The sequence below is a fragment of the Pseudoalteromonas sp. 5Ae-yellow genome, from assembly GCF_014077565.1.
GTDB lineage: Bacteria > Pseudomonadota > Gammaproteobacteria > Enterobacterales > Alteromonadaceae > Pseudoalteromonas.
In genome coordinates this window covers 1-52142 of the sequence record NZ_JACGWD010000022.1, presented here as the reverse complement: position 1 = coordinate 52142, position 52142 = coordinate 1, and the positions used below count along the sequence as shown (strand labels likewise).

39 protein-coding genes, 10 tRNA genes and 3 pseudogenes are annotated in these 52142 nt (G+C 38.7%); 11 read left to right on the top strand and 41 right to left on the bottom strand.

The window, feature by feature from the left end:
- Positions 1-94, top strand: a pseudogene (locus tag H4J63_RS08250) (IS5/IS1182 family transposase); the annotation flags it as partial.
- A 17-nt stretch (positions 95-111) separates the two neighbouring features.
- Here the strand turns inward: H4J63_RS08250 and H4J63_RS08245 are convergent.
- Positions 112-621 carry an OprD family porin gene (locus H4J63_RS08245; protein ID WP_259365593.1) on the bottom strand — a complete coding sequence of 170 codons (510 nt, stop codon included), beginning with the start codon at positions 619-621 and terminating at the stop codon, positions 112-114.
- Between the two features lie 659 nt (positions 622-1280).
- Between H4J63_RS08245 and H4J63_RS08240 the strand changes: the two genes are divergently transcribed.
- A complete protein-coding gene (locus H4J63_RS08240) occupies positions 1281-3959 on the top strand; it encodes a CHASE domain-containing protein (protein WP_182195919.1) in 2679 nt (892 codons plus the stop codon).
- Between the two features lie 64 nt (positions 3960-4023).
- Here H4J63_RS08240 and H4J63_RS08235 read toward each other — a convergent pair.
- The 21 genes from H4J63_RS08235 to H4J63_RS08135 form a co-directional block, all read right to left on the bottom strand.
- Positions 4024-4113, bottom strand: a tRNA-Ser gene (locus tag H4J63_RS08235).
- Between the two features lie 176 nt (positions 4114-4289).
- Positions 4290-5330, bottom strand: coding sequence for a quinolinate synthase NadA (nadA, locus tag H4J63_RS08230; protein ID WP_002962419.1), 1041 nt, complete (start codon positions 5328-5330; stop codon positions 4290-4292).
- Between the two features lie 150 nt (positions 5331-5480).
- A tRNA-Lys gene (locus tag H4J63_RS08225) sits at positions 5481-5556 on the bottom strand.
- 63 nt (positions 5557-5619) lie between these two features.
- A tRNA-Lys gene (locus tag H4J63_RS08220) sits at positions 5620-5695 on the bottom strand.
- An 83-nt stretch (positions 5696-5778) separates the two neighbouring features.
- A tRNA-Lys gene (locus tag H4J63_RS08215) sits at positions 5779-5854 on the bottom strand.
- A gap of 24 nt (positions 5855-5878) precedes the next feature.
- A tRNA-Lys gene (locus tag H4J63_RS08210) sits at positions 5879-5954 on the bottom strand.
- An 83-nt stretch (positions 5955-6037) separates the two neighbouring features.
- Positions 6038-6113 (bottom strand) — tRNA-Lys (locus H4J63_RS08205).
- An 85-nt stretch (positions 6114-6198) separates the two neighbouring features.
- Positions 6199-6274 (bottom strand) — tRNA-Lys (locus H4J63_RS08200).
- Positions 6275-6358: 84 nt separating this feature from the next.
- Positions 6359-6434, bottom strand: a tRNA-Lys gene (locus H4J63_RS08195).
- A gap of 70 nt (positions 6435-6504) precedes the next feature.
- Positions 6505-6580 (bottom strand) — tRNA-Lys (locus H4J63_RS08190).
- Positions 6581-6806: 226 nt separating this feature from the next.
- A complete protein-coding gene (gene ybgF / locus H4J63_RS08185) occupies positions 6807-7556 on the bottom strand; it encodes a tol-pal system protein YbgF (protein WP_182195916.1) in 750 nt (249 codons plus the stop codon).
- A gap of 13 nt (positions 7557-7569) precedes the next feature.
- Positions 7570-8112, bottom strand: a complete 543-nt coding sequence (gene pal / locus H4J63_RS08180) for a peptidoglycan-associated lipoprotein Pal (RefSeq protein ID WP_002960636.1) — start codon at positions 8110-8112, stop codon at positions 7570-7572.
- 34 nt (positions 8113-8146) lie between these two features.
- Positions 8147-9505: a Tol-Pal system beta propeller repeat protein TolB gene (gene tolB, locus H4J63_RS08175; protein ID WP_182195913.1), complete on the bottom strand. Its 1359-nt coding sequence runs from the start codon at positions 9503-9505 to the stop codon at positions 8147-8149.
- 9 nt (positions 9506-9514) lie between these two features.
- Entirely contained in the window at positions 9515-10441 is a 927-nt protein-coding gene (tolA, locus tag H4J63_RS08170; protein WP_182195910.1) for a cell envelope integrity protein TolA, read from the bottom strand.
- 4 nt (positions 10442-10445) lie between these two features.
- On the bottom strand, positions 10446-10874 hold the full coding sequence (gene tolR, locus H4J63_RS08165) for a protein TolR (RefSeq protein ID WP_002960641.1): 429 nt from the start codon (positions 10872-10874) through the stop codon (positions 10446-10448).
- Entirely contained in the window at positions 10861-11565 is a 705-nt protein-coding gene (gene tolQ, locus H4J63_RS08160; protein WP_002960643.1) for a protein TolQ, read from the bottom strand. Before tolQ ends, tolR begins: the two co-directional genes overlap by 14 nt.
- Positions 11566-12532: 967 nt before the next feature.
- A complete protein-coding gene (ruvB, locus tag H4J63_RS08155) occupies positions 12533-13540 on the bottom strand; it encodes a Holliday junction branch migration DNA helicase RuvB (protein ID WP_007580382.1) in 1008 nt (335 codons plus the stop codon).
- Between the two features lie 7 nt (positions 13541-13547).
- On the bottom strand, positions 13548-14165 hold the full coding sequence (ruvA, locus tag H4J63_RS08150; RefSeq protein ID WP_182195908.1) for a Holliday junction branch migration protein RuvA: 618 nt from the start codon (positions 14163-14165) through the stop codon (positions 13548-13550).
- Positions 14166-14167: 2 nt separating this feature from the next.
- Entirely contained in the window at positions 14168-14692 is a 525-nt protein-coding gene (ruvC, locus tag H4J63_RS08145; RefSeq protein ID WP_002960649.1) for a crossover junction endodeoxyribonuclease RuvC, read from the bottom strand.
- A 129-nt stretch (positions 14693-14821) separates the two neighbouring features.
- Positions 14822-17323: an ABC transporter permease gene (locus tag H4J63_RS08140; RefSeq protein ID WP_182195906.1), complete on the bottom strand. Its 2502-nt coding sequence runs from the start codon at positions 17321-17323 to the stop codon at positions 14822-14824.
- Positions 17313-18026, bottom strand: a complete 714-nt coding sequence (locus H4J63_RS08135) for an ABC transporter ATP-binding protein (RefSeq protein WP_007580378.1) — start codon at positions 18024-18026, stop codon at positions 17313-17315. Before H4J63_RS08135 ends, H4J63_RS08140 begins: the two co-directional genes overlap by 11 nt.
- Here H4J63_RS08135 and H4J63_RS08130 point away from each other — a divergent pair, their 5' ends adjacent.
- Together H4J63_RS08130 and H4J63_RS08125 are read left to right on the top strand one after the other, a co-directional pair.
- Positions 18027-18650, top strand: a complete 624-nt coding sequence (locus H4J63_RS08130) for an arylesterase (RefSeq protein ID WP_182195904.1) — start codon at positions 18027-18029, stop codon at positions 18648-18650.
- Positions 18651-18761: 111 nt separating this feature from the next.
- A tRNA-Pro gene (locus H4J63_RS08125) sits at positions 18762-18838 on the top strand.
- A 275-nt stretch (positions 18839-19113) separates the two neighbouring features.
- Here H4J63_RS08125 and H4J63_RS08120 read toward each other — a convergent pair.
- Together H4J63_RS08120 and H4J63_RS08115 are read right to left on the bottom strand one after the other, a co-directional pair.
- A complete protein-coding gene (locus H4J63_RS08120) occupies positions 19114-19362 on the bottom strand; it encodes a hypothetical protein (RefSeq protein ID WP_002960658.1) in 249 nt (82 codons plus the stop codon).
- A gap of 92 nt (positions 19363-19454) precedes the next feature.
- Positions 19455-21092 carry a cyanophycinase gene (locus H4J63_RS08115; protein ID WP_182195902.1) on the bottom strand — a complete coding sequence of 546 codons (1638 nt, stop codon included), beginning with the start codon at positions 21090-21092 and terminating at the stop codon, positions 19455-19457.
- A 262-nt stretch (positions 21093-21354) separates the two neighbouring features.
- Here H4J63_RS08115 and H4J63_RS08110 point away from each other — a divergent pair.
- The 3 genes and pseudogenes from H4J63_RS08110 (at position 21355) to H4J63_RS08100 (ending at position 23354) form a co-directional block, all read left to right on the top strand.
- Positions 21355-21941: pseudogene (locus tag H4J63_RS08110) on the top strand (hypothetical protein).
- A 98-nt stretch (positions 21942-22039) separates the two neighbouring features.
- Positions 22040-22954, top strand: a complete 915-nt coding sequence (locus H4J63_RS08105) for a zinc dependent phospholipase C family protein (RefSeq protein ID WP_182195900.1) — start codon at positions 22040-22042, stop codon at positions 22952-22954.
- A 1-nt stretch (position 22955) separates the two neighbouring features.
- Entirely contained in the window at positions 22956-23354 is a 399-nt protein-coding gene (locus tag H4J63_RS08100; protein WP_182195898.1) for a hypothetical protein, read from the top strand.
- 23 nt (positions 23355-23377) lie between these two features.
- Here H4J63_RS08100 and H4J63_RS08095 read toward each other — a convergent pair whose 3' ends face one another.
- Together H4J63_RS08095 and H4J63_RS08090 are read right to left on the bottom strand one after the other, a co-directional pair.
- Positions 23378-25648 carry an EAL domain-containing protein gene (locus H4J63_RS08095; RefSeq protein ID WP_024605024.1) on the bottom strand — a complete coding sequence of 757 codons (2271 nt, stop codon included), beginning with the start codon at positions 25646-25648 and terminating at the stop codon, positions 23378-23380.
- 126 nt (positions 25649-25774) lie between these two features.
- Positions 25775-28624 carry a UvrD-helicase domain-containing protein gene (locus H4J63_RS08090; RefSeq protein WP_182195896.1) on the bottom strand — a complete coding sequence of 950 codons (2850 nt, stop codon included), beginning with the start codon at positions 28622-28624 and terminating at the stop codon, positions 25775-25777.
- A gap of 282 nt (positions 28625-28906) precedes the next feature.
- Here H4J63_RS08090 and H4J63_RS08085 point away from each other — a divergent pair, with 282 nt between their 5' ends.
- The 3 genes from H4J63_RS08085 to H4J63_RS08075 all read left to right on the top strand — a co-directional run bounded on the left by H4J63_RS08085 (position 28907) and on the right by H4J63_RS08075 (position 31246).
- Positions 28907-29644: a hypothetical protein gene (locus tag H4J63_RS08085; protein ID WP_024605022.1), complete on the top strand. Its 738-nt coding sequence runs from the start codon at positions 28907-28909 to the stop codon at positions 29642-29644.
- A 114-nt stretch (positions 29645-29758) separates the two neighbouring features.
- Positions 29759-30682, top strand: a complete 924-nt coding sequence (locus tag H4J63_RS08080; protein ID WP_182195895.1) for a M14 family metallocarboxypeptidase — start codon at positions 29759-29761, stop codon at positions 30680-30682.
- A gap of 144 nt (positions 30683-30826) precedes the next feature.
- Positions 30827-31246: a hypothetical protein gene (locus H4J63_RS08075; protein WP_182195893.1), complete on the top strand. Its 420-nt coding sequence runs from the start codon at positions 30827-30829 to the stop codon at positions 31244-31246.
- A gap of 25 nt (positions 31247-31271) precedes the next feature.
- Here the strand turns inward: H4J63_RS08075 and ccoG are convergent, their stop codons facing one another.
- The 10 genes and pseudogenes from ccoG to H4J63_RS08025 form a co-directional block, all read right to left on the bottom strand.
- Positions 31272-32654 (bottom strand): cytochrome c oxidase accessory protein CcoG, encoded by a 1383-nt coding sequence (ccoG, locus tag H4J63_RS08070; RefSeq protein ID WP_182195890.1) that lies wholly within the window; start codon positions 32652-32654, stop codon positions 31272-31274.
- A gap of 145 nt (positions 32655-32799) precedes the next feature.
- Entirely contained in the window at positions 32800-34218 is a 1419-nt protein-coding gene (locus H4J63_RS08065) for a sigma-54-dependent Fis family transcriptional regulator (RefSeq protein WP_182195888.1), read from the bottom strand.
- 93 nt (positions 34219-34311) lie between these two features.
- Positions 34312-35615: pseudogene (locus tag H4J63_RS08060) on the bottom strand (ABC1 kinase family protein).
- A gap of 68 nt (positions 35616-35683) precedes the next feature.
- Positions 35684-36238 carry a DUF1439 domain-containing protein gene (locus H4J63_RS08055; RefSeq protein ID WP_002960677.1) on the bottom strand — a complete coding sequence of 185 codons (555 nt, stop codon included), beginning with the start codon at positions 36236-36238 and terminating at the stop codon, positions 35684-35686.
- A gap of 365 nt (positions 36239-36603) precedes the next feature.
- Positions 36604-39285, bottom strand: coding sequence for a DUF349 domain-containing protein (locus H4J63_RS08050; protein WP_182195885.1), 2682 nt, complete (start codon positions 39283-39285; stop codon positions 36604-36606).
- Positions 39275-39556, bottom strand: a complete 282-nt coding sequence (locus H4J63_RS08045; RefSeq protein WP_007378333.1) for a YeaC family protein — start codon at positions 39554-39556, stop codon at positions 39275-39277. The genes H4J63_RS08050 and H4J63_RS08045 overlap by 11 nt, the downstream gene beginning before the upstream one ends.
- 1 nt (position 39557) lies before the next feature.
- Complete coding sequence (locus H4J63_RS08040; RefSeq protein ID WP_007580349.1) at positions 39558-39884, bottom strand: hypothetical protein; 327 nt, start codon at positions 39882-39884, stop codon at positions 39558-39560.
- A 139-nt stretch (positions 39885-40023) separates the two neighbouring features.
- Complete coding sequence (locus H4J63_RS08035; RefSeq protein WP_024600457.1) at positions 40024-41526, bottom strand: sodium:alanine symporter family protein; 1503 nt, start codon at positions 41524-41526, stop codon at positions 40024-40026.
- A gap of 380 nt (positions 41527-41906) precedes the next feature.
- On the bottom strand, positions 41907-43034 hold the full coding sequence (locus tag H4J63_RS08030; RefSeq protein ID WP_182195882.1) for a carboxypeptidase family protein: 1128 nt from the start codon (positions 43032-43034) through the stop codon (positions 41907-41909).
- Between the two features lie 183 nt (positions 43035-43217).
- Positions 43218-44660, bottom strand: coding sequence for a glyceraldehyde-3-phosphate dehydrogenase (locus tag H4J63_RS08025; protein WP_024600455.1), 1443 nt, complete (start codon positions 44658-44660; stop codon positions 43218-43220).
- A 174-nt stretch (positions 44661-44834) separates the two neighbouring features.
- Here H4J63_RS08025 and H4J63_RS08020 point away from each other — a divergent pair, with 174 nt between their 5' ends.
- Positions 44835-45635: a DUF2989 domain-containing protein gene (locus tag H4J63_RS08020; protein ID WP_024605015.1), complete on the top strand. Its 801-nt coding sequence runs from the start codon at positions 44835-44837 to the stop codon at positions 45633-45635.
- Positions 45636-45721: 86 nt separating this feature from the next.
- On the opposite strand, the gene ihfA is transcribed toward H4J63_RS08020, so the two are convergent.
- The 5 genes from ihfA to H4J63_RS07995 all read right to left on the bottom strand — a co-directional run bounded on the left by ihfA (position 45722) and on the right by H4J63_RS07995 (position 51518).
- Entirely contained in the window at positions 45722-46021 is a 300-nt protein-coding gene (ihfA, locus tag H4J63_RS08015; protein WP_002960690.1) for an integration host factor subunit alpha, read from the bottom strand.
- Positions 46022-46023: 2 nt separating this feature from the next.
- Positions 46024-48411 carry a phenylalanine--tRNA ligase subunit beta gene (pheT, locus tag H4J63_RS08010; RefSeq protein WP_182195879.1) on the bottom strand — a complete coding sequence of 796 codons (2388 nt, stop codon included), beginning with the start codon at positions 48409-48411 and terminating at the stop codon, positions 46024-46026.
- A 15-nt stretch (positions 48412-48426) separates the two neighbouring features.
- On the bottom strand, positions 48427-49407 hold the full coding sequence (gene pheS / locus H4J63_RS08005) for a phenylalanine--tRNA ligase subunit alpha (protein ID WP_002960692.1): 981 nt from the start codon (positions 49405-49407) through the stop codon (positions 48427-48429).
- A gap of 345 nt (positions 49408-49752) precedes the next feature.
- The gene (hda, locus tag H4J63_RS08000) at positions 49753-50463 is read right to left on the bottom strand and encodes a DnaA regulatory inactivator Hda (protein WP_002960693.1); all 711 of its coding nucleotides are present in this window, start codon (positions 50461-50463) and stop codon (positions 49753-49755) included.
- Complete coding sequence (locus H4J63_RS07995; protein ID WP_182195877.1) at positions 50463-51518, bottom strand: DUF2066 domain-containing protein; 1056 nt, start codon at positions 51516-51518, stop codon at positions 50463-50465. Before H4J63_RS07995 ends, hda begins: the two co-directional genes overlap by 1 nt.
- Between the last annotated feature and the right edge of the window lie 624 nt (positions 51519-52142).

The window sequence follows — 52142 nt, the reverse complement described above, 5'->3', positions numbered from 1 at the left end:
GATAGCCACGCGGTATGAAAAGCTTGAACGAAATTATCATTCAATGCTCGCTTTAGCATTTACTATGATGTGGCTACCAATGTGGGCTGATTGATATATGTACTACAAAGATCAACAGCCCCTAGTGTTACCAATTTTGTAATCGCCAAAAACGCCTCTAAAAGTATTAGGAATAGCCCGACTCCCAGAGCTTTTAAGCAACATACTTTTGGTTTTTTGCCCGCCCACTTTAACGTGACCGTTGTTGCCCAATTTAAAATCTAAAAAATATTGCCCAAATTTAGAAAAGCTATCGTCAACTCCACCGCTCTCATTACCTGCTGGCAAAATATTACCTGCAGCTGAACCCGTAGAATTAATATCCATCACGGTGTAAGTCGATACACCCACACTCACTAAATCGTTTATATAACCCGATGTGTAATTGAGCTCTATACCTTGAGCAAAAGTTGAATCGTCACTTGCGTCGTTATCGTAGTCGCGGTCAAAATAAATTGATCTAAGTTTTATATTAAATTCATCTTGTTCTGTCAGCCCATTAACAGCGGCATACGAAGGAATAGAAATACATGTTAATACTGCGCCTGTTGCCGCAAGTAATTTAGATACTCGGTGAGCCATAGTTATCTCCGTTACCTTGTTTTGTTTAAGTTTTCACTGTGCAGTGCATAGCAGCGTGTATTTTTTCGACCTACACGGCAAACAAGTCATAAGGTAATTACATTTTAAGTAATCACGTTTTCTTTCACGCGACTAAAATATAGAACAATATAAGTTTTTAATGTTTTAATTTTCATATTATAAAATATTAAGTGTTTGTTTTGTTTCGGATGAATTATAAAAGTAAGGTGAGCATCGTCTCTTGCTCGCTCGAACCTATACCGATAGTTCCCTTTAAAAGCGTCATAATATTGGTTAAATTTTACTTTATTTAAACTTAACAAAGTAAAGTTATAAGCAAAAACTAAAAGCTATCCGTTGTTTTTTGAGCACCTAATATTCACTAAAAAATCGATAAATATAAAAATCAGTACCTTTAGCTAATACTTTTGTTGTTCGCTATAAAGTAGCAAAAAACATAAAAATTATTATATTTATATACATGTTCGTCTTATCTTGGTGAGTAAAATCAACTTTATATATTACATCCACTCTAAACCTTTATAAAATATATATATTCTAATTAATAACAAAGTTGTATCCTGAATAATAAGTGCTATATTTATTTTGATGATAGAGGTAGATACACACTCAGCATATTAATAATAAAGGATGGGTTAATGTTCTCAGGACGACTGGTTAGGAAAGGGTTTTTAGTCTCTATACTTGCTCATGTCATTTTTCTTATCAGCGGTATTGTCTTAACTTTCTTCGCTCACATTAAACACCAAAACGCACTTAACTATAAAATAAACGAAGCACTTAACAACCGCCTTTCTACGCTCTCAACAGGCGTAACGAATAGAATCGACTTATATAAATATGGGCTCTTCGGTTTAAAAGGGTTTATACACGGTATAGGCGTTAATAATTTAAACTACCAAACATTTTCTAATTACTCTAATAGTCGTAACTATGGCCAAGAGTTCCCCGGTGCAAACGGGATTGGTTTCATTCGAAAGGTAACATCTAAGAATCTAACCCAGTTTTTACATACTGCAAAATATGATAGACCCACTCAAACATTTAACTTTAATAAGCTTAATAATGGTAATAATGAACATTTTATTATTCAGTATATTTTTCCTGAACATAAAAATTTACAAGCAATAGGTTTAGATATTGGCTCAGAGAGCATGCGTAAAAAAGCAGCATTAAATGCAGCTTCTCACAATAAGGCTCAACTCACGGGCCCTATAACTTTAGTACAGGCTAATGAGCAATCACTGCAAGGGTTTTTAATTTTACTGCCAATTTATAAAAGCATTACGATTGCGGATAATAAAGAGCAACGCATTAATGAGATCTTAGGCTGGGCATACGCTCCATTATTAATAAATAAAATTTTAGACTCTCTCTCGCTAGTTGATGAGAATAAGCTAGTCATTAGCGATATAGCTAACAACGCTAAAACTGACTTTTTTAGCTACGGTATTCAAAGCAATTCAGCTAATTACCAGTTAACTAAAATAATTAAAGTGATGGGAAGAACATGGGAACTCACGCTTAGTGCTTCAGACGCATTTATTGAAACATTGCATTTGCCGGGTAAATATCAAGCTATTGTCAATGGTATTTTTTATACTCTTATTTGCATGTTTATAATTTTATTACTACAGCTATTTTTTTACCGTAGGGCACAACGAACGCAGCGAAGAATTGTCAAAGCTAAACAAAATAAGCATATGCTTCAGCAAACAAATTTAAAATTAGAAAAAGAAGTAAAACTACGCACTAAGGAAATTGCCGATATTAGTATGCTTCAACGAAGTATTTTAAATAGTGCCAGTTATTCAATTATTGCAACCGACATAAACGGCTTAATTACTTTATTTAACCCCGCCTCTGAAAAGTTATTAGGTTATAAAGCGCAAGATGTTATTGGAATTGAAAACCCAGCAATTTTTCATTTAAAAGAAGAAATAATAAAAAAAGCGAACCAGCTTAGTACTGAATTAAATAAAGCTGTACCGCCTAGTTTTGAAGTCTTGATTTTAAAAGCAACGGCTACAGAGCCTGATATCAATCAGTGGACATACATTTCCTCTACAGGCAAGCACGTACAAGTTAATATAAGCGTCACCTCTTTATTAAATAATAAAAATGAAATCGTTGGCTATTTAGGTATTGCTTATGATTTAACAGAGCAAATTAATCACGAACAAGCTCTAGGACACGCTAAAGAACTAGCTGAACAAGCATCTCAGGCTAAATCTGAGTTTTTAGCAAATATGAGCCACGAAATACGAACCCCAATGAATGGCATACTTGGCACATTACAGTTATTGCAAGAGCAGCCCCTCAATGAAAAGTCAAAAGAGTATTTAAAAAAATCACTTTATTCGACCCGCTCACTCACCACTATTATTAATGATATTCTCGATTTTTCTAAAATTGAGGCCGGTAAGCTTTCATTAGAGCATAAACCTTTTGATCTTTTTGAACTTATTCATCACCTAGAGTCCGATCTTGGTCTGCAAGCTAGCGATAAAAACATATACCTTAAATTTGTTATTAATATTAAGCATAAGCATTGGGTGGGCGACCCTGTTAGGCTCAGACAGGTGTTTTTAAACTTAATATCTAATGCGATTAAGTTTACATCGAAAGGTGGCGTTACAGTAACGTTTAGACTAACTGCTGAAAACAAAATATGTTGCAGTATATCAGACACCGGAATTGGAATTTCTGAGAAGGCAATAGAGCGATTGTTTGAGCGCTTTGAACAAGCTGAGCAATCAACTACGCGCGAATACGGTGGTACAGGGCTAGGCTTACCTATCACTAAATCATTAATAGGCTTAATGAATGGTGAAATAAAAGTAACAAGTCAATTAGGTTCAGGCAGCCAGTTTTATGTTTACTTACCACTAGATCAAGCACAGATTGATGAAAATATATTAACAGCAAAAAATGTTGAGTTTCCTGATTTAACTGGCAAAACCATTTTATTAGCAGAAGACAACAAAATAAATCAACTGGTGGCTTCTGCAATGCTTGAACCAACTAAAGCCACCATTATTATTGCAAATAATGGGTTGGAAGCAGTTTCGTTATATGAGTCACACAAGCCAGACATTATTTTTATGGACATTCAAATGCCAAAAATGGATGGCCTTCAGGCATGTAAACAAATTAAGGCGCTTGATAGCGAGCAAATTATTATCGCGTTAACCGCTAATGTTTTTACGGAACAAAAAGAAATATACAGGCAGTTATTTGATGGTTACGTTTCAAAGCCAATTGAAAAACATGAACTTATAGGCATGTTATCAACACTCTATTTAGTTAATACCTAATTTAGGCATTAAAAAACCCAGTTACTAATACCTTTCAATATTAGTAACTGGGTTCTAAGAATAATGGTGGAGGGAGAGGGATTCGAACCCTCGTTAGGGATAAACCTAAACACACTTTCCAGGCGTGCGCCTTCAGCCACTCAGCCATCCCTCCACGGTGCTGCAATTGTGTAATGCAACAGCGCGCTATAGTATGAAATAGACCCTTAAGGTGCAAGGCATTTTTAAATTTGGGCCTTTAAATGCTTACTAATCAAGCAACACTTACCTATAGGCACAAAAAAACGGCTAAATCTAAGACTTAACCGTTTTTAATTTATACTTTAAAAGTTACTTAGCCATGCTCGCAGTAAACTCAAGCATGCGATTTAAGGATTTAAGAGCGCCTTCGCGTAAATCCATATCAACGAATACTTCTTTGCCTTTAGGACTTATGAGGGCTTCTTCAATCGCTTTTAAGCCATTCATTGCCATCCAAGGGCAATGTGCGCAACTTTTACATGAAGCGCCCTCACCTGCCGTAGGAGCCGCAAAAAACTCTTTATCTGGACATAGTTGCTGCATTTTATAAAAGATGCCGCGATCAGTTGCTACAATAAACTTTTTATTGTCCATTGTTTGCGCTGCTTTGATTAATTGGCTCGTAGATCCAACCGAATCGGCAAGAGCAACTATTTCTGCTGGTGACTCAGGATGAACTAAAACGCCTGCATCTGGGTGTAGCGCTTTCATGTCTTTAAGTGCTTTTGTTTTAAACTCGTCATGTACAATACATGCGCCATTCCACATAAGCATATCAGCACCGGTATTTTTTTGAATATAACTACCAAGGTGCTTATCTGGGCCCCAAATGATTTTTTCGCCTTGCTCATCGAGGTGCTCTACTATTTCAAGTGCACAGGATGAAGTTACAATCCAATCTGCACGTGCTTTAACAGCCGTAGAGGTGTTTGCATATACAACTACTTTACGATCAGGGTGCTGATCGCAAAACGCAGAGAACTCGTCTATCGGGCAACCAATATCTAACGAACATGTTGCTTCAAGCGTTGGCATAACAACCGTTTTATTTGGCGTTAAAATTTTGGCTGTTTCGCCCATAAATTTTACGCCCGCAACAATAATCATATCTGCATCGTGACGTGCGCCAAAACGCGCCATTTCTAGCGAGTCGGCAACGCAGCCGCCGGTTTCTTCAGCAAGTGCTTGAATTTCAGGATCGGTATAATAATGGGCAACAAGTACTGCATTTTTATCTTTTAGTAATTGTTTTATACGCGCTTTATATTCGCCTTGCTCGTCTTGTGTTAACGGTGCTGGCTTAGGGGGAAAAATATAACCTTCAGGCATAATAGTTTGAGCTAGACTCATCTTCTCGACCACTTATCTACAGTGCATTAATTAGGGCGAATTATACGAGAATATGAAAGCAAATAACAGCAAACTAGTAAGGCTGTTTATAAAAAATAAAGTAGGAAATTAAAAAAGAATATAAAGAATATAAAGGAAAGTATTAGAGAGTGGTGGGTCATGATGGATTTGAACCATCGACCAATTGATTAAAAGTCAACTGCTCTACCAACTGAGCTAATGACCCGCTCTAATATAAATCTGCTTTGTAAAAAGCTTGCGTAAATCCGCCGATTAAACTGTCATAGAATGGTGGGTTATGATGGATTTGAACCATCGACCAATTGATTAAAAGTCAACTGCTCTACCAACTGAGCTAATAACCCAATCTATGCGCTTATTCAATTATGAATGAAGCTTACGTATATCCGCCGATTGATGCCAAACACTATTCATAAGGAATAAAGAATGGTGGGTCATGATGGATTTGAACCATCGACCAATTGATTAAAAGTCAACTGCTCTACCAACTGAGCTAATGACCCGCTCTTATATAACTTTTCATAGAATGGTGGGTTATGATGGATTTGAACCATCGACCAATTGATTAAAAGTCAACTGCTCTACCAACTGAGCTAATAACCCGTTCTATGCACTTATTCAATTATGAATGAAGCTTACGTAAATCCGCCGATTGATGCCAAACCGTATTCACAAGGAATAAAGAATGGTGGGTCATGATGGATTTGAACCATCGACCAATTGATTAAAAGTCAACTGCTCTACCAACTGAGCTAATGACCCGCTCTATTGTTACGTTTAAATGCAACTTACTACTTTGCGTAAATCCGCCGATTGGAACCAGTCATTATTCACAAGGAATAAAGAATGGTGGGTTATGATGGATTTGAACCATCGACCAATTGATTAAAAGTCAACTGCTCTACCAACTGAGCTAATAACCCATTCCAGATGCTAACTTATTACTAAGTTAAAGCTTACGTAAATCCGCCGATTGATGCCAAACCGTATTCACGAGGAATAAAGAATGGTGGGTCATGATGGATTTGAACCATCGACCAATTGATTAAAAGTCAACTGCTCTACCAACTGAGCTAATGACCCGCTCTGACGTTGCGTTTTATAACAACTTAGTATTGTACGTAAATCCGCCGATAAAAGACCATTCAAAGAATGGTGGGTTATGATGGATTTGAACCATCGACCAATTGATTAAAAGTCAACTGCTCTACCAACTGAGCTAATAACCCGCTCTTTTTGTCGCATTTCGAGTGGGGTAACCATTCGTTTGCTGCGGGCGCTTATAATACTTATTTATAAAATGAGTGCAACCGAAATTGTCTCTTTTTTTAAGTTTTTATGTCTAGATGCACAAAATTAAACCGTTTGTGCTCAAACTACATGCAAATCCAAGATTCTTCGAGAGTTTCCATGTAGTTTGCTCGCCTTAACTAGAAATTTAATCGCTGGTGAACTTTAGTTTCCCAAACGATCAGTTGCTAGTTTTGCAGCGGTAGTACTTGGGTATTGATTGATAAGATCGCTCAATATTTTTTGTGCTTGCGCCGCTGAACCTTGTTCTTGTAAAAGTGTGCCTAACTTTAGCATTGCATCAGGGCGTTTATTAGAATTTGGAAATTCGTTAACAACCACTTTAAAATGCTCCACCGCTTTTACGCCATCATTTTTAATAGTAAGCAACTGCCCTAACCAATAATGCGCGTTAGACGCATATACAGAGTTTGGATAGGTAGTTAAAAACGTTTGAAATTCAGGAATCGCTTGATCATAACGTTTATCTTTCATTATTAACGCAACAGCACGCTCGTACGCTTCATTTTCAGATAAGTCACTGCTGTAGCTCTGTGCATCGCTTGGCTGCGCCTGATCGACTACTGGAGCTGCTGTTGGCTGTGTATAAGCCTGGCTCACGCGGTTTTCAATCTCTTGATACAACTCACGCTGACGCTGCAGTACTTTTTCAAGTTTGTAGCTTTGCTCTTCAGTTACACCGCGAATTTGACTTACTTCGTCTTGTAACAAGTTAAGTTGTTGCTGTAACTCTACTTGTAAAAAGTTACGCGACTGCATCATATTCTCAAGCGACGCTAATCGCTTCTCAATACTTGATTGTGAATTTGCAGCTTCTGAAACAGGAGCGGGAGCAGCCATTAACTGGGTGCTCCCGCTCAATATCATGGCTGCCAAAATAATTTTCGGCTTCATAATATCTCTTATCTTAGTAAACTAGTACCGCACGGCGGTTTTTAGCGAAAGCTGATTCAGTGCGAGATTTAACCATTGGCTTCTCTTCACCGTAGCTTACCACTGACATTTGGCTAGCTGAAACACCTAAGCTTAATAGGTATTTTTCAACTGCTTGGCCACGGTGCTCACCTAGTGCAATGTTGTACTCTGGAGTACCGCGCTCATCTGCGTGGCCTTCAATTAGTACTTTAACTGATGGGTTTTGAACTAAAAACTCAGCATGTGCACGAAGTAAATCTGCGTACTTACCTTCAACAGTTGCTTTATCAAAGTCAAAGTAAATTACTTGCTCTTGACGAAGTGCTTCGTACTTTTGACGAAGTTGCTCTTCTGCTTGTTGCTCAGGAGAGATTGTAGCTACTTCAACTGTATCAGTGTTAGTTGATTGCTCAACAACGCCTTGATTTGATTGGTTTGCAGCACCTTCATCAATATCAGAAGATGAGCTACAAGCTGCTAATGTCATTACTGGCACAGCAATTAGCAGGCCTTTAAGTATTTTGTTAAGTTGCATTGAGTAGATTCCTATTTTGAGTAAACCAGTAATATTACTGTAAGTATGGCGACCAAGCTGGCGCCTTTACTTGTCCGTCTAGCACAGGTAACCGTGCTTTAAAGCGGCCGTCCATCGATACTAGCGCAAGTACCTGTTTATTATTATGGAGCGTGCTGTATATAATCATCGAACCATTTGGCGCTATGCTCGGTGATTCATCTAGGCGTGTTCTCGTTAATACTTGAAACGCGCCTGTAGCCAGCTCTTTCTTAGCAAGATGGTACTGCCCGTTGGTACGGTTAACCATCACTAATTCTTTTCCATCTGGTGTTATAGAACCAGCAAGGTTCATATCACCATCAAAGGTGAGTCGTTGTGACCTACCTGTTTTTAAATTTAACTTATAAATCTGAGCATTACCACCCCTTTCAGATGTAAACACAATATCTTGGCCATTAGGGTGCCAAGATGGCTCAGTATCTATGCTACGATGATTTGTTAAGCGTGTTTCTTTACGTGTAGCAAGGTCAAGCATGTAAACTTCTGTCGCACCCGTCTTATCCTTAGAAAGCACTAATAATAGCTTTTTACCATCTGGCGAAAACTGCGGTGCACCATTAATACCACGGTAGCTTGCTATTATTTCACGCTTACCTGTGTATATATCTTGAATGTAAATTTGGCTTTGACGGTTTTCAAACGTTACATACGCTAATTTAGTACCATTTGGTGACCATGCTGGCGACATTAATGGTTCTTTTGAACGAAGTAACACCTGTTCGTTAAAACCATCGTAATCGGCAACAACTAACTGATAAGGTTTAAGATCGTTATCACGTACTATTACATATGCAATTTTAGTTAAAAACGCGCCCTTTTCACCCGTTAGCTTTTCATAAATTACATCACTAATGCGGTGTGAATAACGACGAAAACCACTCTCGCCAATAACACTTTCACGCGCTTCTAAAATATGATCTTGGCTTTTAACTAACTTACCGTTACTCATCATTTGCGTATTGCCACCAGTAATTTGGCCACGAATCACATCAACTAATTCATAACGGACTAAATAACGCCCATCAGTTTGTTGTTCAACCTCACCAACAAGAACAGCTTCAACACCTTTATTAACCCAAGACGCATAATCAATTTCGCCATCTTTACTTGGCTGTTGCGGCATTTGCGCCACATCAACAGGTTTAAACTTACCACTGCGCATTAAATCGGCAGCAATAACACCACTTAGCTTTTCAGGGATTGGACCAACACCTTGGTATTTAAAAGGTACAATGGCTATAGGCCTTGCACCGTCTACACCTTCTGTTATTACAATTTCAAGCGCTGCATTGGCAACACCCGTAAACCCAAACAGTAAAACTAAACAGGCTATTTTTATTTTGTTGAACATATCATTCCTTTAAAATTCTGGCTTGATTGTTAAATTAATATTCTTAAGTTTTTCGAATACGTCTTTATCTTTAGATACCGGTAATGTGTCAGCCATGCGCACTGCTCTTAATGCAGCTTCACATACTAGCTTGTCTCCACCTAATGATTTAACTTGCGTTACTAAACCATTAAAGCCCAAACGAATATTAACTCGGCACTGTTGGTTTTTCATTTTTTCATCAATCAGTAAGTTTTGCTGAATACGCGCCATAATTAATGCACGGTACTTATCCACTTCGCTCACCACTTGTTGCTGACGTATTTTACTACGGGCAGCCTGCTCTTTGGCAAGTTGCTCTTGTAACATTTGCTCTTGCATTGCTTGCTGGCGTTTACGTTCGGCCTCAGCAGCACGCTCTTTTGCTTCCTCTTCACGCTTTTTGCGCTCAGCTTCTGCTTTTTTAAGCGCTTCTTCTTCAGCTTTGCGTTTGTCAGCTGCTGCTTTTGCTGCGTTTTCAGCTTCTTGCTTTTGCTTTTCGGCTTGCTTAGCTTTAGCACGCTCTTTTTGCTCAATGGCACGTGCTTTTTTAGCTTCTGCCTCGGCTTGCGCTTTTTCTTTCTCTTTCGCCTTTCGCTGTTGCTCTAACTTTTTAATATTACGTGCTTCTGATTCGCGTTGCTTGCGTGCATTGGCCGCTCTACGTTCTAAATCACGGATACGTTTATCTTCAGCACTTTTTTTATCTTTTTCTTTCTTTTGAAGTTCAGCAATTTTTTGCTCAACTTGTTTTTGATCAACTGTAACGGCTGATACCGCTTTATCTGGCGTAGGTATAGCCGAATTTAGCGTTACTTCCATTACTTTAGGTGTTGGCGGATGAATATTTGCAGAAGCATACAAAAATCCACCAATCCCTAAATGAAGTACTATTGATTTTACTACTGAACTATTCATACAGCTACTTCCCCTCAAAGGATTCAGTCATTAATCCTACTGATGGTACGCCTGCATTTTTCAAAAAATCCATTAGTAATAATACTTCTTGATACGACACCTTACCCGAGCCTTTAATCATGACTGGCACGTCAGGGTTTTTCATTAGCTGTAATTTTATAACCGCAGCTACATCAAGTGCTTCCATAGGCTCTTCAGGATCAGTACCTACACTCACGTAATATTTACCTTGTGCATCTATTGAGGCAATAATAGGCGGAGTATCTTTAGTATCAACTAAATCAGACTCTTCCATTTTGGGTAAATCAACTTTTACACCATGCGTAATAAGCGGTGCTGTAGCCATAAATATTATAAGTAGTACCAACATTACATCAATGTAAGGTACTACATTAATCTCTGCGACCGGACGGCGCTTTTTACGCTGATACATTCGCTTGTGCCTCTATTTGTGTAGCTGCTTGACGGTGTAAAATATTAGCAAACTCTTCCATAAAGTTAATATAGTGAGACTCAAGCTTTTCAACACTGTTTGAAAAACGGTTATAAGCAATAACAGCAGGGATCGCCGCAAATAAACCCATAGCAGTGGCAATAAGTGCCTCTGCAATACCAGGTGCTACCATTTGTAATGTAGCTTGCTTAACTTCACCTAGTGCAATAAAGGCATTCATTATACCCCACACTGTACCAAACAAACCGATGTACGGACTTATAGAACCTACTGTTGCTAAAAACGATAGGCTAGATTCCATTTTTTCAATTTCACGAGAAAGCGCAACACGCATAGAGCGGTGCGTTCCTTCCATAACAATACTCGCACTTTGAAATGTATTCTTTTTATGGCGAGCAAACTCTTTAAAGCCCGAAGTAAACAAAGCTTCAATGCCTTGAGACTGACCGCTGCGTGACGATATCTCGTTATATAATTTGCTTAAATCAATACCCGACCAAAACTTTTGCTCAAATTTCTTAGCATTTATTAGCGCATCCGATATTGCTTTTTTACGTTGAAATATAATTGTCCACGACATTACAGACATGGCAACTAGCCCTAACATTACTAATTGAACAAGCAAACTTGCTTCTAAAATTAGATCTAAAAAATTAAGCCCTGATCCCACGTTAAACTCCTAAATAATTTCAAAATACGGCAAATTGGTTAATTTGTGTAAATATGACCGCTTACACGGCCAAAAGTTGCATCTAGTGTATCTAGTCCATTTCAAGCTGACAACGGTATTGCTATGAATAGGCAACAAAAAACGTTAAAAAACAGCTTTAGTTGGCATTTCCCTTTGCCTCAGTATTTTATTTAAACTTTTAAACAAACTCGCTAACTGTAAATATGCGTAAATATATACATGAAACGTCATAAAATGCGCCGTTTATTCAAAATAAGAGCATAAACACTCAAAACCTATAAGCCTCACCTGTACGTAATAGTAAAACTAATACCGAGCTATAACGAAATAAATTACTTAAGTTATAAATTTCATAAACTTATAAATTTAACGATTAATTAACGCACAAGATTCAAACAACAATAAAATTCACTAAATTAGTTTTTCTAATCTGAAAATACAAATTTTCTAGTTTGAACAAAAAAGTAAACTTACGTATCATTCTCCCATACCGAGCTAGCGCACTGAATGAGATAGTTTCATTAAGCCAAGTTCTTAGTAATAGGGTATTTTATCGTATTACATTGTTTTACTCTTTCTGGATAAAACCAAATTTAGTAAAACGTAGTTCCCCTGGATTACTTCCTTCAACTTGTTGTTTGCCCGCATTTTTTGCGGGCTTTTTTTTGCCTGCAATTTAGTGCGCTACATATTTTATTTATAAACTAATAATTGCCCTACCTAATTTACAATAAGTAATTCGCTTACTAGTTTGAATGGTACGCAGGATAGCTTCGCGAGTCTTAACGCCCTGTGAATTAACAGTTAACTATAAAGCGTATTAGTATTTTGAAATAACATTTGCAACAGAGTGTTGAGGTTTTGAGTATAATAATTTGAAACAAAGGGATACTGAGACAATTACCTGCTGCGCAATAAACCACAGCAAGTAATGTATATGATGAGGCTAATCTTTTTTAGGAAGTAAACCAAAGTGATGGTATGCACTGTCAGACACTATTCGCCCACGCGGAGTACGCTGAATAAACCCTTGCTGAATTAAAAACGGCTCTATTACATCTTCTATTGTTTCACGCTCTTCACCAATAGCTGCAGCTACATTGTCGAGTCCTACTGGGCCGCCCATGAATTTTTCAATTATGGCGAGTAAATATTTGCGATCCATATAATCAAAACCACTTTTATCTACATCAATCATATCAAGCGCTTGCTTAGCTACTTCGGCATTTACTGTACCGTCAGATTTTACCTGTGTGTAATCGCGTACACGCCGTAATAAACGGTTTGCAATACGTGGTGTACCACGTGAACGTTGTGCAATTTCGGTTGCGCCGTCGTCACACATTTCTAAACCAAGATAATGTGCAGAGCGCCCTACTATGTGCGACAAATCTTCTACAGAATAAAACTCTAATCGCTGCACAATACCAAAACGGTCACGCAGTGGCGATGTTAGCGAGCCTGCTCGCGTAGTGGCACCAATAAGTGTAAATGCAGGTAAGTCTAATTTAATAGAACGCGCAGCTGGGCCTTCACCAATCATTATATCAAGCTGGTAGTCTTCCATTGCTGGATACAGTATTTCTTCAACTTGTGGGCTTAATCTGTGTATTTCATCAATAAACAGTACATCGCCTTCTTCTAAATTAGTAAGTAACGCAGCTAAATCGCCTGCTTTTTCAAGTACAGGGCCGGATGTTGTTTTAATACTTACGTGTAATTCGTTGGCTACGATATTTGCAAGCGTGGTTTTACCTAGCCCTGGTGGGCCAAATATTAATAAATGATCGAGCGCTTCACCACGGGTTCGGGCAGCTTCAATAAAAATTTCCATTTGCTGCTTAACATGAGGCTGGCCTCTGTAGTCGGCTAAAAGTTTTGGTCTTATTGCACGATCTATAGAGTCTTCATTTGTTTTTTCAGTCGCATCAATTAAGCGATCCGCTTCAATCATGGGTTACTCACAACATTGATTTTAAAGATTCTCTAATAAGAACCTCAGTAGACATATCGGGTTTGCTTATCGATTTTACTGCTTTTTGAGCTTGTGGCAATTTATAACCTAATGCAAGCAGTGCCGATACGGCATCATCGGCTGCGTTATTAGCTATTGTCGCATCGCTCATTGGCTCTATTACTGCGCTGTCGCTAAATGGCATAAATAAATCATTACCCCAATCTTTTAATCTGTCTTTCATTTCGAGTACTAAACGCTCGGCTGTTTTTTTACCTACACCCGGTAATTTAACTAGCGACGTTGAGTCTTCGTTATTTACACAGCTTACAAATTGCTTTGCCGACATGCCCGATAAAATAGCTAAGCCAAGTTTTGGACCAACGCCATTTGCTTTTAATAGCTCTCTAAACAAGGCGCGTTCAACTTTATTATTAAAACCAAATAATAATTGAGCATCTTCACGCACTACAAAGTGGGTGTAAACAATCGCGTTTTCACCAATTTTTGGTAAATCGTAAAAACAGGTCATTGGCATTTGTACTTCGTAACCTACACCACTTACTTCGAGTAATATTTCTGGTGGCTGTTTTTCGACTAAAATACCATTTAAGCGGCCTATCATAGTTATTTCCTTAAACGTCCTCTAACGGTTTTGCTTGCGCTACCCGCTAGTTTAATTAAATTTTGTTCTGAGTGAGCGTGGCAAATCGCAATAGCGAGTGCATCAGCTGCATCGGCTTGTGGCGTGCCAGGCAACTTTAAAATATTTTTTACCATGTGTTGCACTTGTGTTTTATCTGCACCACCGTTGCCTACTACTGCTTGCTTAATTTGCCTAGCTGAGTATTCAAATACGGGTAAGTCGGCCATTGCAGCGCCAACAATAGCCGCGCCTCTAGCTTGGCCTAGTTTTAAAGCAGAATCGGGGTTATGCGCCATAAATACTTTTTCAATCGCAAAGGTTTCTGGCGAAAATTGCTCAATAAGCTGTGTAATGCCTTGGTAGATCATTTTAAGCCTAACCGGAAAAGGATGATCGGCTAACTTAATACAGCCACTGCCTAAGTATGTAAATTTAGAACCTTGGTGGGCAACAACGCCATATCCGGTCAAACGTGAACCAGGATCGATCCCTAAAATAATGGCCAAACAGCACTCCATTGTTATTATTTTTAAATTACGCTAATAATGCCAGAGCACTGTATAAATTACCAGTACAAAGAAAACAAAAATGCCCACGTGTTAGGTGGGCATTTGAAGGAGCATGTTAGTTTAAGCTTACCCTAGGGCGCGCACTAACCCTTGGGTATTTTGTTTAAGTGTTCGGGCAATCATTAAATAACCTAAACCGGCCACAAACACGCCACCAGCTACCGGACCAATAACCCATATATGCGGATGCAACTTACCTGCTAGGTCAAACATTTGTTGTTGCACAATTAAAAGCGCTATATCACTAAAAAATGCGGCGACTAAACCAGCTAAACCGCCTAGTAATAAAAACTCATAAAGGGTCGCGTTTTTAATTAATCGGCTTTTAGCCCCTAGCGTTCTGAGTATTACAATTTCTTGCATACGCTCACCTAAACTAGCTTGGACTTGCGATATAAGTACAAGTGCGCCACACAACACAACAATTGCAAGTACAAAGCCAATGGCGAGTGATACTTGCGAAATAGTTGTTTGTATTTGCTTAACAAAGTTATCAATATCAATTGCTGTAATAGTAGGATAAGTACGCAATAACTGGCTAAAGTCGCGCTTTTGCTCTGGATTTATACGTACCGATGAAATATACGTTGCCGGAAAATCTGCAAGTACATCTGGGCTTAAAATAATAAAAAAGTTAGGTTTAAGCGTGGCCCAATTAACTTTGCGAACACTGGTGATTTTAGCATCGAACGACTGCGAACCAATTAAAAATGTAAGCGTATCGCCTATCTCAACATCTAAACGCTCAAGCATCGACTCCTCTACTGAGGCTTCAGCCATCGCATTTTCACCAAACCACTTGCCTTGTGTAACTTCATTTTGGTCAGGCACATCTTTAAGCCATGTAAGGTTTAGCTCACGGCCAATACCTGCACGGGCTTCTTCGTCTTTTTTCTCATTGTCTTGCAGCGATACAGAACGTGCTACCAACTCGCCGTTTACCGCATTTACGCGCCCACGAATAGTTGGATAAAACTCTGATACCTGAATATCTTTTTGAACTAAATATTCATTAATTGGCTCAAGTTCGTTTTGCGTAATATTCACTAAAAACGCATTAGGTGCATCGCTTGGTAACTGCGATTGCCAATCAGATATCATGTCGTTTTTAAGTACCACTAAAAACAGCAGTAATTTAATCGCTAACGAAAAACTAATTAACTGTACCGCGTTCACATTTGCACGTTTTTGAATAGATGCAATTGCAAGCGACCAACTGTTACCTGGCTTTAAGCCAAGTTTTCGACTGCCACCAAATATTAATTTAGATATCAAAAACAACACACCAATTAGGGCAAGCGTTGAGGCAAACAAAATAAGCGTTATTTTTATGTTGTTACTAAATAACCACATTAATAAAAACACGGTTAGCGCACTCATTCCTAAATGCACACGACTTACTGCCAATTTGTCACCTAAGTTACGGCGCAGCACTCTAAGCGGTGGAATATCAAATAAATCAAACAACGGCTTAATAGAAAACATAACAGCACAAATTACGCCAGTGCTAATAGCCACCAGCCACGGCTTAAAACCACCTAGAGGTAGCTCTGTGCCCATACTTTTTGATAAGTAACTTGTTGCTATTTCTTGCAAACCATAACCAATTAACAGCCCAATACTTACCGCCATTGCACACACAAGCAATAAATGAAGCATGTATATTTTACGGATCATTGAGCGGCTACCGCCTAGCGTTTTCATCATCGCTACTGGGTCATATTGGCGTTCACAATAACGTTTTGCTGAAACGGCTATAGCCACTGCGGCTAAAATAATACCTAATAGGCCGGCAAGTAATAAAAAGCTCTCTGCACGGTTTAAACTATTTGAAATAGGTGATTGACGGTCTTTAACGCCGTACCATTGTTGGTTTTCTTTCATTTGTGGTTTAAGCCACTCGTAAAAGCTATTTATATCGGCCTCACTACCTGCATAAAGTTGGCGATAATAGACACGACTACCTGGCTGCACAACTTCGGTTTTTGCCACATCGTCAATATTAATAAGCACGCGGCGGCTGCTCGAAAATACATTAAATGGCGCATCAGGTTCTTCTACAATAACCTTTGAAACATTAAATAATGCAGCGCCAAGCTCTACTTGCGCGCCTATATCAATATTTAAACTGTAAAATACTGATTCACTTAGCCACACATTACCAGGCGTTGGTCCACTATTAGCAACCTTAGTTTCACCTGTTAGGGTATCTTTAACTTTTAACTGCCCTTTTAGCGGGTACGCATTAGATGCCGCTTTTACTGAGCTAAACTGCATTTCATCATCGGCAAACAACATAGTGTCGAAATACACCATTTGTGCCGTTTTTAAATTTTGGCTTTGTGCTTGAGTAATAAAGGCCGTATCAAGAACATGATCGCTGGCAAGTACACGGTCTGCTGCAATAAAAGCACTGCTTTTTTGCGCAATACTTTGCCCTATTCGCTCAGTAACCATAGACAGTGTAAGCACGGTTAAAACAGCAAGGGCGATAGCTGCGCTTATAACTGTTAACTCACCACGGCGAAATTCTCGCGAAAACAACTTAAGCGCTAACTTAACCCACATTAGCAACGTCCTCTACTTGGCTTTTTACCAGTAAACCCGCTTCTATTTGAATAATGTGCTCACATTTTTGTGCAAGCCCTTCATCGTGAGTAACCAAAATAAGCGTAGTACCGTGTTGCGTGTTTAAATCAAATAATAAGGATTCAATCATTTTACCGTTTTTGCTGTCTAAATTAGCCGAAGGCTCATCAGCAAACAGTATTTTAGGTGTACCAATAAATGCTCGCGCAATAGCAACACGTTGCTGTTCACCGCCAGAAAGTTGCGACGGGTAATGATCAATTCGATGGCTCAAGCCTACTTTTTCAAGCAAAACAATTGCTTGCTCTTTTGCATCACTTTCGCCAGCAAGTTCTGCTGGTAGCATAACGTTTTCTAGTGCAGTTAAGCTTTGTACTAACATGAACGATTGAAACACAAATCCAATTTTAGCCGCGCGCAGTGCAGCACGCTCTTCTTCATCTAAATTGTGTAATGGCTCGCCATCTAAAAATATTTCGCCGCTACTTGCGGTATCCAGCCCTGCTAATAAACTGAGTAACGTTGATTTACCAGAGCCCGACGTGCCAACAATAGCAACAGACTCGCCATGCTTGACATTAAAGCTGATGTCGCTGAGGATGGGCAGCTCACCTTCAAAGGTAGAGACTACTTTAGACAAACCATTAACCTGAATTATATTTAATTGAGAAAGCGCTGACATATGACTCATTCAATCCTTCGTTTAGTATTCATTTTATTTTTAGTTATCAAACCGCTGAGCGCAGCAGCCGACAACACGATTTTAATACTCGGTGACAGTTTAAGCGCAGCCTACGGACTTCAACAAGAAGAAGGCTGGGTAAAATTGTTACAAGATAAATACGATGACGAACACGCCGACATTGAACTTATCAACGCCAGTATTAGTGGCGAAACATCTGGTGGAGCCCTACGCCGTTTAGATGCATTGCTTGAGCAATACGAACCCACTCATGTACTTATTGAGCTAGGTGCTAATGACGGTTTACGTGGTTTTCCAGTCAAAAAAATGCAAACTAACTTAACGTCTCTTATTCAAAAAAGCCAAGCAGCTAATGCGATGACCGCCTTAATGGAGATTTACATTCCCCCTAATTACGGCCCGCGTTACAGTAAAATGTTTACAGACACTTTCTCGCGCGTTAGCGAAGAAACAAATGCGCATTTAATGAACTTTTTTATGCTAGATATTGCCAGCCAATCTGAGCTGATGCAAAACGATAGTTTACACCCTAACAAAAAAGCTCAGCCATTAATACGAGATGAGATGTATGACTCGATCAAAAAGTGGTTAAATAAAGACTAGCCAATTAATACACCGCAAGAGTGCCTTTTTAGGTCTCTTGCGTAATAAACACCCAAACAAACAATCGCTTATTGATTTTTAAAAAAATACACGTACTATTGCATACAACGTCGGTATGTGGCGCAGCTTGGTAGCGCACTGTCATGGGGTGGCAGGGGTCGAGAGTTCGAATCTCTCCATACCGACCAATTAACTAAACCTATATCAATAAGTTAAACTTCTCTTCAAAATATAGCCAAAATTCATCTGTTTTGATTCTACAATTTATCCGTAGCACTATCTTATTTATCTAAGCGCACTTAATAAAACTGAGTTTAGCTGGCTAGTTTTGTGGTTTTTGAGGGGGTTGTATTTAATTGTTATTAACTTGAAGTGGCCTTTGTGGAATCTATATGAAGGCATTTGATTTCAATTTATTGAAATTAAAATAAAAAAGCGCTCTAAGCGCTTTTTTATTAAAGTACTAGTGCTTGCGCCCTACACCATTACGTACCATATCTTGCCCTGTTTGGAATACATCTTCTGTAATACTGCGCGCTAAAAGCAGCTTTTGTTGGTCGTCAAACACGGCTACAAAACGACTACCATCACTATTGTTTGTTGCCATACCAACGCCCGAAACACCTTTAAGGCCAAGACCGCCGTTTTCTACATTTAATAAAAAGCTTTCTAATTCGGCTAGACTAGAAATTACATCATTTTCTTTATTCATTTTAACACTCTTTTAGTAAGGCTTTTAAATCATTATGGTGGCTATTTTATAGAGAAGAGCCAAAAACTTAAACCCTTGGCTCAGGTTAGTCACTAAATCGACTTTATAGCTAACTCTAAATTGCTTAGCGCACAACCAAACTCTTTTGCATTTACGCGATGATACTGTGTGTCACTCGTTGCTGTAAGGCTAATTATAAACTCGTCTTGTTGGGCTACCGCACTTTGCTCTTGGCTTAAACACATAGCTTGAGTAAGTGAACGCAGTTTTGAATTTGTTAAAATTGAGCCAAAACGCTGCACTGGCAGTGGAGGTATTTTTATAGCGGGTAACGCTTCATCTATTGTGCGTGCGCTTAAGGTAAACGTATTATTGGTAATTTCAATTACACTGCTTGTAGGCCAGTACGAATAGCTATAGCTCTTACTCCCAGGTTGGGCTTTACCTTGGTTAGCCAAATGCACTACACCACTTTTGCCTATTACGGTTATTAAACTACCTTCTGGCGATTTAATAACAACTAAGGCTGTATTTTCATCAATACCAAATCCATGTTGAATCTCTGTTTTAGTATTTTTCACTTCGTTTTTATTTAGCGCTGCTGCAAGCCTAAATGTACGGTTTTGTTCGCTAAATTGAGTATCTAGTACACCAAAGTTAAAACTGCCCAGCCCACCAGCATTAGTGTTATTTTCACTTTTACGAAGTGCCTCAAGGCTTGTCGTATTTGTAAGCATGCCCGTCACTTTACTTTGGATTGCAGCACCGGCTCCTTCACCTACAATTACTGGGCGAGTTTGCAATGCTTGCGTCCACGGGTATGGGTTATTGTTTTGATCAAATAATACCTTATGAGTTAATGCTGCATTACCGCTATTAAACATCACACCGGTACTATTTTTAATAAGTGATACAAGTGCATTAGGGCCATTTTTACATAAAGCGTATTCGGCCTTTGTGCGATTGGGATAAATCACTTCACGGTTATACACATTCATTAATGTATTTCTAAGCGCAGGTAATTCATCGCACGAGTTACTCGTAATCGCTTTAGCAAGCGCTGGCGTTAGTGCTAACCATTGAGTGTTTATATTTGATTGTGCCAAAAGACTTTGCGCTACATCTGCCGACTCATAAGGGTCGCGGCTCGAAGCCGTAATAGCAAGCATGGTGGGTTTTGCGTTATTAACTTTTAAACTGCCCGACACAAATTGTAAAATACTATTAGTCGCAACCTCATTATTAAAATCGGTATTTACTTGCTCTTTTAAACGCTCACCGTTTTTATTAAGTAGCGGTACTTCTAGCATATCAAATACAAAGTTGTACTCTTGCTGAGTTAGACTTTCTAATTGCTGATTATTTATATCGCGCCACTGCCAGAGTAAATCAGTTTTTGATACGCTATTTGACGATTTACTTTGTATGGCTTTAAGTGTTTTTAATACAGCCGTTTTTGCCTCAACATTATTATTAGGCCAATGCTGCGCGATGTTTTTTATTTGAGAGCTGCTAAGTGTATATAAATTATGTGACTTACCATCAATAACAGCCTCTTTTTGGCAATTATTAAGCTTGGCGCTAGTACAGGTAGTAAGCTCTGACCCCACTAAAATTAAAGTTTGGCTTTGCTCTTGAGCCACTGCATTTATTGAAAATCCTGCACCGACCAATGCCACTACCATACCCAGTAACTTCGGCTCTTGATCACGTAAAAATGCACATATCATAATGTAAACTCTAATATAAATAATAAAACTAATATGCTGTAGTTTAACAGCTAGCCACTTGCGCCTAAATATATTTTTATAAATGTTAAATAATTCAAGTCTCTGAAAAACGTTCGGGTTGAGCACTGCATTTAAATACATTGTTTAGTTTACCCCTCTGTCTTTGTAAATATTATCTAAACAAATTTAAACGGAGCATTTATTGACCAATTTCATTGTTTAAATTACGGTGGTGAATCATTTTATGTAACTGGAGTGAAATATGGACTTCTCTAATGAAGAGGTAAATTTTTTTGCTGAGTTATTTAAGCCTAATAAAAAGTCACATGCTCACAACAGTCACGTTTTAACGTTACAAAGTTCAGTACCAGCCAATATTGCTCACTTACTTAGTAGTGCTAATTTAACCCTGCTCGCAGAAGTTGCACACTATCAGTTATGGTTTCCGTTGGACTTAAAAATTGATAGCGCCGGTATAATCAAACCTATTTTAAACGCCCTGAAGTAATAGACACACAAGGCACACTGCGCAGTTGGCGCTGGAGTGAGCTAAATATTAAAAGCCAAGGGTTTAAAATTGAATCAATATCAAACACGGGGATGTTTTTAAAACCCCTCCGAAAAGGTAACCATTTAAATAAATCGCAGCACATGGAATTTATTTTGCCTAACAAACAAAGTATTTCGATGGAAATAGAACCCGTAAGGCAAAGCACACAAGGTATAGCCGCTAAAATAACGCAAATCCATAGCGGTCAAGAGCAACTAAGAGCTTACCTATTTGAAGAGCATAAACGTCAACATGCTAAATTATACGAGAATGGCCAATTAGTTGAGCAGCTAATTTAATAGGTGTTTACCCCGCTATACTTGCATTTAGTTGGCTTTATTTAACCCCCTCTCAATGTTAATCTGTACCCTTATTAATAAATCATAAGGATATGACAATGCCAGGTGCTTTTGCGCACATCACTGCTGTTAATATTGCAACGCAAACCAAATCACTCGCTAAAATGGATATGCCTAAAAAAGCAAAGCTTATTTTAAGCCAACGCCAAGCATACCTTGAACTAGGCTGTGTAGCCCCCGATTATCCTTACTTAGCTGTAGCGCAGCCTAGCCAAAATGCGTGGGCCGACCTAATGCACTATGAGCACACAGGCGATTTACTTAAAGCCATGATTGAATACTGTAAAACACTTGAAGGTGAAGCATTTGAAAAGTGTTTTGCCTGGTTATGCGGTTATATGGCCCATGTTGCTGCAGATATAACAGTGCATCCGGTTGTTGAATTAAAAGTAGGCCCTTACGCGCAAAACCAAACGGCGCACCGTACCTGCGAAATGAATCAAGACGCGTTTATTTGGCAACGTTTAAACTTAGGTGAGTTAGGTTATGCTGACCGCGTGCAACAAAATATTGGATCTTGTACTAACAAAGACGATAATTTTGATACCGATATTGCAAAAATTTGGCGACATGCTTTATTAACGGTTCACCCAAGCTACGCAGCACAACACGCTCCTAACTTTAATTCATGGCATAACGGTTTTCAGCTTGTAGTAAATAATGTTGAAGAAAGCTATCGATTATTTGCCTGTGCACGCCATGTTGCTGCTGATTTAGGCTTGTTTTATCCTCGCCCAAACGAAGTAGACCCCACTTTTATTGAACAACTAAAAACGCCGCACGAGCCTATGCATTACAACGATATTTTTGACTTTGCCGTTAGTAACATTCAGCACTACATAACCATTATTGCCAATGCCATATTTTTAGATACTGATTACAGTGCAATTAAAAATTGGAACCTAGATACAGGCTACGATGAACACAACACGATGACGGTATGGAGCAAATAAAATGAAACACTTACTTTGTATAAGCCTCATAGTATTACTTAGCGGTTGCTACACTCCTAAAAACAACAATCCAGAAGTGATGGCCGACTTAGCCTCACAATTAAAAGATATTGCTACAGCCGTTGATGGCACACTAAAATTTAGTGAAACACCCTATTCAACAACTGATGAATTGTTAAAAGCTGCTGTTAATAACGATTTAAGCAAACTTGCACCCTTTGGGGAATACACGCTTATTGTAAACGTACAAGATGATAACGCAGTGCTACTTTTATGTGATGCCAATACTGCTTTAATTGAAGATGCAGGCTGTACTGCTCAATCAGATATACAGCATTGGGGAGCAGGAGTTATTCATCAGTGCAAAATAACTATAAACGCCCAACAGCTCTGTAACTAGGTAGTAAAATACCTGCTATACATTTAAAGTTGAGCCGTCATCTCTTTGGGGTTAAACACTAAGCCATGGAGGCTAACATGCTCTGCAAAATTTTCGGCTGACATTGGTTTCGCAAAGTAAAAGCCCTGAAATTCTTTACACCCCATTTGCGCCATTATTGCTACTTGCTCTTGGGTTTCTACTCCTTCGGCTACACACTTAATATCAAGCTCTTCACACATAACGTGCACCGCTTTAACTAAACTTTTTTGACGCGTAGAACTTGTTACTTGACTGATTAATGAGCGATCTAACTTAAGTTTGTTAATAGGGTAATCGGCAAGGCGTGCAATATTAGAATACCCCACTCCAAAATCATCAACCGAAATAGTAAAACCCCACGATTGCAGTGTTTGCATAAGCTTTAGCGAATGCGCTTGGTTTGCCTCAAGAGAGGTTTCAGTCAGTTCTAACTCTATTTGAGGTGGCTTTACGTTGAAGTCGGCAAGGTATTTAACCAGTTTTGACATAAAATCGGTTTGGCTAAAATCAATTAGAGATATATTTATTGCCACCGGCACACTCGGTAAACCCGCCTTAGTCCAATTGGCAATTTGAGCGCAGACTTTTTGAATAATCAGATCGGTTAACCTACTGACCATTCTGTATTCTTCAGCAATAGGAATAAATACCACTGGCGACACATTACCTAGTATAGGACTGTTCCAACGCGCTAAAGCTTCAAGCCCTATACATTTACCCGTTGCATCTACTTTAGGTTGATAGTGTACCGACAAATCGCCCTGCTGAAGCGCTTCGTCTAATAACATCGAAATTTCGTATTTTTCGATAAAAGCTTGTGATTGCTTTTCGTTATAACCACTTAGAGGCATATTACAGTTTGCAACTTTAAGTGCTTCGCACGCATTACTAAGTACTGTTGTGCTGTTTTTTCCGTGATCAGGATACTTTGCAAAACCAAATAAAAATGATTGCTGACACTTAGTGCCAAACACATTATAAGTTTTATCTAATGTATTTTTTATTTGCATTAATAGCTTATCTTCAAGCTCGTTTTGCGAGTTTGCGCCAATTATAAAAGCAAGCTTTCCTACTCCTATATGGGCACACAACAACGGCCCATCTGCCATCGCCTTTAAACGCTTATACGCGTTAATAAGTAATGCTTGAGAGTCGGCTTTAGTGAGCTTTAAATTTAAGTATTCACTATTTGCACTTTGGGTAACAACGATAAAAAAACCTTTTTGGTATTTGCTTGTTAATCTGTTGCATTGCAGCTCAAACCATTCTCTATTGGGGAGTTTTGTTTGCGAGTCTCTAAAGCGTAAACGTTTATTTTCTTGTTCCATCATCGATAAGTTTTGTTTAATGAGCTGCTCTTGCGTGCAATCGTAAAAGTCGTATACACGGTAGTTTGTACTCATTGTTATTTGCTGGTAGCAGGCTTTAAAATAGCTTTTTTTGTACTTCACAATTTTATTTTGAGCATTAGGGGCGTCAAAAACTAAAGTAGGAAATAAATGAGAAAGGTTAACGCATTCTTCTTTTAATTCTTTTTTTATACCAAACATATCAATAGCGTGTTGATTAAAATCAGTAATGACAAGGTTTTCGTCAACAATAATTTTGGCTTTATTTGATTCGGTGAACAAGCTTCGATAAAGCTCATTTTTATCTTTAAGGTGTGTATTAGCGCTTATCATTGTTTTGTTTAAACGCTTAGCAGCCACAATTGTGCGTGCCACAGCAAGGGGAATACAAATGTTAAAAAATAAGAATATAAGCCCTGTAATGTATAAGCTGGCATCGGGAAGTTGTTGAGCAATGCCAGTTAAGCCCGATACATCAACGTTATTGATAATCATATAAAACGGTACAATATTTAATACGCCATAAGCAAGGGCTGTTCTATAACCAAGGAGCATAAGTGCGATTATTGGGCAGGAATACATATACATAGAGCCCACTTTAGCAAGCTCTAGGTCTGTTAAAAATAAGTTCATTGACACGCTAGCAGCTACAATGGCTATTAAAAGTACATGAGCGCTGAAGTGATAAAAACGCTTACTTGCTATAAGCAAACCGCATACAGTCGCAAAAAAACTGCTTGTTAATACAACAATATAAATTAAGTTAAACTCAATAGCGCTTGCGTACGTGTGGCACACCACAGCAAAACATAACACCATTACTAATGATAGAATAATGCGCAGTGCACTTACTCGCCAATTAGCAACCTGATCAGGGGCTGAATAGTGATCGTTTAATAAAAAGAACCTATTGAAAAAATGCATAATAAACAACAGTTAAAGCTCATTCTTCTATTAGACATTGATAACTTGTTAAAATCAATCAAATGAATATAATTTCTATTTACATTGTTCTATAAAATAGACAGGTGTAAACCTGCTCGTTAGCCGTTAAACATTCATTTTTCGAGTGTTTTTACAGTTATCCTCTTTAAGCGCGAAACCACTGCATCCTAAAAATTCACCGTGCTTAGATTTTCGTTTACGCATTTCGCGACCACACTTTTCACAAATTGGATGCTGCGTTTTACACTCTGTATTCACACATTGTGAATACGTGCTTTTATCAACCGATGGGCTACTACAGCTTTTACACACTCGTAGTTTAGTTTCGCAAATCTGCGTATTAGTACAGCTATAATAATCACCATACTGACCCGTTTTTGGCACAATTAATCCGTCGCTGCACGTATTACACTCTCTTTGCTTTAGTTGCGACTTGTTAAACAACGTGGAGCCGATTTGAATAGGATAATCGTCATTTACTAGTTCTTTTACAAACGCTGAGCATGCATAAGGGTCTGCAATTAAATACGCTTTATTTTTTGCGCGCGTAATACCTACATAAAGCAAACGCCTTTCTTCTGAGTGAGTGAATTCATCTTGCTCTGGTAATAACGACTCCACCAGGACGTTATTTTGATTATCGCTAGGAAACCCTAATTTACCTTGTTCAAAACCAATAATAATACAGTAATCGGCTTCAAGCCCCTTAGCGCTATGCAATGTCCAAAAATAAAGAGGGTTTGTATGCTTTTTATCTTTTAAATGCTGCTGCACGCTATTTAACATGTATCGGTATCGACTAAGTATGGCAATACTCGCTGATGCATCGTTTTTTTGAATAGTGCTTATGCTCTGCTGTACTTTTATTTCTATCGATTTAGTGCCTTGGTATAAATCGTCTAACAAAATAACTTGTGGTGTGGTTACTTGCGTATGTGTGCTGATCTGCTTTTTATATTGCTCAGGGTTTTGCATTACAAAGCGCCCCGCTACATCACTAATACTATTGTTATATCTAAATGTTTTTTGCAACATAGTAAGTGAGTGGCTGCCCACTAATTCATTAAAGCGTGTAGTAAGCGCTAAATTACCACCCGAGAACCGATAAATTGCTTGCCAGTCATCACCTACCGCAGTAAAGCGTATTCCGTTACCATATTTTAATATCGCATTTAAAAAGCCCATACGCGCACTTGATATATCTTGAAACTCATCAACTAAAATGTGGCTCCACGGAATATTAAAGTCTCCGCTTACTATCGCCTTTGTCGCTTGAATAATCATGTCGTCAAAATCAATGGCATTTTGCGTGCTTAGTTCATTTATATAGGCGTCATGAATTTGCACTAACAAGTTTGCATATTGTTGATAGTTTTTAATACCACTTTGCTTGATGCGCTGCGCTATTTGCTTATTACTTAGTTGCTCCACTCGAATAGCTTGTAAGCATTTTATGTACTTATCAATGCCTTGCTGTAACTGCCCTGAGTTATTTAAAGTATGAAATATTTCGTCGTTACTCATAGGTGTTAATTCAACATTATGCTGCTTTAATTGCTTTGCGAGAGTTTGCTCTAGCTTTCCTTCTACCCAGTTGTAATGAAAGGTCTCGAGTAAAGTGGTGCCATTTTTTTTATGTAACTTACGCTTAAGTGCAATTTGCTCGTTATAGTGTTTTTTATCTATATCGGCACGAGTATTCCCTTGCCTATCAATGCCAAAGTGCTCTAAGTAAATATCGTATTGAGGTATATAAAAGTCTGGTTGGTATTGCCCACTTAGCTCTGCGCCTTGATTAAAGTGATAATTCACCTCATAACTGTGCGCCACGCAATTCAAATGTAGCCAGTTTGAAATAAGCACTTCCTGATAACTTTTTACTTTATGACCCGCAAGGCTACGGTATTCGTTATCGCGTACGTATCGCTCGTACTGTGCATTATCTTTAAAGCTAAATATATCAATCGGCTCATGGAGTAAATCTACAAATGCTTTTAAAAACTGTGGCTCGGTTTGTATTTTTTTACTTACCCACCCAGTTAACCAACTATTTAATTGAACTGGGTCGGTTGCAAATTTTGACAACTCGATTGGCTTTTTAGCACTTTGTAATAATTTAAGCCCAAGCGCATGAAACGTTAAAATAGTGGGTACTTTGGTATGCAAGTTTGCATGCGTGGCGCGTTTAATAAAGCGCTCTTTAAGCTCCTTTGCTGCTGTTTTATTATAGGCCAGCACCAAAATTTGCTCAGGCTTGGCAATATTGCATGCTATTAGATCTAAAGACTTTGCTACCATCACAGATGTTTTACCTGTGCCTGCTGCCGCTAATACTAAATTTTTATCGTTATCGCGTATTACCGCTAAGCGCTGCTCTGTTGTTAATGGATTTGACTCTACTTGATTAAAAAAGTCATTTTTAAGAGTTAGTTGTTTTTTTTCATATTTATGGCGCAACTGTGCAATTGCATCGTGAGTATTGGGTGTAGTGCTCAGTATATTTAAAAATTTAATACTACTTGGCGATAAGTGCTGTTGCCACACACTTGTACTTTTAGCGTACTGCTTGGTAAGCAAAAATACATCATTATTAAGTGTTTTTATGGAACTATCACGTAAAAACTCATCTAAAGCATAGCGCTTGAGCGAAATCTTTGCGTTATTTACCTTTTGCTCAAGCAGGGCTGAAAACCGCGTGTTAAGGGCCGTATTTAAAGCGTTCGCTTGTGATTTGTTTAAAAAGCTAATTGATGTATTACTACTGTCGCACAAATTAATTTTGGCGCTAAATAAACGGTTTTTAAATATTGAGTAATTATAAAAGTCTTTAATTAAAAATGTCCATGCGGGAGCACCTCTAAAATGCACAACAAGGCGCTCTTGTTCAATAGCTACGTGTTTAATACGGGTAAAAAAACGGCCTAGCCAACTTGGAGTAGCAATATACTGCGCCATAATACTCAATATGAAGATATGCTTTACCTTAATTGTAACATACTCTTTTGTAATACATTTAGCGCTAAATCGATGCTTACTTAGTAAACAATTTCATTGGTAAGTTAGTTTTTAAACCTGGTGGTTAATACTTTGTTTACAACCATTAACAAATTTAAACATTTATAGATAGCTTGTTGTGTAACAATGCACATATACAAACTTACACTTCATATAATTGTTAGGTATATCCCCAATTAAACAATTATTTACAGCCTAATTAAGTGGTTTAAAGGAGCTAACATGCTTAAAAAATGCATTACCACAACGGCTTTAATTTTAGCATTATGCGCTTGCACGTCAGAAACAGAGTCGGATTTAGTAAAAACACAAGGTATTTGGGCAGGTTTTGAACTAGTTTCTGACGGTAACCGCACGCGTGTTAACGCAGAACTAAATGCAGGCGATGCTAATGGCTCTAACATTGTTTTAAGCGATAGCGACTCATTACAAGCTGTTGTTAATAGCACTGCTATTGTACTTACAAAAGATACCGACTTTTTAGACGTTGATTACCAAGCGTATATAAATGCCACTGACGATAACCAACAGTTTGATATAAAATTTAAACGGGATGATGGCATAAATGCTAATTCGAGCGTGGAGTTGCCTTTAAATTTTATTATTTTAACCCCGAGTAACAATCAAAATTTTGATATTAATAGTCCCCTTACAGTTCAGCTAGATGGCACTGATCCTAATAGTACTAGCCAAGTAGAACTTAGCAGTAGCTGCACTAACAATAATAATGAAACACTTTTACAATCAACGCTTTTTGCGCTTAACACTTCGCGCCTTGAAATAAATCTGCAAAGTTTAGATATGTTTAGCAGCTCGCAAGTAGATCAAGGTAAAACGTGTGATTTAACAATTAGTGTGAAACGCGATCGATTCGGTAGTATTTCGGGTGAATACGCAAACCAAAGCTATATTAAATCCCAGCAATCGCGCGCTATAAAAAATATGACTTTAACGTTTTAATTTGCACGCTAATTTACTCAGCGTTAAGCTACGCCTTTATTAAGTAACTCTACCAATTGTAATTGCCCTCCTTATTTATAGGAAAGCTAATAACAATTGATATAAAGGTTTATTATGACTAACAGCACATACCCTATTGGCACACCTGGCAAAAAATGGAATGACAACGATAAAGCCCAGTGGTTAACACGCCAAAACATTAAACGCAGTTACCAAAACGAAGTCGTAACGCTAATTAATGACCTTAAGAGCACCTTAGATATAGAGCAATACGGCGAGCTTAATTACACCGCTGGCACTTACCCATTATATATATTAAAAACGCCTAACTTTAATGCTAATAAACCAACTGTTTTAATCACCGGTGGTGTACATGGCTACGAAACCAGTGGCGTACATGGCGCACTTAGGTTTGCTAAAACATCGGCTATGCAATATTGCGAACAGTTTAATATTATTGTTGCCCCCTGCATTAGCCCTTGGGGATATGAGACTATAAACCGCTGGAACCCAGACGCTATTGATCCTAATCGCTCATTTTACGAGGGCAGCCCAGCTCAAGAATCAGCCGCTATTATGGCGTTTGTAAAATCATTAGGTACTGACTTAATCGCTCATATTGATTTACACGAAACAACAGATAGCGATAACAGTGAATTTAGACCCGCACTCGCTGCGCTTGAAGGCACTACAAATACTAACTGGAACATACCTGACGGGTTTTATTTAGTTGCAGATACCAAAAAGCCTGAGCCGGAGTTTCAAAAAGTCATTATAGAAAGCGTTGCAAAGGTAACTCATATTGCACCGAGCGATGAAAATAACCAGCTAATAGGCGTACCTCAAGAGCAATTTGGCGTGATTAACTATGCAGCACGCGATTTAGGTTTATGTATGGGCTTTACTGATGCACCCTATGTAACTACTACAGAAGTGTACCCAGATAGCCCAACAGCCACCGATGAAGAATGTATTTTGGCACAAGTAGCCGTTATAACGAGCGCGCTAAATTACATTACAACCTCTACAAAAGATTAACCACTGTTCAAGAGCGGGTACTCATTAAATTAAGTACCCGCCAAAAAAAGAAACAACCTGATAACAAAAGACAACCCAAAAGAACTGGTTTTGTTGGATTTAAAGGTATAAGGTTAGCCTTCCCTCAAATTCAAGGAGTATACATTGGGGTTTAAAAACAAATATGGACAGGTAAGCCTCTATACTGAAAATAACGTTGTTATCGCTCACTTTTCGGGATACATCACCTCAGGGCTTCTTCGTGCGTTTAAAATTGAACTATGCGAAAAAATAAAGTCACTCAAAAATCAGCCTTGGGCCTATATTAGTGATTCTTTTGATGTTTCGGCTGCAACGCCTGAGGCAGAAAAAGAAATGATAGATATTAGCCATTTAATGAAAGCAAACAACTGCCTAAGTAGCGCGTTTGTACTCACATCAGCTATCGCTATAAATCAAATGAAGCGCATTTTAGAGTGTGCAAAAAGAAACGTTAATTTTAGTGAGTGCATATTTACCGATTTAGATAGCGCTAAACAGTTTGTTTCTCACAACTTAAAAAGTAAGCAAGGCCAACTGATATAAAATAATTGACCTTGCTTTATCAATCTTAGTTTTTGTAAAACTGACTATCTTTGGTTATCGTAATGCTGCCGTTTTCTTGCGCTGTTACAATAAATTGTAACTTACTCACTTTACGCTCAATATTGTAACCATCGGCTGTTACAGTAACGGGGACTCTTTTCATCGCACCCGGTTGTACAAGCGTAGATCTCGGACTTGAGAGCGTTGCTCCTGGTAAACCCTCTATGGCAATACTGTAATGCAGTGCTTGCTGCGTTTTATTAATAATAGTAAGTGTATAAGGGTTTTCTACAAGGCCCTCGTAGTTAACTCTATAAAGCACATTCCTATCGCGTAGTACTGAGGCTTCTATTGGTGTACGTTGCAGCATCCATGCAAACATAGATATTATTAACAAAGCCGTTAATGCGCCATACCCTACTAGCTTTAACCTAAATGGATTAGTTTTTTTACCTTCCATTTGTTTCTCACTGGCGTATTTAATTAAGCCTTTCTCGTAACCAAATTTCTCCATGGTATCGTCGCAGGCATCAATACATAAGCCACAATTTATACATTCATATTGCAATCCATTTCGAATGTCTATTCCTGCAGGGCATACCTCTACACACAAGTTACAGTCTACACAGTCACCTAAGTTAAGCTCTTTGGGGTCAGCTTTGCGTTTACGTGGTCCTCGGCTTTCACCTCGCTCGTTATCATATGTAACAAGCAACGTATCTTTATCAAACATAACAGCTTGAAAACGAGAATAAGGGCAAGCAATTGTGCACATTTTTTCGCGTAAAAACCCTGCATTGCCATAAGTACAAAAAGCGAATAAAAACACCCAAAAGCTCGTTATACCTGACCACTCAAACGTAAGCATTTCCATATACAAACTTTTAGCCGGAATAAAATACGCCATAAACGAGGTGGCAGTTAAAATAGAAATAACAATCCACGCACTGTGCTTAGTTATTTTTTTTCGCCAAGTGCTTAGCGTCCACTGTGATTTATCTAATTTAATTCGCTGATTTCGAGTGCCTTCTATGCGTTGCTCTACCCACGAAAACATGAGCATCCATATTGTTTGCGGGCACGTATATCCACACCAAACCCGACCAAGCCAGTTAGTTATAAAAAATAATGCAAAAGCCCCCACCATAAATAGCAGCGCTAAAATCATAAAATCTTGAGGAAGGAGTGTTAAACCAAAAATAGTAAAGGTTTGCGTTGCCACATCAAGCAGCACAGCTTGTTGACCGTTATATTGAATCCACGGTATTGCAATAAAAGTTAGCATTAACAGCCAACCTAAATTACGGCGTATGCGCTGAAAAAATCCTTTTTGCTCGCGGATATAAATTGGCCCTTCGGTGTTATAGGGCTTAATGATCATGTCTTCTTCTTTTATATCAAACTTCATAGTACTTGCTTCATAATGACGGGTATTAAGCAAGTATTTGCAACTTTCAGACCAAGCTGAAACTTTAATTACTTCATTGATATTAAAGAAATTATTTTAAAAAACAAAAACCGAGCTCGCGATATAAAGCGCATATCGCGATATATCACGATTTTTTAGTGATTCCCAGCTTTCGCATTTTTGAGCGTAGTGTACTCTCAGGTAAGCCCAACTTAACTGCCGCCCCTTTATCGCCCGATATTTGCCAGTGCGATAACGCAAGAACAGAGGTTATATGCTGTTTTTGCGCTTCATCAAGCGTAAGTGAAGGATTAATAACGACTTCGCCACCCGCTTGCAAAGGCTGGCTTAGCTGAAGCACAGCCTGATTAGATAAAATAGCTTCGCGTTCCAGTACATTTTGCAGCTCTCTAATGTTGCCTGGCCAATCATAGGCTTGCAGTTGTGTAATTGCTTTTTTACTTAGCCCTTTTAAATGTTTACCCAGTCGTTTATTTAGCTGCGCAATTAAATTAGCGCATAAATAAGGAATATCCTCTTTTCGATCTTTAAGGGCGGGTACTTTTATAGGAAATACATTGAGCCGATAATACAAATCAATTCTAAACGTGCCTTTTTGTACCATTTCCCACAGGTCGCGATTAGTCGCTGCAATTACTCTAATATTTACTTTTAGCGTATTGCTGCCACCTACACGTTCAAACTCTTGTTCTTGGAGGACTCTAAGCAGTTTACTTTGCGCCTCAAGTGGAAGCTCTGCTATTTCATCTAAAAACAAGGTGCCTTTATCAGCAAGTTCAAAACGCCCTTTACGGGGTTCATTTGCACCTGTAAATGCGCCTTTTTCATGGCCAAAAAGTTCCGATTCTAGCAAACTTGGGGTAAATGCGGCGCAATTTACTTTTATAAAGGCTTGTTCGCTACGCTTGCTTAGTCGATACAAATTACGGGCTACTAATTCTTTACCCGTGCCATTTTCGCCAAGTATAAGCACTGTGCTGTCGGTTTCACTTACCAGTTTTATTTGATCTAACATGGTTTGAAATATATGACTTTGTCCAACTAGCCCTGAGTCTTGCCAATCTTCGTTAAGTTCTGCAATTAAGTAGTTGTTTTCATCTTTTAGCTGCTCACTTAAATGCTTTACTTGCTCAAGTGCCTCTTGCAGTGCATTTTGTGTTTGCTGTTGCAGTGATATATCGCGAAATACCGCTACAGCACCAATTAACTCATCATTTTGATAAACCGGTGTTGAGGTGTATTCCACTGCAAATGAGCTACCGTCTTTACGCCAAAAAACTTCATTTTTAACTTCACGACGTTTGCCGTCAAACATGGTGCAGTAAATTTGGCATTCATCTGCGGGATAAGGTGTGCCATCAGCATGAGTATGGTGATGATATTGGTGTATTTTTTTACCTAATAGCTCCTCAGCCCGCCAGCCGGTCATGCGCTCAGCGGCAGGATTAACAAACACCGCATTACCCGATAGGTCAAAACCGTATATGCCCTCACCTACTGCGTTTAGCAATAATTTAGGATCATTTAAAAATTGTTTTATCATAAATACACCTCGCGAAATATCGCGAGCATTATGGCAATTTTACACACTAAGTGCACTCATTACTTAAAATGCACTCACGTGCCCATTAAAACGCTATAAATAGTGCTGAAATAGCGTTTTCACATCTATTTTTGCACCTAGCCTTGCGGCTATTAAATAAAGCCCTGCAAGTTTTCGGTGAATAAATAGGGCATCAACGGGCGGTGTGTGCCATTGCTGAGATTGTGCACTAAGAGCAAGCCCTGCATTTTTAATTTTGAGCGCGAGTTCGCTGTTTTTAAAATCAAATTTTCCTTCTGCTCTTAGTGGCTCGCACGCCATTAAGAATAAATCAATGACGTTGTTTTTATACTCATCAACTAAGTCATTTTTAAAATAACCAATATGTGAAGCCGCTTTAAGTACACCTTCTCGTTGTTTTCACTACCCGCTTTAAATAAAGCTAAATACGCTAAACTAAGCTCTGTTGATATTTCTCGGGTTGCACCAAAATCAAATAAAACAATTTTTTGTGTATCAAGCTGATAATGAAAATTGGCAAAGTTAGGGTCGGTTTGAATTAATTTAAATTCAAACATTTCTTTAAAAAACAAATCAATAAGTTGCTCTGCAACAAAGCTTTTTTGACTATCAGGTAGCTGTGTAATGCTCTCAATGGGCTCTGCTTTTATATATTCCATAGTAAGTACTTGTTGTGTGCTGTGCTCTGGATATACGTTAGGCACTTTAAAGTGGGGATTAGTTGCTAGTGCATTTTTATAACGTATTAAGTACTGAGCCTCCCGCTTATAATCAGCCTCGGCTAATAACTGCGCTTTAGCCTCACTAATAAGTGGTTTAATATTAAGATCTTTTGGCAATAATCGAGAAATCGTTAATAAAGAAATAACGTTATCGACATCACTTACTACACTTTTTGCAATACCAGGGTATTGAATTTTAACAGCCAGTTGCTCACCATTCTCCTTGTAAGCTAAATGAACTTGCCCTATAGAAGCCGCTGCAAAAGGTCTTAATTCAATATGAGAAAAACGCGCTAGCCACTCATCCCCCCATTGCTCTTTTAACACTTCAACAAGCTGCTTATGAGGCATTGGATTCGCGTCTGAGCGCAGTAAAGCAAGTAACTGAGACAATTCAGGACTAAGTAAATCACCGGCATCCATTGAAAGCAATTGCCCGAGCTTCATTGCGGCGCCACGTAAATGAGATAGCTGTATAGCTAGTTTTTCAATGTTTTTAGGTTGTAGCAGTAAGCTTTTATTGTCCCAACCTTTACCTGTTAGCGCGCTCTTAGCGCCATCAACTAACATGTTGGTAGCAACACCTGTGGCAAGTGAGCCTAATTTTGCAAAGCGAGAAAGCCTAGAAGTGGGAACAGTACGAGGAGCCGCCATAATATTAAAACCTAATTAGCCTGAAAGTCAGGCTAATTAATACGTATATTATAAGTAGGTAGATCTACTTATAGACGAGGTACTAGCTTAATTGCACCTTCAACCACTTTCATATCAAGTGGAAGCTTACTAAGTAGCATCATTTTAGGGTCATCCATATTTAGAGTATAAACAGGGTTAACCGCTAAAAAAGCATTAATCACATCCATTGCTTGGCTATCAAGTGCACCTAAATTACCTTTGAAACCACCGGCATCAACACTCGAATCAAGTAATTTAATATTACGTAAAAACACCGCTTTTTTCTCACTGTCGTAAAATGGGCTACCTTCAATTTGTAGCTTTAAACGCACTGGGTATTTAAGTGCGAATGCATTAATTTCAGCGCTTGAATCAGCACCAAGAACAACAACGTCGCGGTTATCAGGCCCAATATTTACACTTAAGTCGTTTACATCAAACTGAACCGGCAAACCCATTAAGCTTACTTTTTCACTTAACTTTGGTAATTGCTTACCCAGTACAGACTCAACCTCAGAGTTAGTAAATGAATATACTGATATGCCTTGCGTGGTATTACAGGCGGTTAAAAATAACGCTGCAATAATAACTAAAATTCTCATGAGAACCCTTTTGTTTATAAATTAGTGGTACATAAAAAAGCCGCTATTAAAGCGGCTTATTAAAATAGTAACCAGCATATATTACGCTGGTTCTAGGGCGTGTTGACCTTTGTGGATTGAAATTTGTTCAATCTAGGGTCGATTTAATCGCGGCGTGAGGTTTGTAACCTAGCGGGCTAAGTCAAAACCGAGCAACAAAGAGTTAATCGTCCCTAGAAAGAACCAAAGGGCAGCGCATGTTTGGCATTTATGCTGCGTTATCGCCTATTTATGGGGAATAACCACACTACATAGACTCTGCCTTGCCTAAATACCAAACAGTCTGCTGCAAATTCAACCACGAAAGGTCAACACGCCCTAGTGCATTAAGCTGCAAGTGTCGCTTTAAGTCGCGTTAGTGTGTCAGGTTCAACTGAACCAGCACTGAGCGCTAATAACTGTTTTAAATAATAGTTTAAATCAGCATGTTCGCCACGATGTTTGTCATCTAACATGGCTACTTGTTCTGCCATTCTAAGTGACTTATCGGTTGAACTTACGTTCGCTAGTATTTCCATGCGCGTAATAAGTTGATCTGTATTTAATGCTGTTTTAAGCGGTGCTTGATACTGACTTGGTAACGCTTCATTGTTTTCAAGTGCTGTAATTAACGCATCTAGATTAGCTTGCTCTGATTTGCTTGTAAGCAATGCAAGTTTATCGTCAATAGCTGCTAGCAACTTAGTAACCTTTGACGCTAACGATCTAAATTGCGTGTACCCTTTCACTTTTGTTTCTAGGTCGTGCAACTGTGCTCTTTGATTTACGTCACTAAGTGCTGCTTCAAGCTCAGCGAGTTCTGCAACTGCTTGCTTATCTGACTCGTTTTGCTCAAGTTTTTGCTGCTCAAATTCACTACTACGTTTAGTAAATGTTTCATCGTTAAATTGACGAAATTTTTGCCATAACGCATTTTCAGCTTTTAAACCTGCAAAACCAATTGTTTGCCATTGCTGCTGCATTTGCTTCAACTCTTGGCATGCAGCGGCTAAATCATCGCTTTGTGATAATTGCTGCGCTTTTTCTACTAACTCATTTTTAAGTGCAGCATTACTTTTATGAAATGCGTTTAATAAAGCCAGTACTTGTTGTTGCTCGCTTTTATAACGATCGTTTAGTGTACGGTATGTTTTAGGGTCAACTTTACCCACACTGCGCCACGCTTTGTTTAAACGGTTGTATTGGCTTTCATATTGCTTCCAATCAAAGTCATCCTTAGCCGTAGGTTGTAAATGAAGCGCGTGCATGTCGCCAATAATACTTTCGCGTTGTGCTTTTGAGGCCTCGCGTTGTACTTCTTGCTCTGCAAAGTAACTACGACAAGGTGCAAATAACAGCTCGATTTTTTCATCAAACTGTACGCCTTGTTGCTTTTCTTCATCTGTATCTAAACGACCTAACTCATTCCAACGCTTGCGTAGCACTTTTACTTGCTCTGCGCGTTGTTGTGGGTCAGTACACTCTTCACTTACTAATGCACTTACTTCTTCTAATAAAGCTTTACGCTTTGGTGCTGCTGCGTATTTTTGCCAATCTTTTGCATCCGCAAGTTGCGCTTCAAGTTCCGCTTTTATATTTACAAGCGGCTGTTGATATTGCTCAGTGAGTGTATTAAATAACTCTTCAAACCCTTTAAACACGCCAAAGGCAACATTAAAACGGCCTTCCTCAATCAGGCGTTTAACATCACGAGCTTTGCGTTTTGCTTGGCTTTGGTTTTTTTCAAGTGGCTTAACTAGCTCACTCATTGGTGCTAAAAATTGCTTTTTATGCGCATTTAACTGCGTTTTAAAGGTACTTTGCAATGCACCATCTAAAATATTTAAATGACTACGCGCTGCTTTAAAACCATTATTAAATTCAGTTAGAATTGCATCGTATTGTGCTAAATCTTCTGCTGGCTTAATTTCGCATAATGCTGCAAAAGCGAGTTTGTACTCTTTAATAGCAATTGTCAGCTCAGGTAACTTAGCAACTTGAGTAAATAGTTTTTCTAACTTGCTTACAGCCAGTTTAGATTGTGCATTATTAGCTAATTCTGTTTCGCTAATAGCTTGCTTAGCTTGCGCTACTTTTGCATCAAGCCAATCTTGTTGAATTTGCTCTGGTGTTTCAAGGCCTAGCTGTAAGGCGTTTTCAATTTCTTCAGTTAAAGCTTCAAGCGTTGCAAGTGCTAGCAATTGGCGCTGCTGTAGCGCTAATTTCTGCTGCTCTTTATCATGTACCGCTTTTAGCTGTTCAATGTGTGCATCTAACTTAGTTGTGATTGAAATATATTTTTCGTCAAGAAGCTTAACGCGTTCATCACTCAGCCATTTTAGCTCAAGTGCTTGCCACTGGACCATCAATTCGCCGGCTTGTGGATTTACAACACCAAAATCTGTTTTTTCGCGTAAGGCATTTAACTTAGCTAAAATAACACGTGTTGCACTTTCAACTTGCAGTGGCATTTCAATTGCTAAACGCTCATTTTCAATATGCGTTTCAAGTGCTGCTTTTGCACCACCCTTTGCATGCTTTACTAATGGCTTAATTAATTGATGGGTAATAACAAGTTCAACTAATTGAGCTTGTAGCTCTTCGCTACCTTCTTTAAATGCTTTTTCTACTAGTTTTGGATTTGCCAAACGTTTCAATAACTTAACGCGTACTTGCAGTTCTTTCTCTGCAAATGCTAACTTTTCGAGTGTTTTAACGGGTGCAAAACGCTCTATGTATTCACTTTTAATTTGCGGTGTTAGTGCACTTTCGCTATTTAAAACAGCATTAGATATTTGTAGTTCTGCTATATCTTTTAATGCTTGATCTTGTTTATACGCTTTCCACCAAAGTGGTAAATCGTTTACTTTTTGTAGTGCTTTACGGCGTATTTCAGCTGAGCTGTCTTCAAGTGCTAACGTGTTTAATATGGTTGCATCACGTTCAATATCTAATTTTTCGATAGCATCAAGACGAACTTGTTGCTTAGGGTGTTTCCATTTCGGTGTAAAAAGGTGCTTAAAGATCATGTTCACTAAACCTAGCTATTTCGTTGTCTGATTTAAATTCTTTTTGTAGTTGAGCTTTTGTCTTTTGGATCATTTCACCATTAGCACCAATCGTAAATTGCTCATTTGATTGAGCCACTTTTGCTTGATACAACATAACCAACTGCACTGTTTGTTGCTTTTGCTCGTCTGATAAAACAGTTCCGTCTGGCCATTTTCCAGTAGACGCACCGTATTGCAAGCGTTCGAATAATTCGGGAGTAATATTTTGTACAAGATTGTCGATATTCATGTCATTTTTTCTTTTTTAGAGTCACTAAAACAATACGGTTAATAAGATACCAAATACACCCTACGCCAATAGCCGCAGTATAAGCATACCACTGAAGCGTTTTTTCTTGCGGTTGTAAAAAGTACAAACAGAAAAAACCACCTAAAAATAAGATAAGCGCTAAAAAGGAGTGATTTATAAACATCTGCTTTTTTTTAATTCGCTGTTCGCGCTGAAGTTGTAAAACTTGCTCGTCGTTTAGCTCTGCAATATTGCTTTCGCAATGCGGACATTGCTTATGTTTATCTGAAATTGATTTTGCACATTTTGGGCAACGAATGATCGCCATACTTCTCTCCATACTACGCATAAAAAAAGCGCCTTTCGGCGCCTTTATTGTACTTGTTTTATTTCTCGTTGTCTTTTTTGAATTCAAACCAATAACTGATTTAGAGACGATAATCTAACAAGTTACTCATTAAGTTTAGTTACTCAGTGTCTTTTGACTGTTTCCCTAAACGTTTTTCCCAGAAAGTGGCATTTTTAATACCTAGTTTGACAGGGTCAAATGTGATTTTTCCACCTTTTTTCTTCTGATCTTCGTAATCGCTCAAACATAGTAAAGCAGGCTTAGCTACAAAGAAAATAGCTAAGATACCCAATATGTTAATCCAGGCCATTAAACCAACGCCAATATCTCCAATAGTCCAGATATAACCTGAATTATTAACCATACCGTATGCAACCATAAACATAATCACGAACTTCACGAGGACAAGTGGGATATTGCCTTTAAAATAACGATTTAAGTAAGCAATATTAGTTTCTGCAATAAAGTAATAAGCGAGTATTGTGGTAAAGGCAAAGAAGAATAATGCAATACCGACAAATGCTTGTCCAAAGCTGCCAAATACACTAAATAAAGCCATTTGAGTAAAGGCTGCTGAACCGACCTCAGTCGCTGCATCAACATTTTGTACAATGAACTGCCCTGCTGGTAACTCACCCACAACATTGTATTGCTGCGTTATTAAAATCATGAGTGCTGTTGCAGTACATACAAAAATGGTATCAACATAAACAGAGAAAGCTTGCACTAAACCCTGTTGAGCAGGGTGATCAACCTCTGCTGCTGCGGCTGCATGAGGCCCACTACCTTGCCCTGCTTCATTAGAATATATACCACGCTTAACGCCCCAACCAATAGCGGCACCAAAACCGGCCTGCGCAGTAAATGCATCACTAATAATTAAATAGAATATATCGCCTACTTTATCTAAATTTAAAAATACCACGATTAATGCCAGTACTATGTAACCAAGCGCCATAAATGGCACTACTATTTGCGTAAAGTTCGCAATACGTTTTATACCGCCAAAAATAATAAACGCTAAAACAATAAGGATTATTGCCAAAGCGACTAACTTAAAGCTACCTACATCACCAAAACTAGTCGAGACCATATTGCCATCGCCAAATACTTGGGTAAACGCATTACCTACCGCATTCGCTTGTACACCAGGCAGAAAAACACCACATGCAATAATTGCCGAAACAGCAAATAAGACAGCCAACCATTTTTGTCCTAAACAACGGTCAAAATAATAGGCTGGGCCACCACGATATTGCCCGTCTTCTTCTGTTTTATAAATTTGGCCTAAAGTAGATTCTGCGTAAGCAGTACTTGCACCTAGAAAAGCAACAACCCACATCCAAAAAATAGCACCTGGCCCACCAAAACCGATAGCTGCTGCCACACCTGCGATATTACCAACGCCTACGCGTCCAGACAACGATACTGCAAGGGCTTGAAAAGATGAAATACCTTTATCAGACGTGTTAGGACTAAATAATAACTTACACATTTCTTTAAAATGTCTAACTTGAGCAAATCTAGTTAGTACTGAATAAAACAAGCCTGCGCCTAGGCATAAATAGATGAGTGCATTACTCCAAACAACATCATTAACAGCGCTTACAAAAGCTTCCATGGATATCCTCTATAGTTATATTTATTATTTTTTAATTACGAGACTCTGTTTTAGCTACTACGCTACATAAGCTTTACGAAATAAGATTTCACCTCTTCCGCCCCGACTCATGATTTAATTAATATTAACTTAAGTACCCCAAGGTTGTTAACACTTAATTTTCAAAATATATAATTACACACTTGGCAAAAGGCACTACATCTGTAGTATTTAAATGAAAGTAGATTGATTTGTACCGATACGGTGATGATACGCAGCGAAGAAGCGTTGAAAACGTTTTAAGAATAAAGCTGCTATATGATTATTATTTTTTTATACAAAGGGTTTTATTAAAAGCAAAAAGGGTATCAAAACTATTGATACCCTTTTAGATAAGCGTTTTATCTTAAATCATCAACAACATTAACAATAGCCGCTAATGTATCTTGACCAAATTGATAAGAACGACGGTCTGACCAGCCATAGTCTGGATCAGGTAAATCGTTGTTGTCTTTAAATGGCATTTCAATTGTGTACGTTAATGCTTTGAATTCTTCAGCAGTAGCTGATGAACCTACCGTAAGGTTAGCTTGACCTGGCTCATCTTTTGGATAGCCATGCTCATCTTGAAACTCTGGAGTAATAGTCAAAAGCGCAGCTTTAAAGATATCTTCAAGGCCTTTAAGACGAGCATCGTAACTTGGAATACCTTCACTGCCTGCCACAAAGTTATAAGGTATAGCTTCATCACCGTGTATGTCTAAGTGCATATCTAAGCCAGCTTCGCGCATTTTATTAAGCACTAAGTAAACCTCGGGGCTATTTTCCATACTTGGTGTTTGCCATTCACGGTTTAAGTTAACGCCTTTAGCATTAGTACGAAGATGTCCGCGTGCGCTGCCATCTGGATTCATATTTGGCACAACGTAAAACACTGCTTTTGATAGAAGCGCAGCTGCATGTGGATCCTCGTCATCAAGAAGTTTGTGCAGTAGACCTTCAACATACCACTCTGCCATTGTTTCACCTGGATGTTGACGTGCTGTGATCCAGATGTTTTTCTTATCTTCACTTGGCTCACCAATTTTAAGCACACTCATATCGCGGCCATCGAGTGTTTCACCAAGCGTTATTAATTGGCAAGCACCTTGGCTTTGTGCCCAAGACAATAAATCTAAATGGCGGTCGTAACTGTATGGTGCAAAGTAAGCAAAATAAACACTGCCGCACTCTGGTTCAATTTCAAAGCTTAATGTGCCATTTTCATAGCTTGATGGTACGCGAAACCATGTTTGACGGTCATATGATGCAACAGCTTGATACCCTTCCCAACCATCTGGGTAAGCTGATTTATCAAGCTCATTAATATTTAACTTATGCAATTGGTAAGGTGTTGTTTCAAGACGAAAGTGAAACCACTGATAAAATTCAGACTGGTGATCTTTATTAATTTCTAATTGAATATTTAAAGGATCGGTGGCTTCAATAACTTTGATATTACCACTGTCGAAATTGCTGCTGATTTTCATGGAAAAACCTTTAGGTTGAATAAGTTTATCTGTTTATTAATTCACAGAACTGACATTATTTTGTAAATAGTAAAACGAATGTGCATTTTCTTAATTAAAGCCTATCACAAGGCATACACTTTAAAAATAATACACGACCAAAAAAGCCAGCAACATGCTGGCTTTTAAGTCACTGCAAATAAATTAGCGAGGTAAGCTTGGGAATGACACTTCGGCCATATCGCGCATACAACGAACTACTTGGCAGCTGTAACCAAACTCATTGTCGTACCATACATACAAAACGATACGGTTATCTTCAACAATCGTTGCTTGTGAATCAACAACACCTGCGTAACGGCTACCTACTAAATCGGTAGATACAATTTCCGTTGATGCGGTGTAATCAATTTGGTCACGTAAGTCTGAATGAAGTGCAGTATCGCGTAAAAATGCGTTTAGCTCTTCAACTGATGTGCTTGTTGCTAAGTTAAGATTTAAAATAGCTAGCGACACATTAGGTGTAGGTACGCGGATTGCGTTACCTGTTAATTTGCCTTCAAGCTCTGGTAATGCTTTTGAAACCGCTTTTGCAGCCCCTGTTTCAGTAATTACCATGTTAAGTGCTGCGGCACGGCCACGGCGCTCTGCTTTGTGGTAGTTATCAATAAGGTTTTGATCGTTCGTGTACGAGTGTACAGTTTCAACATGACCATTATTAATACCAAACTTATCGTTTAGTGCTTTAAGCGTTGGTGTAATTGCATTAGTTGTACAGCTTGCTGCACAAACGATTTTATCTTCAGGTAAAATATCTTTGTTATTAACACCATATACGATGTTTTTGATATTACCTTTTGCAGGAGCTGTTAATAATACTTTTGCAGCGCCCTTACACTCTAGATGCTGGCCAAGGCCCGCTTCGTCTTTCCAAATACCGGTGTTATCAACAATTAATGCATCGTCGATACCGTATTGAGTGTAATCAATTTCGCTAGGAGAGTTAGCGTAAATAACTTGAATGTAGCTACCGTTAGCTTTAATTGCATTACGCTCTTTATCAATAGTGATTGAACCATTGAAAGGACCGTGAATTGAATCACGACGCAGTAAGCTTGCGCGCTTTTCAAGATCCCCATCTTTACCGCCACGCACAACAATAGCGCGCAAACGTAAATCTGCATATGGACCTGATTTTTCAATTAATAAACGCGCTAGTAAACGACCAATACGACCAAAACCATACAATACAACATCGCGTGGTTCTTTCGCTGGTAAGTCAGCTATTTCTGCAAGTTCATCTTTTACAAATTCTTCTACTGAGCGGCCTTTAGCTGCTTCTGTGAACAAATAGCTATATGCAAGTTTACCAATATCAATACGCGCAGAGTTTAATTCCATTTTGCTGATAGCTTCTAAAAATGGAAAGCTTTCGCGCAAACGTAATTTAGTGCCTTCAAACTGAGCAACGGTTTTGTGAGATTTGATAATATCAATAGTACTGGCATTTACGAGAGGACGGCCATATACAGCGATTTCGATACCACGATTACGGTAAAGTTTACCAATGATTGGTTGCATGCTTTCTGCGTAATCTTGGCGCTCTTGCCAACTATTTGTGTATTCTAACTCGTGAGATGAGGTCATTTTATTTACCTAAGTTTATCATTTTGAACGGATAGCCTTTAAAAATGCACTATATTTTGAGAGTAATGCACTTCAGGCAGGGCTATTCTAATTTAATCTGAAGTTATTCTCTACTGTTAGGCGTTAAATGATTGCGTTAGAATAGCAAGGTAGATATTCATTTGGGGTTAAGGGATGCTTAAAAAAGCAAGTGTACTATTGGGTTTGCTAACGTTGACAGGGTGTGAAGAACCGTTGACACTCGCACAAGTGTGCAAAGAAACACCTGGCTTTTGTAGCGACTTAAACAAAGACAGCCACTGCAAGGATGAGCGTTCTGATGTGATTATCAAACGTTACATAGAATACAAAGACCCTACTGATGAAAATAAATACCAATTACTCAAGGACTTTGAATCCTATAACCAATGTATAACTGTGGCCGCTAAAATTGAACATATTAAGTTAAAAGCTAAAAAAACGTCACGTATTGACGGTCAATTAACGAGCATTAAAGAAATGACTCGCTTATATCAAGATACCCAAAATACAAACCATCCAGGTTTGCTCTACTACCAATGGTCACGAAATAATAACCAAAGTGCACTGACTAAATTATTAGCGATAGAAAATGACAAAAGTGTAACGCAAAGTGCCGAAATGCAATTTTTTCTAGCATCATACTATATTAAATTTGATGATGAAAAAACCATCGATTTGCTTTATAAGACTTTAGAACTCAATAAAAAAGACAACGTACCGAATCCTGAAGTGTATACATCACTTATTAGTCTTTTTTATAAACATGATAAATTTAAGCATGCATATATATTTTCTAAAGTAGCGCAAATGTCGGGGATTGAAAATATTGACGTGTTTGAAATTGAGCAGCAATTAATAACGAATGGTAAAAGCTTAGACAGCCTAGATGTACTTGCAGAGCAAACATTTCAGCAAATAATGGCAGGTGATTTTGTATCTCCTCGAGAGTTTTAAAAAAGTTTTCTAACGGTACAACTAAATAACTCCGCTAGAGCGGAGTTATTTTAGACAATAAAAAAGGCAGCTTACGCTGCCTTTTTTTATTTTGCTTTGCTTGTGCCCACTTCTACGCGGGTTTTAAGCTTTTGACCTGGTCGAAAAGTCACCACGCGACGTGCCGAAATAGGAATATCTTCGCCTGTTTTCGGATTGCGGCCTGGTCTTTCTTTTTTGTCTCGAAGATCAAAGTTACCAAATCCAGAGAGCTTAACCTGCTCGCCTTTTTCTAGCGCTGAGCGGATTTCTTCAAAAAACGCTTCAACTAAATCTTTGGCATCTTTTTTATTGATCCCGAGCTTTTCAAATAGGTGTTCAGCTATGTCGGCTTTAGTAAGCGCCATATCTAGTCCCTCAACGATGCATTAAACTGTTCGGCCAATTCGGCCACCACGTTATCAACTACTAGATTGATATCTTTCTCTTCGAGTGTTCTATCAACCGCTTGCAGTGTTAGAGCAATCGCCAAACTCTTATAATTTGGCTCAATACCTTTGCCCTTATACACATCGAATAAGTTTAGGTCAACCAATTGATTTCCGCCAACTTTTTCGATCACGCTTAAAATGTCGCCAGATTTAACGCTGTCTGCCACTAAAATCGCGATGTCGCGGCGATTTGAAGGGAATTTAGACACCCCTTCGGCTTGCGGTAAATTTCTTTTTTCTATTGCTGACATTTCAATTTCAAAAACAAAAGTTGCGTTGTTGATATCTAACGACTTTTGAGCTTGAGGATGTAAAGCACCAAAAAAACCAACCTTTTTACCATCAACATATATTACTGCTGATTGACCAGGGTGAAGTCCATCTGACTGCTCGGCTTTAATTTCAAAGCGAGTAACGTCATTAGTAATTGCAAGTAAGGCTTCAACATCACCTTTTAAATCGTAAAAATCAACATTACGTTTTTCTTCAACCCAATGTTCACCATTTACAAGGCCCGTAATAGCGCCACCAATAACCGGTACTTGGTAAACACCATTTTCTGCACTTTCGTCGCTTATAAATTTAAGACCATGTTCGAATAAACGAATACGAGGCTGTTGGCGATTTTGGTTATACGCTACAGACGCTAATAAACCCGGCATTAAACTTACACGCATCGCTGACATTTCAATTGAAATAGGGTGCGGTAATACCATTGCTTCACACTCTGGGTGTAAAATAGCTTGTGCTTTAGGGTCTACAAAGCTGTATGTAATTGCTTCTTGGTAACCACGAGTCACTAACGTATTGCGGAACTTGCTAAGCGCAATAGTTGCTTCGTTATGCGTCGTCATTTTAAGTTTTGCAGTTGGTGCAACATTAGGAATGCTGTTGTAACCGTAAACACGTGCTACTTCTTCAATTAAATCTTCTTCGATGCGAATATCAAAACGGTAGCTTGGTACGTCCGCACTCCAGCTTTCATTTTCTACTTTAACATCAAGACCTAAACGCGTAAGAATATCTGTTACTTTAGCATCTTCAATATGATGACCAATAACACGGTCTAAACGAGCTCGACGAAGACGTACTTCAGTCACTTTTGGTAGTTTGTCAGCCGCTACAGCTTCAACAACTGGGCCTGCTTGACCGCCTACGATTTCAAGAAGTAGCGCTGTTGCACGTTCCATTGCATCATGTTGCAGAGCAAAATCAACACCGCGTTCATAACGGTGTGAAGCATCAGTGTGTAAACCGTAGCTACGTGCTTGCCCTGCAATTGCTACAGGATTAAAAAATGCGCTTTCAAGTAATATATCAGATGTTTTATCTGTAACACCTGATTGCTCACCACCAAAAATACCCGCTATTGCAAGTGCTTTGTTATGATCGGCTATCACAAGTGTAGTGTTGTTTAATTTAGCGGTGTTACCGTCTAATAAAACAAGTTCTTCATCTGCGTTTGCACTACGTACTTTAATACCACCTTCAATCGCATTTAAATCAAACGCGTGCATTGGGTGACCAAGCTCAAGTAATACATAGTTTGTAACATCAACTACTGGGTCGATTGAACGTACGCCACTGCGGCGTAGCTTTTCAACCATCCAAAGCGGTGTTTCTGCATCAAGGTTAATGCCTTTGATCACACGACCAAGGTAACGAGGACATGCATCTTCGTTCACTAATTCAATCGATATTTTATCGTCAATTGTTGGGGTAACCGCTGGAATATCTAATACATTTACGTCAATACTGTTTAAAACGCCTACTTCACGAGCAAGGCCTTTAATGCCTAAACAGTCACCACGGTTTGGTGTTAAATCAACATCTATAATATTATCATCAAGACCTAGGTAGTCACGTAAATCAGTGCCTACTGGTGCATCGCTTGGCAATTCCATAATGCCGTCGCCTTCTTCGCTAATACCTAGCTCAACAAAAGCACATAGCATTCCGTTTGAAGATTGACCGCGTAGTTTGGCTTTTTTAATTTTAAAGTCACCAGGCAGTACAGCGCCCACAGTTGCAACAGCAACTTTAATACCTAAACGACAATTTGGTGCACCACACACGATATCAAGTAGCTCATCGCCACCGACGTTAATTTTGGTAACACGCAGTTTATCTGCATCAGGGTGTTGTCCACATTCAACAACTTCACCTACAACTACGCCATTAAATTTGGCAGCAGCAGGCTCAACGCCATCAACTTCTAAACCAGCCATTGAAAGCTGTTCCGAAAGAGCTTGCGTATCAATAGCAGGATTAACCCACTCTCTTAACCACTTTTCACTAAATTTCATTTTATTGTTTCACTCTTAACGGAACTGGTTCAGGAATTTTAAGTCATTTTCGAAAAATGCACGTAAATCGTTTACGCCATAGCGCAACATGGTTAAACGCTCTACACCCATGCCAAAGGCAAAGCCGGTGTATTTTTCTGGGTCAATGCCCACAGACTTAAGTACATTAGGATGTACCATGCCGCAGCCTAGTACTTCTAACCACTTACCGTCTTTACCCATAACATCTACTTCAGCTGAAGGTTCTGTAAACGGGAAGAATGAAGGACGGAAACGAATTTCCATATCTTCTTCAAAGAAGTTACGTAAAAAATCATGCAAAATACCTTTTAACTCAGTAAAGCTAACATCGGTATCAACCATTAAACCTTCAACCTGGTGGAACATTGGTGTATGTGTTTGGTCGTAATCGTTACGGTATACACGTCCAGGTGAAATAATGCGCAGTGGTGGCTGCTCAGTTTCCATAGTACGAATTTGCACGCCACTAGTTTGTGTGCGTAGTACTAATTTAGGATTGAAATAAAAGGTATCGTGATCAGCACGTGCTGGATGGTGCTCAGGGATATTTAGCGCATCAAAGTTATGAAAATCGTCTTCGATTTCTGGACCAGATTTAACTTCAAAACCTAACTCACCAAAAAAGCTTTCTATACGCTCAATAGTGCGCGTAACAGGGTGTAAACCGCCGGTAGGCATAACACGCCCTGGCAGAGTTACATCTATAGTTTCAGCAGCTAGCTTTTCTTCAAGTGCTTTACTTGCAAGCAATTCACGCTTTTCGTTAATAGCAGCTTGCACATCCTGTTTAGCTTGGTTTATAACTTGGCCTGCTTCTTTACGTTCTTCAGGTGCTATTTTACCTAACGTTTTAAGTAAGCTAGTGATTTCGCCTTTTTTACCAAGGTAATTAACCCTGATATCTTCTAACTGCGCTATTTCACTGGCACTGGCTACCGCCTCAAGTGCTTGCGCTAATATGTTTTCTAAGTTCATTCGATACCTGATCTTTCACAGAAGGTGATTGCTTAAGAGCGTGTTGGCCTTTCAAGATTGCTTTTCAACTGTGTGGTTGGCTATTAAATAAGGTTAAGCATTGGGCTGTAGTTTCCTACATAAGTCATGCAATAACCCTAAATAAAGACCAAACACGTGTTGTTCGAAGTGTTTATCTTGAAGGCTATTTTCTTTGTTGTTCGGGTTTTGCATATAAAAACTATGCTAATGTCCTCACGACGCGATTAAAGCACCCTTAAGTTAAACAAATTCCAATCAGGAAAGGTAAACACGCTCTGATAATAGCTTATGATAACTGAAAGCAGGGTCTAGATTCTAGACCTACTACAGCTTTAACGTTGATTTTATAAAAGGAATAGTTAATTTTCGCTGTGCAGCCATAGATGCATGATCTAATTTGTCGAGTACATCTAATAAAGCTCGCATATCACGGCTTAAACGGGTTAATAAAAAGCGTGCACACTCATCACTTAATTCAAGGCCGCGCATGTGAGCGCGCTTAACAAGTGCTTGTGCTTTATCGTCATCACTCATAGAACGAATTTGAAAGGTTGTTCCCCACGTTAAACGAGACTCTAAATCAGGCAGAGATATATTGAGCATGCTCGGAAGTAAGTCAGCAGTTACTACTAGCATTTTACCGGGTTCGTTAAACCGGTTAAAAAAGTTAAATAGTGCTTTTTCCCACGCATCATTCCCTGCAACTAAATGCACATCATCAATACATAGAACATCAAGCGCCTCTAACCCGTCTAATACCATAGGTCCAAAGTCAATTACTTCGCGCATAGACAGCAACATATTAGATAAGCCACGCTCTTGTGCTTTTATGCAGGTTGCATATAAAAGATGAGACTTGCCCGAATCACCTAAACCACATAGGTATGTATACTGAAACGTTTTTGCTAATTTGGAAAAGCTATCTTTTAGGTGATTAACCTCCAAAGAGTCTTCTCCCCCAAAATACGATGCAAATGTTTCGTCATCCGGTAAAGTAACCGGTAGTGCCATTTGCATCGGCTCAGACATTAGCATTATGGTGTTACCCATTGATACTCTAAGCTATTTTTATCAACAACATGATAAAATGCGCGTGGATCCTCATAATCTTTAAATGAAGAGTCTAGCCCTAACCCTTTTTTAAGATCACTCAAGTTACCAGTATGATTTAATTTAAATTCAACAAATTCCGGTGTTTTACGAACAATTTTGACTTGCGTAACAACACTTAGGCTCAATAATCTTCGTTTCGCTAATTCTATATCAACAAAACTTTGTGTGCCTTTTAGCGTGAGCGTAGCAGTTGCTTGTTCATAATAAGCATTTGGGTCAATTGCATACTCGCTTGCAAGGCCTCGAGCTAAGGTATCAATCATTTGACTCACTATTTGCTGCTTATCGCCCGTTAATCTATTTGAATCAAATTGATCATCATTAGTAAAACGCCAATCTAAAATCCAATTTTCGCTATCTGCTTCTTTATACATTCTTGCTGTAATACTTCGCTCAGCACTGTAGCGCCTAGAGGCCTCTTCTACTGGTTCTGAAAAGTTACCCCATACCTCAGGAATACCTACTAAACGTCTATCTTGTAAGTCAAGTAATGGCACAACGACAGGTAGACCACGGCGTCCTGCTTTGTCATAAATTAACTGCTCTAATTGCGGGTAACTTTCTTGTGTTACTAATTCTCTGCGCCAATTGTCCTCAATACCTAACCATATTGCGACTAACGGGCGTTGCACTCCCCATAAAGGTAAGTTTAACTCTTTGATTAACGCATTGATCTTTCGTGCTTCAAATTTAACAACGAGTTTCAATTGTCCATTTGCTCTCTCGTCATATTCAAACTTAAGCATATAATCAGAAATATCTTTAGTGCGTTGCTGTGCTAATTTATTTTGATCCGCAGTTTCATCACCGCTTACTTTCACTAAAACATTGAGCAAAGCTTTACGACTCGCAGCTAATCGAGTGTCTCGTGTTTTGTCATCAACTTTTAAAATATCTTGATATAGATCAGTTACTTCAACTGCCGACGCAGAAAAACAAAATAAAATGGATATGGCGCTAATTAATAATCTATACACAGGCTGTTAGTTCTTGGTTTTAAACTGATTTGATCCTAAATCAAAGACAGTAACAAAGCAAAATTAAATTTGTTATCTAAGGAAATGAAAGTAATTAGCTTTTATAGAAAGTAAAAAAGATTAAATATAAATAAGATAGTTGAGCGAGTTGTACGCTATTCACCTACATTTAACTTTACTACACTTTTAAAACGCGAACCTTTCGGGTCTAGTTTGATCATTAAGGTATTAATGCAATTACTCGATGATGTTACGGCTTAGAATATTCGTTATTCGCTCACATTTCATTTTTCTGCAGACATAAAAAAGCCCGACTATTTCTAGTCGGCTCTCTACAATTTGAGGTCGGTACGCTACGAAGTAGAATGCCGTAGTGCCCAGAGCGGTAAAGTGTCACATAATATATGTACACTATTATTGGATCGGGAGTCACTACGCCCGCCCTACGCGATGGATGTTAATGTGAGTGTCTATTAATTGCGCGCATTTTACTTTTCTGCAGACGTAAAAAAGCCCGAATCGTTAGATTCGGGCTTTCTACAATTTGAAGCCTGGTAATGTCCTACTTTCACATAGCAAATGCTACACTATCATCGGCGCTGTTTCGTTTCACTACTGAGTTCG

Excerpts from the sequence above, each read along its gene's own strand:
- H4J63_RS08030 (WP_182195882.1), bottom strand. The coding sequence starts at position 43,034 with ATGAAAATCAGCAGCAATTTCGACAGTGGTAATATCAAAGTTATTGAA.
- H4J63_RS08095 (WP_024605024.1), bottom strand. The coding sequence starts at position 25,648 with ATGCATTTTTTCAATAGGTTCTTTTTATTAAACGATCACTATTCAGCC.
- H4J63_RS08055 (WP_002960677.1), bottom strand. The coding sequence starts at position 36,238 with ATGAGAATTTTAGTTATTATTGCAGCGTTATTTTTAACCGCCTGTAAT.
- H4J63_RS08100 (WP_182195898.1), top strand. The coding sequence starts at position 22,956 with ATGAAACACTTACTTTGTATAAGCCTCATAGTATTACTTAGCGGTTGC.
- H4J63_RS08115 (WP_182195902.1), bottom strand. The coding sequence starts at position 21,092 with ATGATATGTGCATTTTTACGTGATCAAGAGCCGAAGTTACTGGGTATG.
- pheT (WP_182195879.1), bottom strand. The coding sequence starts at position 48,411 with ATGAAATTTAGTGAAAAGTGGTTAAGAGAGTGGGTTAATCCTGCTATT.
- tolB (WP_182195913.1), bottom strand. The coding sequence starts at position 9,505 with ATGTTCAACAAAATAAAAATAGCCTGTTTAGTTTTACTGTTTGGGTTT.
- H4J63_RS08240 (WP_182195919.1), top strand. The coding sequence starts at position 1,281 with ATGTTCTCAGGACGACTGGTTAGGAAAGGGTTTTTAGTCTCTATACTT.
- H4J63_RS08045 (WP_007378333.1), bottom strand. The coding sequence starts at position 39,556 with ATGAATATCGACAATCTTGTACAAAATATTACTCCCGAATTATTCGAA.
- ruvB (WP_007580382.1), bottom strand. The coding sequence starts at position 13,540 with ATGATTGAAGCGGATCGCTTAATTGATGCGACTGAAAAAACAAATGAA.
- tolA (WP_182195910.1), bottom strand. The coding sequence starts at position 10,441 with ATGAATAGTTCAGTAGTAAAATCAATAGTACTTCATTTAGGGATTGGT.
- H4J63_RS08090 (WP_182195896.1), bottom strand. The coding sequence starts at position 28,624 with ATGGCGCAGTATATTGCTACTCCAAGTTGGCTAGGCCGTTTTTTTACC.
- H4J63_RS08135 (WP_007580378.1), bottom strand. The coding sequence starts at position 18,026 with ATGTCAGCGCTTTCTCAATTAAATATAATTCAGGTTAATGGTTTGTCT.
- pal (WP_002960636.1), bottom strand. The coding sequence starts at position 8,112 with ATGCAACTTAACAAAATACTTAAAGGCCTGCTAATTGCTGTGCCAGTA.
- pheS (WP_002960692.1), bottom strand. The coding sequence starts at position 49,407 with ATGAACTTAGAAAACATATTAGCGCAAGCACTTGAGGCGGTAGCCAGT.
- H4J63_RS08040 (WP_007580349.1), bottom strand. The coding sequence starts at position 39,884 with ATGGCGATCATTCGTTGCCCAAAATGTGCAAAATCAATTTCAGATAAA.
- H4J63_RS08120 (WP_002960658.1), bottom strand. The coding sequence starts at position 19,362 with ATGAATAAAGAAAATGATGTAATTTCTAGTCTAGCCGAATTAGAAAGC.
- H4J63_RS08035 (WP_024600457.1), bottom strand. The coding sequence starts at position 41,526 with ATGGAAGCTTTTGTAAGCGCTGTTAATGATGTTGTTTGGAGTAATGCA.
- H4J63_RS08065 (WP_182195888.1), bottom strand. The coding sequence starts at position 34,218 with ATGATAAAACAATTTTTAAATGATCCTAAATTATTGCTAAACGCAGTA.
- ihfA (WP_002960690.1), bottom strand. The coding sequence starts at position 46,021 with ATGGCGCTTACTAAAGCCGACATAGCTGAACACCTATTTGAAAAGCTC.
- H4J63_RS08085 (WP_024605022.1), top strand. The coding sequence starts at position 28,907 with ATGCTTAAAAAATGCATTACCACAACGGCTTTAATTTTAGCATTATGC.
- H4J63_RS08130 (WP_182195904.1), top strand. The coding sequence starts at position 18,027 with ATGACTCATTCAATCCTTCGTTTAGTATTCATTTTATTTTTAGTTATC.
- ruvA (WP_182195908.1), bottom strand. The coding sequence starts at position 14,165 with ATGATAGGCCGCTTAAATGGTATTTTAGTCGAAAAACAGCCACCAGAA.
- nadA (WP_002962419.1), bottom strand. The coding sequence starts at position 5,330 with ATGAGTCTAGCTCAAACTATTATGCCTGAAGGTTATATTTTTCCCCCT.
- H4J63_RS08140 (WP_182195906.1), bottom strand. The coding sequence starts at position 17,323 with ATGTGGGTTAAGTTAGCGCTTAAGTTGTTTTCGCGAGAATTTCGCCGT.
- ybgF (WP_182195916.1), bottom strand. The coding sequence starts at position 7,556 with ATGAAGCCGAAAATTATTTTGGCAGCCATGATATTGAGCGGGAGCACC.
- ccoG (WP_182195890.1), bottom strand. The coding sequence starts at position 32,654 with ATGAAGTTTGATATAAAAGAAGAAGACATGATCATTAAGCCCTATAAC.
- H4J63_RS08050 (WP_182195885.1), bottom strand. The coding sequence starts at position 39,285 with ATGATCTTTAAGCACCTTTTTACACCGAAATGGAAACACCCTAAGCAA.
- H4J63_RS08080 (WP_182195895.1), top strand. The coding sequence starts at position 29,759 with ATGACTAACAGCACATACCCTATTGGCACACCTGGCAAAAAATGGAAT.
- tolR (WP_002960641.1), bottom strand. The coding sequence starts at position 10,874 with ATGTATCAGCGTAAAAAGCGCCGTCCGGTCGCAGAGATTAATGTAGTA.
- H4J63_RS08025 (WP_024600455.1), bottom strand. The coding sequence starts at position 44,660 with ATGACCTCATCTCACGAGTTAGAATACACAAATAGTTGGCAAGAGCGC.
- H4J63_RS08105 (WP_182195900.1), top strand. The coding sequence starts at position 22,040 with ATGCCAGGTGCTTTTGCGCACATCACTGCTGTTAATATTGCAACGCAA.
- hda (WP_002960693.1), bottom strand. The coding sequence starts at position 50,463 with ATGCTAATGTCTGAGCCGATGCAAATGGCACTACCGGTTACTTTACCG.
- H4J63_RS08020 (WP_024605015.1), top strand. The coding sequence starts at position 44,835 with ATGCTTAAAAAAGCAAGTGTACTATTGGGTTTGCTAACGTTGACAGGG.
- H4J63_RS08245 (WP_259365593.1), bottom strand. The coding sequence starts at position 621 with ATGGCTCACCGAGTATCTAAATTACTTGCGGCAACAGGCGCAGTATTA.